Annotated in this window: 55 protein-coding genes and 1 tRNA gene (1 of these 56 running past the window's edge); 34 read left to right on the forward strand and 22 right to left on the reverse strand. The window is 61.1% G+C overall.

From position 1 onward, the window contains the following. Positions 1-32: 32 nt before the first annotated feature. Positions 33-272 carry a hypothetical protein gene (locus VPH41_RS00765; RefSeq protein ID WP_170846353.1) on the reverse strand — a complete coding sequence of 80 codons (240 nt, stop codon included), beginning with the start codon at positions 270-272 and terminating at the stop codon, positions 33-35. Between the two features lie 299 nt (positions 273-571). Here VPH41_RS00765 and VPH41_RS00770 point away from each other — a divergent pair. From VPH41_RS00770 to VPH41_RS00785, 4 genes are all read left to right on the forward strand, one after another. Next, positions 572-645, forward strand: a tRNA-Gly gene (locus VPH41_RS00770). Between the two features lie 516 nt (positions 646-1,161). Further along, complete coding sequence (locus VPH41_RS00775; RefSeq protein ID WP_328568646.1) at positions 1,162-2,103, forward strand: ParA family protein; 942 nt, start codon at positions 1,162-1,164, stop codon at positions 2,101-2,103. Positions 2,104-2,111: 8 nt separating this feature from the next. Beyond that, entirely contained in the window at positions 2,112-2,498 is a 387-nt protein-coding gene (locus tag VPH41_RS00780) for a hypothetical protein (RefSeq protein ID WP_328568647.1), read from the forward strand. A 169-nt stretch (positions 2,499-2,667) separates the two neighbouring features. Further along, positions 2,668-2,988 carry a hypothetical protein gene (locus VPH41_RS00785; RefSeq protein WP_328568648.1) on the forward strand — a complete coding sequence of 107 codons (321 nt, stop codon included), beginning with the start codon at positions 2,668-2,670 and terminating at the stop codon, positions 2,986-2,988. A 76-nt stretch (positions 2,989-3,064) separates the two neighbouring features. On the opposite strand, the gene VPH41_RS00790 is transcribed toward VPH41_RS00785, so the two are convergent. From VPH41_RS00790 to VPH41_RS00805, 4 genes are read right to left on the reverse strand one after another with little or no spacing between them, the layout of a single operon-like run. Next, positions 3,065-4,054, reverse strand: coding sequence for a tyrosine-type recombinase/integrase (locus VPH41_RS00790; protein WP_328568649.1), 990 nt, complete (start codon positions 4,052-4,054; stop codon positions 3,065-3,067). Between the two features lie 19 nt (positions 4,055-4,073). Continuing rightward, a complete protein-coding gene (locus VPH41_RS00795) occupies positions 4,074-4,319 on the reverse strand; it encodes a DUF4224 domain-containing protein (RefSeq protein ID WP_328568650.1) in 246 nt (81 codons plus the stop codon). A 9-nt stretch (positions 4,320-4,328) separates the two neighbouring features. Then, positions 4,329-4,541, reverse strand: coding sequence for a hypothetical protein (locus VPH41_RS00800; protein WP_328568651.1), 213 nt, complete (start codon positions 4,539-4,541; stop codon positions 4,329-4,331). After that, on the reverse strand, positions 4,535-4,687 hold the full coding sequence (locus tag VPH41_RS00805; RefSeq protein WP_328568652.1) for a hypothetical protein: 153 nt from the start codon (positions 4,685-4,687) through the stop codon (positions 4,535-4,537). The genes VPH41_RS00800 and VPH41_RS00805 overlap by 7 nt, the downstream gene beginning before the upstream one ends. 842 nt (positions 4,688-5,529) lie before the next feature. Between VPH41_RS00805 and VPH41_RS00810 the strand changes: the two genes are divergently transcribed. The 4 genes from VPH41_RS00810 to galE all read left to right on the forward strand — a co-directional run bounded on the left by VPH41_RS00810 (position 5,530) and on the right by galE (position 10,173). Then, positions 5,530-6,699: a hypothetical protein gene (locus tag VPH41_RS00810; RefSeq protein ID WP_328568653.1), complete on the forward strand. Its 1,170-nt coding sequence runs from the start codon at positions 5,530-5,532 to the stop codon at positions 6,697-6,699. 3 nt (positions 6,700-6,702) lie between these two features. Further along, positions 6,703-7,683, forward strand: a complete 981-nt coding sequence (locus VPH41_RS00815; RefSeq protein WP_328568654.1) for a hypothetical protein — start codon at positions 6,703-6,705, stop codon at positions 7,681-7,683. A gap of 640 nt (positions 7,684-8,323) precedes the next feature. Beyond that, a complete protein-coding gene (gene trmB, locus VPH41_RS00820; RefSeq protein ID WP_152254880.1) occupies positions 8,324-9,004 on the forward strand; it encodes a tRNA (guanosine(46)-N7)-methyltransferase TrmB in 681 nt (226 codons plus the stop codon). Between the two features lie 149 nt (positions 9,005-9,153). Beyond that, a complete protein-coding gene (gene galE / locus VPH41_RS00825) occupies positions 9,154-10,173 on the forward strand; it encodes a UDP-glucose 4-epimerase GalE (RefSeq protein WP_328568655.1) in 1,020 nt (339 codons plus the stop codon). A 177-nt stretch (positions 10,174-10,350) separates the two neighbouring features. On the opposite strand, the gene VPH41_RS00830 is transcribed toward galE, so the two are convergent. Beyond that, positions 10,351-11,637: a Glu/Leu/Phe/Val family dehydrogenase gene (locus tag VPH41_RS00830; RefSeq protein ID WP_131373381.1), complete on the reverse strand. Its 1,287-nt coding sequence runs from the start codon at positions 11,635-11,637 to the stop codon at positions 10,351-10,353. Positions 11,638-11,853: 216 nt separating this feature from the next. Then, the gene (locus VPH41_RS00835) at positions 11,854-12,831 is read right to left on the reverse strand and encodes a LysR family transcriptional regulator (RefSeq protein ID WP_328568656.1); all 978 of its coding nucleotides are present in this window, start codon (positions 12,829-12,831) and stop codon (positions 11,854-11,856) included. 174 nt (positions 12,832-13,005) lie between these two features. Here VPH41_RS00835 and VPH41_RS00840 point away from each other — a divergent pair, with 174 nt between their 5' ends. Beyond that, positions 13,006-15,786, forward strand: coding sequence for a M16 family metallopeptidase (locus tag VPH41_RS00840; RefSeq protein ID WP_328568657.1), 2,781 nt, complete (start codon positions 13,006-13,008; stop codon positions 15,784-15,786). Between the two features lie 31 nt (positions 15,787-15,817). On the opposite strand, the gene VPH41_RS00845 is transcribed toward VPH41_RS00840, so the two are convergent. The 5 genes from VPH41_RS00845 to VPH41_RS00865 form a co-directional block, all read right to left on the reverse strand. Beyond that, positions 15,818-16,285, reverse strand: coding sequence for a hypothetical protein (locus VPH41_RS00845; protein ID WP_328568658.1), 468 nt, complete (start codon positions 16,283-16,285; stop codon positions 15,818-15,820). Between the two features lie 11 nt (positions 16,286-16,296). Then, complete coding sequence (gene recQ, locus VPH41_RS00850) at positions 16,297-18,120, reverse strand: DNA helicase RecQ (protein WP_328568659.1); 1,824 nt, start codon at positions 18,118-18,120, stop codon at positions 16,297-16,299. Positions 18,121-18,126: 6 nt separating this feature from the next. Next, on the reverse strand, positions 18,127-18,972 hold the full coding sequence (locus VPH41_RS00855) for an undecaprenyl-diphosphate phosphatase (RefSeq protein WP_152282093.1): 846 nt from the start codon (positions 18,970-18,972) through the stop codon (positions 18,127-18,129). A gap of 156 nt (positions 18,973-19,128) precedes the next feature. Then, positions 19,129-20,277, reverse strand: coding sequence for an MFS transporter (locus VPH41_RS00860; protein ID WP_328568660.1), 1,149 nt, complete (start codon positions 20,275-20,277; stop codon positions 19,129-19,131). 33 nt (positions 20,278-20,310) lie between these two features. Beyond that, on the reverse strand, positions 20,311-21,084 hold the full coding sequence (locus VPH41_RS00865) for a DeoR/GlpR family DNA-binding transcription regulator (protein ID WP_152254888.1): 774 nt from the start codon (positions 21,082-21,084) through the stop codon (positions 20,311-20,313). Positions 21,085-21,231: 147 nt separating this feature from the next. On the opposite strand from VPH41_RS00865, the gene VPH41_RS00870 reads away from it, so the two are divergent. Further along, a complete protein-coding gene (locus VPH41_RS00870) occupies positions 21,232-21,480 on the forward strand; it encodes a hypothetical protein (RefSeq protein ID WP_328568661.1) in 249 nt (82 codons plus the stop codon). Here the strand turns inward: VPH41_RS00870 and VPH41_RS00875 are convergent. Both VPH41_RS00875 and VPH41_RS00880 read right to left on the reverse strand, forming a co-directional pair. Further along, a complete protein-coding gene (locus tag VPH41_RS00875; RefSeq protein ID WP_328568662.1) occupies positions 21,477-21,779 on the reverse strand; it encodes a YkgJ family cysteine cluster protein in 303 nt (100 codons plus the stop codon). The genes VPH41_RS00870 and VPH41_RS00875 overlap by 4 nt on opposite strands. A 72-nt stretch (positions 21,780-21,851) precedes the next feature. Next, entirely contained in the window at positions 21,852-22,721 is an 870-nt protein-coding gene (locus VPH41_RS00880) for a head GIN domain-containing protein (protein WP_328568663.1), read from the reverse strand. A 553-nt stretch (positions 22,722-23,274) separates the two neighbouring features. On the opposite strand from VPH41_RS00880, the gene VPH41_RS00885 reads away from it, so the two are divergent. From VPH41_RS00885 to VPH41_RS00900, 4 genes are all read left to right on the forward strand, one after another. Then, positions 23,275-23,925: a TetR/AcrR family transcriptional regulator gene (locus tag VPH41_RS00885; protein WP_328568664.1), complete on the forward strand. Its 651-nt coding sequence runs from the start codon at positions 23,275-23,277 to the stop codon at positions 23,923-23,925. 170 nt (positions 23,926-24,095) lie between these two features. Continuing rightward, entirely contained in the window at positions 24,096-24,746 is a 651-nt protein-coding gene (locus VPH41_RS00890) for a protein-L-isoaspartate O-methyltransferase family protein (protein ID WP_152254892.1), read from the forward strand. Between the two features lie 13 nt (positions 24,747-24,759). After that, a complete protein-coding gene (locus VPH41_RS00895; RefSeq protein ID WP_152254893.1) occupies positions 24,760-25,083 on the forward strand; it encodes a rhodanese-like domain-containing protein in 324 nt (107 codons plus the stop codon). Positions 25,084-25,224: 141 nt separating this feature from the next. Continuing rightward, positions 25,225-26,565: a TolC family outer membrane protein gene (locus tag VPH41_RS00900; RefSeq protein WP_152282086.1), complete on the forward strand. Its 1,341-nt coding sequence runs from the start codon at positions 25,225-25,227 to the stop codon at positions 26,563-26,565. A 66-nt stretch (positions 26,566-26,631) separates the two neighbouring features. Here the strand turns inward: VPH41_RS00900 and VPH41_RS00905 are convergent, their stop codons facing one another. Next, positions 26,632-27,099: a DMT family transporter gene (locus tag VPH41_RS00905; RefSeq protein ID WP_328568665.1), complete on the reverse strand. Its 468-nt coding sequence runs from the start codon at positions 27,097-27,099 to the stop codon at positions 26,632-26,634. Between the two features lie 92 nt (positions 27,100-27,191). On the opposite strand from VPH41_RS00905, the gene VPH41_RS00910 reads away from it, so the two are divergent. Further along, positions 27,192-28,097, forward strand: coding sequence for a LysR substrate-binding domain-containing protein (locus tag VPH41_RS00910; protein WP_328568666.1), 906 nt, complete (start codon positions 27,192-27,194; stop codon positions 28,095-28,097). A gap of 4 nt (positions 28,098-28,101) precedes the next feature. On the opposite strand, the gene gloA is transcribed toward VPH41_RS00910, so the two are convergent. The 4 genes from gloA to VPH41_RS00930 all read right to left on the reverse strand — a co-directional run bounded on the left by gloA (position 28,102) and on the right by VPH41_RS00930 (position 30,786). Beyond that, entirely contained in the window at positions 28,102-28,509 is a 408-nt protein-coding gene (gloA, locus tag VPH41_RS00915; protein WP_010401713.1) for a lactoylglutathione lyase, read from the reverse strand. A gap of 124 nt (positions 28,510-28,633) precedes the next feature. Next, positions 28,634-29,056 (reverse strand): OsmC family protein, encoded by a 423-nt coding sequence (locus VPH41_RS00920; RefSeq protein WP_099666323.1) that lies wholly within the window; start codon positions 29,054-29,056, stop codon positions 28,634-28,636. Positions 29,057-29,157: 101 nt separating this feature from the next. After that, the gene (locus VPH41_RS00925) at positions 29,158-30,468 is read right to left on the reverse strand and encodes a PQQ-dependent sugar dehydrogenase (protein ID WP_328568667.1); all 1,311 of its coding nucleotides are present in this window, start codon (positions 30,466-30,468) and stop codon (positions 29,158-29,160) included. Between the two features lie 51 nt (positions 30,469-30,519). Further along, the gene (locus VPH41_RS00930; protein ID WP_328568668.1) at positions 30,520-30,786 is read right to left on the reverse strand and encodes a hypothetical protein; all 267 of its coding nucleotides are present in this window, start codon (positions 30,784-30,786) and stop codon (positions 30,520-30,522) included. 263 nt (positions 30,787-31,049) lie between these two features. Between VPH41_RS00930 and VPH41_RS00935 the strand changes: the two genes are divergently transcribed. From VPH41_RS00935 to can, 7 genes are all read left to right on the forward strand, one after another. Beyond that, a complete protein-coding gene (locus VPH41_RS00935; RefSeq protein ID WP_226938801.1) occupies positions 31,050-32,009 on the forward strand; it encodes an NAD kinase in 960 nt (319 codons plus the stop codon). A 47-nt stretch (positions 32,010-32,056) separates the two neighbouring features. After that, a complete protein-coding gene (gene recN / locus VPH41_RS00940; RefSeq protein ID WP_328568669.1) occupies positions 32,057-33,724 on the forward strand; it encodes a DNA repair protein RecN in 1,668 nt (555 codons plus the stop codon). Between the two features lie 149 nt (positions 33,725-33,873). After that, positions 33,874-34,983 carry a ferrochelatase gene (hemH, locus tag VPH41_RS00945; protein WP_328568670.1) on the forward strand — a complete coding sequence of 370 codons (1,110 nt, stop codon included), beginning with the start codon at positions 33,874-33,876 and terminating at the stop codon, positions 34,981-34,983. Positions 34,984-35,326: 343 nt separating this feature from the next. Then, positions 35,327-35,863: a nucleotide exchange factor GrpE gene (grpE, locus tag VPH41_RS00950; protein WP_034745977.1), complete on the forward strand. Its 537-nt coding sequence runs from the start codon at positions 35,327-35,329 to the stop codon at positions 35,861-35,863. A 91-nt stretch (positions 35,864-35,954) separates the two neighbouring features. Beyond that, the gene (gene dnaK, locus VPH41_RS00955; RefSeq protein WP_152282079.1) at positions 35,955-37,898 is read left to right on the forward strand and encodes a molecular chaperone DnaK; all 1,944 of its coding nucleotides are present in this window, start codon (positions 35,955-35,957) and stop codon (positions 37,896-37,898) included. A gap of 163 nt (positions 37,899-38,061) precedes the next feature. After that, positions 38,062-39,195 carry a molecular chaperone DnaJ gene (gene dnaJ, locus VPH41_RS00960; protein WP_086147258.1) on the forward strand — a complete coding sequence of 378 codons (1,134 nt, stop codon included), beginning with the start codon at positions 38,062-38,064 and terminating at the stop codon, positions 39,193-39,195. Between the two features lie 137 nt (positions 39,196-39,332). Next, positions 39,333-40,004, forward strand: a complete 672-nt coding sequence (gene can / locus VPH41_RS00965; protein WP_152254903.1) for a carbonate dehydratase — start codon at positions 39,333-39,335, stop codon at positions 40,002-40,004. A gap of 18 nt (positions 40,005-40,022) precedes the next feature. Here the strand turns inward: can and VPH41_RS00970 are convergent, their stop codons facing one another. Further along, the gene (locus tag VPH41_RS00970) at positions 40,023-40,508 is read right to left on the reverse strand and encodes a tetratricopeptide repeat protein (protein WP_328568671.1); all 486 of its coding nucleotides are present in this window, start codon (positions 40,506-40,508) and stop codon (positions 40,023-40,025) included. A gap of 222 nt (positions 40,509-40,730) precedes the next feature. Between VPH41_RS00970 and VPH41_RS00975 the strand changes: the two genes are divergently transcribed. The 4 genes from VPH41_RS00975 to VPH41_RS00990 are packed head-to-tail and all read left to right on the forward strand — an operon-like array spanning position 40,731 to position 44,377. Continuing rightward, complete coding sequence (locus VPH41_RS00975; protein ID WP_328568672.1) at positions 40,731-41,615, forward strand: TauD/TfdA dioxygenase family protein; 885 nt, start codon at positions 40,731-40,733, stop codon at positions 41,613-41,615. A gap of 32 nt (positions 41,616-41,647) precedes the next feature. Then, complete coding sequence (locus VPH41_RS00980; protein WP_328568673.1) at positions 41,648-42,661, forward strand: ABC transporter substrate-binding protein; 1,014 nt, start codon at positions 41,648-41,650, stop codon at positions 42,659-42,661. 1 nt (position 42,662) lies between these two features. Further along, positions 42,663-43,508: an ABC transporter ATP-binding protein gene (locus VPH41_RS00985; protein WP_328568674.1), complete on the forward strand. Its 846-nt coding sequence runs from the start codon at positions 42,663-42,665 to the stop codon at positions 43,506-43,508. Further along, positions 43,505-44,377, forward strand: coding sequence for an ABC transporter permease (locus VPH41_RS00990; protein WP_328568675.1), 873 nt, complete (start codon positions 43,505-43,507; stop codon positions 44,375-44,377). The genes VPH41_RS00985 and VPH41_RS00990 overlap by 4 nt, the downstream gene beginning before the upstream one ends. Here the strand turns inward: VPH41_RS00990 and VPH41_RS00995 are convergent, their stop codons facing one another. Further along, complete coding sequence (locus tag VPH41_RS00995; RefSeq protein ID WP_328568676.1) at positions 44,378-45,265, reverse strand: HTH-type transcriptional regulator ArgP; 888 nt, start codon at positions 45,263-45,265, stop codon at positions 44,378-44,380. A gap of 144 nt (positions 45,266-45,409) precedes the next feature. On the opposite strand from VPH41_RS00995, the gene VPH41_RS01000 reads away from it, so the two are divergent. The 5 genes from VPH41_RS01000 (at position 45,410) to VPH41_RS01020 (ending at position 51,978) form a co-directional block, all read left to right on the forward strand. Continuing rightward, positions 45,410-47,896: a penicillin-binding protein 1A gene (locus tag VPH41_RS01000; RefSeq protein ID WP_328568677.1), complete on the forward strand. Its 2,487-nt coding sequence runs from the start codon at positions 45,410-45,412 to the stop codon at positions 47,894-47,896. Between the two features lie 4 nt (positions 47,897-47,900). Then, the gene (locus tag VPH41_RS01005) at positions 47,901-48,524 is read left to right on the forward strand and encodes a trimeric intracellular cation channel family protein (protein ID WP_152254911.1); all 624 of its coding nucleotides are present in this window, start codon (positions 47,901-47,903) and stop codon (positions 48,522-48,524) included. 94 nt (positions 48,525-48,618) lie between these two features. Further along, positions 48,619-50,502, forward strand: a complete 1,884-nt coding sequence (locus VPH41_RS01010; RefSeq protein WP_328568678.1) for a beta-propeller domain-containing protein — start codon at positions 48,619-48,621, stop codon at positions 50,500-50,502. A gap of 61 nt (positions 50,503-50,563) precedes the next feature. Further along, positions 50,564-51,130 (forward strand): sigma-70 family RNA polymerase sigma factor, encoded by a 567-nt coding sequence (locus VPH41_RS01015; protein WP_328568679.1) that lies wholly within the window; start codon positions 50,564-50,566, stop codon positions 51,128-51,130. Next, on the forward strand, positions 51,127-51,978 hold the full coding sequence (locus tag VPH41_RS01020; RefSeq protein ID WP_328568680.1) for a hypothetical protein: 852 nt from the start codon (positions 51,127-51,129) through the stop codon (positions 51,976-51,978). The genes VPH41_RS01015 and VPH41_RS01020 overlap by 4 nt, the downstream gene beginning before the upstream one ends. A gap of 6 nt (positions 51,979-51,984) precedes the next feature. Here the strand turns inward: VPH41_RS01020 and VPH41_RS01025 are convergent, their stop codons facing one another. Then, entirely contained in the window at positions 51,985-53,130 is a 1,146-nt protein-coding gene (locus VPH41_RS01025) for an MFS transporter (protein WP_328568681.1), read from the reverse strand. A gap of 283 nt (positions 53,131-53,413) precedes the next feature. Here VPH41_RS01025 and VPH41_RS01030 point away from each other — a divergent pair, with 283 nt between their 5' ends. The 3 genes from VPH41_RS01030 to VPH41_RS01040 form a co-directional block, all read left to right on the forward strand. Continuing rightward, complete coding sequence (locus tag VPH41_RS01030; protein ID WP_328568682.1) at positions 53,414-54,181, forward strand: gamma-glutamyl-gamma-aminobutyrate hydrolase family protein; 768 nt, start codon at positions 53,414-53,416, stop codon at positions 54,179-54,181. A 62-nt stretch (positions 54,182-54,243) separates the two neighbouring features. Continuing rightward, the gene (locus VPH41_RS01035) at positions 54,244-55,614 is read left to right on the forward strand and encodes a glutamine synthetase family protein (RefSeq protein ID WP_152284186.1); all 1,371 of its coding nucleotides are present in this window, start codon (positions 54,244-54,246) and stop codon (positions 55,612-55,614) included. A gap of 12 nt (positions 55,615-55,626) precedes the next feature. Then, positions 55,627-55,843, forward strand: partial view of an aspartate aminotransferase family protein gene (locus VPH41_RS01040; RefSeq protein ID WP_328568683.1) — the 5' end (the start) only. The gene runs 1,244 nt beyond the window's last position; the window shows 217 of its 1,461 coding nt (coding positions 1-217); its start codon is at positions 55,627-55,629; its stop codon lies beyond the right edge, outside the window.

Below are 55,843 nucleotides of genomic sequence, written 5' to 3' on the forward strand. Positions count from 1 at the left end.
GACCTACCTGTCGCTGCCTGGGCAGCCAGGTATTAATGGTGGGTTGGGGTCGTGTGCGCGGTGGTCGAATCCGAGCTAGCTGCACCTGCCACAACGGCAACTGCTGCGCCGATTGCGATCATGGTGCTGACGCTCAGGCCGGCAACGGTGGTGCCGGCAGCGGCGCCAGCAGCTGGGGCTGCTGCAGCTGGTGCAGGGGCTGGCGTCGATTGAGCCATGGCTTGTGCGGAAGCGAAGCACAGGATTGCCGAAGCGATCAGAATTTTCTTCATGGGATATCCTTTTAGGTTGAACAGCGGGAATGCTAAACTGTCACACGATTGTAGCAACATTTCTCTTGCTAGTCTGCGCCGCACAGTGTGTGGCGACAATAATTTATTCTAATTTTGCTACATACCTGATCATTCAGCGCGTCTGCAGGCCTGAGATGTTGTTCTCTATCAACAAAAACGGGACCTTGCCGGGGTGGCAGCCCATGTTCTTTGTTACATATCGCGGGAATTGCTGATGCATGCGGAAGCGATCCACAAGTTTGCCAAGTACTTGCCATCCCGCGTAAAATGCAGGCTTCGCGGGTGTAGCTCAATGGTAGAGCAGAAGCTTCCCAAGCTTACGACGAGGGTTCGATTCCCTTCACCCGCTCCAATGAAAAACGGCGAAAAACCTGCTTTCGCCGCTCCACAAAGTCAATCCCGCTCCACAAAATTGCATATTGGGCCTATTCGTAGTTGAATAAGCCTCTTCTGTCGCCCCTTAGAAGTTGGGATTGCGGTGATCGTTATCTTCGACTCGACGGCGTCATCTTGCCTTGTTCGCGTTCCTGATGAAATGCCCTCAGAAGACGTTTCTTGTCAATGCTCCAAGCCATCGGCTCAGGATTGCGCTGATTCCAACCGCTAACTGGGCTATACCTTTATTTTCGGCCTGGCACAGGCTTTTGCCCTTGCGTGACAAAGTGTGTGTTTTGCCGTTTGGCAATTTGTTATCCTTCGTGGCCGGTCCGGGTAGCGGCAGACGGCAGAGGCGCCATTGGCACACTGTCTGCCTACTGGGCCTTCCAATATGGCTTCCATTATTTAGCTCGCAGCCGCGTCAATCTCACGCGTGATGCGTCACGGCCACTACCCATACATATCCGAAGTAAATATCAAAGGACACAAAATGCCCATAGTCGTTAGCATGATCAACTGGAAAGGCGGGGTCGGGAAAACTTCCCTCACGCTTCACCTGGCGGCCGGTCTCGCCTCCAGGCATTCGAAGCGAGTTCTGTTGATCGACTTAGATGCGCAGTGTAATCTTTCTTTCCTAGCTGTTGGCCTTTCGGCGTACGTTAGTCACACATACACAAATAATGGCCCAACTTTGAAGACTGTCTTTGACGAGTACTTCGACAGAAAACAAGCTAATCCGGACGACGTCATACTGAAACAGCAGGTTCGTGCCCGGGCAGGAAAAGTATATACTAAAGTTGGAATTGTCCTTTCTCATCAAGAACTGACACTTTTGGATATGAAACTTGCACGTGAGAAACGTTCTGGAAAAGATCACAGAGAAGAGACAGGATTCGAAATTGATAAGCTTTCTGTTATCAAGAACATCATAGATAGGGTGGCGGACGAATATGATTACGTGCTTCTCGATTGTCCGCCAAACGTAAATCTTGTTACTCAGAATGCGTTTTTTGCAAGCGACTACTATGTGGTGCCGGCAATTCCCGACTTTTTGTCTACAGTAGGTATATCGCAGATCACAAAATACATGGATCAGTTCAATCAAGACTATCGATCCATGTGGGCTTACGCCGGGTTACCGGGGACATACGTTGAGACAAAGTTCGGTGGCATTATTTTCAATATGGTCGATGAGTACGGCGGAGGACCTAAGAGCGGGCATCAGCAGATCATGACGTCGGTTACCTCCCAACTTGGATCGAGTGCTATTTTTGAAAACTATGTTACTGATGGTGATGGTATGTCAGCAGCGGCTCAGGTTAACTTACCTGTTTTCGCTTTTAGCGACTTGCCTCGTTCCCAGCCAAACGCAGAGAAACAAGCTACTTACATGGAGCGAGTCGTTGACGAGTTTTTTAACCGGATCGTGTAAATTACATAATGAGAACCCACGAACTTTCAAGATATCTTGAGCAATTGGCTCGCTTGCTGCGCAAGCTTCCAGATACTGAGCTTGATCAGAAGAAAATGTCTTTTTTGCAGGATTTTCTTCCTGGCATGGCACCCGTAAAGAAAAAAATGGTGCGATCGCTCCCGATTGACATTCAGGATCGGCTCGCTACTATGTCTCCCGCCGAAATTGAAGATTTTTTACTGTCAGAAGATGAGGAATTCACTGTAGGTAATTTGTCGGAGCTGGCTGAACGTATTGGGCTTGCATCTTCAAAGCGTCAAAGTAAGAATGCCCTAGTAAATATGATTGCTCGCCACTATGAAGCCTTAAGGATGCATAGCATTATGCGAAATTCTGGACCGACTAATACATAAATAGGCATTGAGATACATAGCCCAGCAATTCGGGCTTTGCCCTCTCATGACCAGTATCCAAGGCCACTCTCAGCGCTGGAGAGCTTTCATTCAGTTCTTTGACGGGGCGCTTTCATCCATGTGGTCAAATTATCGAACATCAAAACAGCAATACCGAATGGTCCACTAAATGAAAAAAATGGAGGAAATAGCAAAGTTCCATGCGCTGTTCGAGCTTACTTTTATGCGAAAAATTGATCTATCCAGAGAGATGCAATTTCAGCTAAAAGTATTGGCCGACATGGGGGTTGAGACTAATAATGAGATCCACAACCGTGATCGGCGAAAATCCATTTCAATTGTCCAAGCGGAACGTGCACTAGCTTCGGTGCGACAAGCCGCAGGTATTGATTGTGCTCCACTATCAAAGCAGCCTTCCATCAGCGATGAGGAATGTGAGCTATCGCATGAAGCGGCGGTAGCCGCTTATATGCGTGCGACTGGCAAGTGACGGTATAGTTCCCTTCAACCCGATCAACGGTAGTTGAGGTGACGCTGTAAAACAGCGGCATTATTCCACTTGTGCTTTATTTCGTCGGAGCCACAATCTTCCCTCGCCGCAGATAGTGTCGCTGGGTTGTTTTCACACTGTCGTGCCCTAAAAGATCGCTCGCCGCTTGGTCGCCACGATCATCTGAAGTATCATCGGCCGCCTTCGCGCGCAGGTCGTAAAACCAAAATGCCATGATGTCTTGCGCCAGTTCCGGCACATGTTCCGCCGCCCGCTTTTTTGCCGTGTCAAAGTGCGTGCGAAGCGCTGGTGCGGTCAGGCGCTTGCCGTGGATATTGGTCTGTAGTGAACCTGTCACAATTTTGTGTGTGGCCTTGCGCACCCGGATGCGATCCATCAGCTTGGCTAGTTCCCCAGTGATGGTGATGCGCAGCGGCTGCTTGGTTTTTTCCTGCGTAATGATCAGGTGCCCATCGATGATGTCTTGTTCCGTCATGCGCAGCGCATCCGCTGGACGCTGACCTGTCAGGTAGGCCAGGTCCATCGCGTCCCGTAGCGGCGCGCTGCCGTGCATGCGTACAGCGGAGAACACTGCATCCGTAATGTACACGGTGCGCTTTGCCAGTGAATGCCCCTGGATGCCCTCGCAAGGGTTCGGCAGGCTCGTGTAGCCCCACCCGCGCGCATGGTTCCACATGGTAGAAAATACCCGTTTGCAACGGTTGGCGGTGGTCGGCTTGTCGGCGTGGTCGTCGAGGAACTGTCGAATGTGCATAGGCTTGATCTGGTTCAGCGGCGCCCCGGCAAATGCGGCCAGAAGGTGCTTGATGTCTGATCGGTACATGCGCGCCGAACTGGCGGCGAGTTTTGGAACCGCTTCAACCAGGTAGCGCGTTTCGACATCTGAGAACGTCGCGTTAGCGGTGAGCTCCACTACGATGTTTAGCTCAGCATATTTTTTCAAGGCCAAAATGAAGTCGGGCCCAAGCGGGATTTCTTTGCGCGGCTTATCCTTCGTGTACATGTAGTAATACACCCTGCCGCTGCGCTGGGTGCGCGGGTGCATGTTCGGCGGCATGTTCAAATTACGTGTGTTTCGTCGGCCCATTTTTATTGATCCTTGGCATTACCCATGTTTTTTCCCGTGGCGCTTCCTTGCGCCCCTCAACTGCAGCAACCGTGACAACCGGCCGCCCGATGGCATTGACCCAAAAGGGGAGACCCATCTTCCGCAGCGCCTCAATTTGCTTCGTTTTCATCTTGCGGCCAGTTAGGGCGCAAATATCGTCCATCGACAGGAAGGTGGCATTCGTCGCGATGCGGTCCGCCATACCGTGTCCCTAACTCAATGCGGGCAAGATTGCCGCCAGCGGCACGGCCCGGAACATGCCTGCCCAATGGTGGTCCAGCTCTACCCAGGCATGCAACTCACCATTACCCACGTCGCGGCGTAGGTCGTTGACGATGCCGGCCTGGTAGCCTTCATCGGTATCGAATGTCACGCGGTCGCCCAGGGCTATTTTCCGCGGTGAATCGGTTAGGGTGGTCAGCATTGCGGTGCTCCTTTCAGTTTGGCGGTAACGCCGCACACGCCGTAGCGGTCGATGGCGGCGTCGATCACGTCGCCGCTGGATGCGGCAACCTCAAAAAATTCAAAGCGTTCGGTTTGCGTGCGAACGATCACGGCAAAGATGCTCATGTGGCTTTTCCTCTCGTGGGGGACGTATCGGTGACGATCACGCGCGGGTAGGGGCAGGCGTTTAGCCTCGCCACTTCGAAAAGCAAATCGATCTTTTCTTAGTCGCCCGGGATCCGGGGGAATGGGCACAGATTGTTGTGTGCTGCACAAGCCCAAATCGCGGTTCGCTCTTCATCACAGATCGCCCGTACGATGTCGGGGCTGCGATCCGGCGGGGCAGGGCGGTCGGGGTGCGTACAGTTATTTACACGAGTCCGAGAAAGAGCAGGCGGCGAAGGCCCGCGCCGGCCGCCCAGGATGACCGCCACACCGCGCTGGCCGGCAGGGTAGGGCTGCGATAACCCAGTCGAGCCGGAACGTTCCAGCTACCCCACAGGCCGCCCACGAGGCGGCTTTTTCACGTCCCGACGAATGATGTTGTCATTGGAGCAATAAAAAGGCCATTTCGGCCCGGCGCGCGCAGTTGTCCCCCTCCACACCTGCCCGCTATATAGGGCTCTTTTGACTCAAATGTGCGCCATGGCCGAAGGCGCATGAGGACTGGCGCGGCGGGGCGAAGAGGGGGCATGCGATTTGACGCGTTTTGACGCACTTTGAGCGGTTTTTTGTGTCGGTGGTGCAATGGTACTAGGAATGGCTGTTTCAGTGCGTTGACGTGGCTGTATCGGAGCCGTAAGACTAGTAGGTGATAGTGTAGTCATCATTGCTATCGGTAGGCAATTTTTCCGATATGGTCGACATTTACAGGTGAGATAGGTTAGGATGAAATAGTTACGTTGTTTTAATTTTTAACTATTCAATAAATTTTAAGTAAGCACCAATATTTTATTAAGGAGAAAGCCTTGAAAGTTATTTCGAAGCTTAATGATAGAAGAATTAATGCCATGAATGTCCAAATAGAAATGGACGCAGGCCAGTATGTTGATATTGCAAAAAAAATAATAGTAAATAATGAGTTTCAACGCAGGAGGGTAAAAAATTCAGGAACGATTTATTCGTTGCTAAAAGCTGATATTTTAGCAGGGTGCCTAATTCCACCTATTGTGCTTGCATCACGAAGAGATGAACATCCGAAAATTGAACAGATTAATGAAAGCTTTTTTACTGACCATATTTTTCCAAATACGTCACAAATAATAATTTTGGACGGTCTGCAACGGACGCATTCATTGATTGAATTATTTGATGACTTGGAAAATAAAGCTGCATTGGCCAATTATCAAATTAGAGTGGAGATTTATTTAAATATAACTGAGGTGGGAATATTGTATAGGATGCTCACTCTTAATGCGGGTCAAACGCCTATGTCTCTAAGGCACCAAATAGAAATATTATATTCGAATTTTGCAGGTAAAAAAATAGGTCAGTTGAATATTATACGGCAAATAGATGAATCTCCAAAAAGAAGTCATCATGACTATAATTATTCAGACCTTATTGAAGGATATAATTCCTTTTTGGAAAGAAATGAAGATTCCATAGATCGCTATAGTTTGCTTGATATAGTGCAAAGCATTGGAAAGATCAATAATGATCATTCTGATGAAAATAGCTTTACAAAATTTGCCGAAACGCATCATGGTTTTGTAGATCACTTGCAGAGAATCTCCCATGATTGGGAGTATCCTGATGTTTCTGAAATAGCTCCAGAATACCAGATTAATGGCCTGCCTTTTGGTGCTACGCCATATAAGATATTCAATAAACCACAGGCGCTAACTGGATTTGGGGCAGCAATAGGATCCCTTATCGACCAAAATGTATTGCTGAATATTGCCGATCTCAATAGAGTAATTGGTAATTTTAAGCTTGCAGATTCAAATAGTGATTTTTTACATATAAATAAATGTATTGATGAGATAAAGCAGGAAGCGAAAAAAATTGGTAATGCGCAGAGAATGTTCTTTAAGTACTTTTTCAGGAATTTATTTGATAGTTCACAGTCTGAATATTATTTAAAATTCAAGGCGGCAACAGATCAAGCAAAACGTCGTACTCTTTCAAATATGTAAGTTATGAATAAAAATCGTGATCAACTACTTGAGAAGTGCATTTCATTGTATGGAGAGCCGGATAGATCATTAATTTTTAAATATTCAGCGATATTTTTATCTAAGAAGAATTTTAAAGAAAATGATATTTTTAAAATTCATGCAAAAATTAATGGTGATTCGAAAAGAATAGGATGGATTTTTCCTTTGCTTGTTTTGGGTTCATCTGAATACGATTTGTTTGGTGACACTCATTTTGAACAATATATAAAAATAGGGGCTTCTTATCTTGCTCATCATGGGAGTGATGTGGCGATAGATGATAATACGCATATTTTAATTTTAAAAGATGAGACTTTGATTGATGGCGAATTCTATATTCACGATTGTATCATGTCACTCTTAAAATATGGTTACTATAATATCTCATTCGGAGTAGCTGCTAATAATAAACTGTTCGCTTTAAATTATATTGAGACGAAAAGGATTAATGTAGCGAAGTCTTTACCTGTGACGAGTTACACCGCCTATGTGAAAAAATTACTGTGCGAGCTTTTGCCTAAGGTGGAAGATCCACTTTCGCGCTTTGTCAGCATATATCAAGTGGTCGAATTGCTTATTGAGAAGTATTTTCATTTTAAATTGGATGAGCATAAAATGCGTCGCTCGACAATAGGTACAATTCGAGATAATATGGCAGAATTTTCCAGTGAGCGAAAGTTGATAAATGGAGTGTTTGGACATTGCGCTCATCGAAGTGTTCTTAATGAGAATGAAATAAGTCTTGTTAGAGTATTATTTGGTAGTGACAAAGATGAGGTTTACTATAAAGATTTGAATCTTCCAAATTTTGTATATGATATAAGAAATGCTATATTTCACAACTACCATAAATATGAACTTAATGATCTGATGCGAGATATAGCAGAAAGAATGGAGTATATTTTGGCTGAACTTCTTGAAAATCCTAAAATATCCATATTATTATCAAATGAATATGGTTGATTGCAATAAATATTTAAAATTGGTGAATAATTAAAAATAAATTTATGAGTAAATGTATTTTTTGTAAATTTTTATAGTGTATTGCAGGGGGTATATTAAATTGTTACCAAGATTATCTTATGCCTCCTTTTTTCTTGTTTTGCGCCCAGCATGAATTTACACTCTGGCTAGTCGCTTTGTATGATGAAATTCTTTTAAATATTCTGGTGGGAATGACTAACGAAATATGTGGAATGTGGATAAAAATGCATGACACTCAGTTATTTCCTTTACCGCACCTTCGGCTGCATAGAATCTTCGAACTTAAGTGCTTAGAGTCTCCTCTATCAGTTCAACGAGCGATGCAGATCGGTTGGTAAAAATCACTCTGACGAATAGCAATAGTACGCTCCACAAACGCAAAAAATACAGCATGGATGGCCACTTGTGCGGCTGCTATAATGTCGCATTCGCGGAGCAGAAACGGGCCGCAAGCCCGCATGGTTGTTGAGTTCCTTGTCGAGCTTCCCAAGCTTACGACGAGGGTTCGATTCCCTTCACCCGCTCCATTTTTCGCTGACGCCTGATTTTATGCGGCGCAGCCACTTATTTCTCCATTCCCATGTCTTCTGATACCCCAGCAAACGGCCCGGCGCGGCCGATGATGTACGATCCGACCGAACACCGCATCCGCAGCTTCGTGACCCGCGCGGGACGCCTGTCTGTCGCGCAGGCGCGCGCGCTCGAGACCCTGGGACCGCAGTTCCTGTTGCCTTTCGCTAAGGAGCCGATGGACTTCGAGCAGGTGTTCGGCCGCAAGGCGCCGGTCATCCTGGAAATCGGTTTTGGCATGGGCGCGACGACGGCGCATATCGCCAAAGCCATGCCGGAGAAGGATTTCATCGGCGTCGAAGTGCATACGCCGGGTGTCGGCAGCCTGTTGAAGCTGATCGGTGAAGAGTCGCTGACGAATCTGCGTCTGCTGCAGCACGATGCCGTGGAAGTGCTGACGCACATGATTCCGGCCAATTCGCTGGCCGGCATCCACGTGTTCTTCCCCGATCCGTGGCACAAGGCGCGCCACAACAAACGCCGTTTGATCCAGTCGCCATTCGTCAAGCAATTGACCGATCGCCTGGCGCCGGGCGGCTATCTGCATTGCGCCACTGACTGGGAAGATTACGCAGTGCAAATGCTGGAAGTGCTGGGCGCCGAGCCGCAGTTGCGCAATAGCGCCGAGGGGTATGCGCCCCAGCCGGCGTACCGTCCGCTGACCAAGTTTGAAAACCGTGGCTTGAAGCTGGGCCATGGCGTGTGGGATCTGGTGTTCATCAAGAAGTAAATTTGGCGGTTTTCCCACCGTGCCGTTTGCACGAGAACAAGCCTGCCGCGGCGACGCCGCAGGCTTTTTTAACGCGCGCGCTAGCGTGCGCCAGCTAGGCAAGGCGGGGGAATTACGGTAGTCTTATCTTTTTTGCATTGAGCAATATTATGTCCAAGAAAATACTCGTGACCGGCGCATCCGGTTTCATCGGTTCGCATACGTGCGTCGAATTGCTGGCTGCCGGCTTTGATGTGGTGGCGGTGGATAATCTGTGCAATAGCGCGCGCGAAGCGATGGCGCGCGTGGAGCGCATCTCCGGCAAAAGCGTGCCCTTCTACGAGGCGGACGTGCGCGACCGCACGGCCATGGCCGCCGTCCTGCGCGAGCACGCCATCGACGCGGTGATCCATTTCGCAGGCTTGAAGGCGGTGGGCGAATCCGTGGCCCAGCCGTTGATGTACATGGACAATAATGTGACGGGCACCGTGGCGCTGCTGGAAGTGCTGGCGGCGGCGAACGTGAAGCGTTTTGTGTTCAGCTCGTCGGCCACCGTGTATGGCGATCCGGAAGCCTTGCCGATCCTGGAAACGTCACGCCTGTCCGTGACCAACCCATACGGCCGCAGCAAGCTGATGGTCGAGCAGATCCTGGCCGATCTCGTGCATGCTGATGCTCAATGGCAAGTAGGTGTGTTGCGCTACTTCAATCCGGTCGGTGCACATGTCAGCGGCCTGATCGGTGAAGATCCTGCCGGTATTCCGAACAATTTGATGCCGTTCATCGCCCAGGTGGCAGTGGGCCGCCGCGAGCGCCTGGCCGTCTTCGGCAACGACTACGATACGCCGGACGGCACGGGCGTGCGCGACTATATCCACGTGGTCGACCTGGCGCTGGGCCATGTGGCGGCGTTGAACCGCCTGTTTTCCACCGAGGGCGGTTTTACCGTCAACCTGGGCACGGGCCACGGCTACAGCGTGCTCGATACCGTGCGTGCCTTCGAGGCCGCCAGCGGCCGCGCCGTGCCGTATGACATCGTGCCGCGCCGTCCCGGCGACATCGCCAGCTGCTACGCCTCGGCCGACAAGGCGAAGGAACTGCTGGGCTGGCAAGCGCAGAAAAACATCGACGACATGTGCACAGACCACTGGCGCTGGCAGCACCAGAATCCGCAAGGTTACGCGGCGTAAAAAAGTCCTCGGATACAAAAAATCCCGCTCACACAACAGTGTGGCGGGATTTTTTTAAAAGTGCCAACAACCTAATGGCGCCTGAAAAATGCCCAGGGCTAGGCGCCGCCCCGAAGACAGTACGCGAGTACGGCGAGGGGCAGGCAACAACGCCATGGGCTTTTTCTCAGGCAGCCATTATGGATACAGGCCGCGTACTTCGCGAGCTTGCAGCACGCGCGTGCATGCCAGGATGAAGGTGGCGGTACGCATCGACACTTTCTTCTCCTGCGACACTTGCCATACGGCGTCGAACGCTTCGCGCATGATGCGGGTCAGGCGGCTGTTGATCTCTTCTTCCGTCCAGAAGAAGCTCGAGAAGTTCTGCGCCCACTCGAAGTAGCTGACGGTTACGCCGCCGGCATTGGCCAGCACGTCCGGCACGATCAGCACGCCGCGGTCGGTCAGGATGTCGTCCGCTGCCGGCAGGGTCGGGCCATTGGCGCCTTCCAGGATGATCTTGGCGCGGATGACTTGTGCGCGTTCTGCGGTGATCTGCTGTTCCAGCGCGGCCGGGATCAGGATGTCGCAATCGATGCCCCAGAAATCTTCGCGTGGCACGAATGCCTCGGCGCCCGGGAAGCCTTCGACGCTGCCCACTTCGGCCACGTGTGCCAGCAGTTGCGGGATGTTCAAGCCGCCGGAATGCACGACGGTGGTCTTGTGATCCTGTACCGCCACCACTTTCGAGCCGGCTTCAGCGAACATGCGGGCAGCGACGCCGCCCACATTGCCGAAACCTTGGACGATGACTTTCGCGCCTTCGAGCGACATGCCGACCTTGGCGGCCGCATCGCAACCGACGACGAACACGCCGCGGCCCGTCGCATCGCGGCGACCCAGGCTGCCGCCCAGCGAGATCGGTTTGCCCGTCACCACGCCGGTCGACATATTGCCGCCGATCATGGCGTAGCTGTCCATCATCCACGCCATGACTTGTTCATTCGTGTTGACGTCCGGCGCCGGGATATCCTTGTTCGGTCCGATGATCATGCTGATCTCGCTCGTGTAGCGGCGGGTCAGGCGTTGCAGTTCGTTGCGCGACAGGGTCTTCGGATCGACACGGATACCGCCCTTGGCGCCGCCGTATGGCACGTTGACGGCGGCATTCTTGACCGTCATCCAGGCCGACAGCGCCATCACTTCCGACAGGGTCACGTCCTGGTGGAAGCGCACGCCGCCCTTGCCCGGGCCGCGCGACAGGTTGTGCTGCACGCGGTAGCCTTCGTAGTGGGCAATGGTGCCGTCATCGCGCTCGATAGGTACGTCGACCGTCAGGATGCGCTTTGGACGCTTCAGCGTTTCCACCCAGCGCGACAGGTTGCCCAGGTACGGCGTAACGCGGTCGATCTGCTCGAGGTAGACGCCCCATGGGCCCAGATCTTCGGAATTGAGGTAGGAAGGAAGTGCGTGCTTGCTGGTCATGCTTGATAAGCTCCTGGACAAAACGGTGGTGTAACGTCGAAAAATCCGCAGAGCATCGCGATGAATTTTTCTGGCGTTCGAAAATGCTGTGGTAGGCGCACCTGAAGGCTGCGCGCAGCGGAACCGCATCGTAGGCGATAGCCTCATGCCCCGGCCAATGCTTTGTGCGCATCCGGTTATGCATTTAATGCATAGTTGTGTTGCCAGGATTGCCAGTCAGGATGGCGCGGTCCCGGAGGCGCGTTTGCGGCGCTTGCCCATGCGGGTCTTGCCGTCCTGCGACTGCACCAGGTATTGCCACAGGCTTTCGACGATCTGCTTGCCGGGACGCAGGCTCGATGGGCGTTCGCGGTACAGGCGGATCTCCAGCTCGATTTCCCAGCCTGGCGCGCCGCCGTCGGCGCGCGCCAGGTGCTTGTACTTGACGTCGCGCATGACGGCCGATTCGGGCAGGAAGGCGATGCCGCGTCCCTCCAGCGCCATCATTTTCAAGCCCTCGGCCATGTCCGTCTCGTAGCAGGTATCGAGGAACAGGGGCACCTTGGCGTCGGCCACCAGCAGTTCCACCATGCGTCCCAGATAGGCATTGCTGGTGTAGGAGAGGAAGGGCAGCGGCTCCTTGGCGCTGCCCGGCAGGACGAAGTCCGGCACCCTGTCCTGGCCGCAGCGCGCATACGCGCGCAGGGTTTCGCGGCCCATCACCAGCATGTCGTAGCGGCCCGGGTCCAGCTGCACCGGCTGGCGCGGATGGTGATAGCACAGCAGCAGGTCGCAGCCGCCGTCGACCAGCTGCAGCACGGCGTCGTGCACGTTCAGGGCCATCAAGCGGCTGTTGATCGGCGCAAAACCTTCTTCCAGGGCCGTCAGCCACTTCGGCATGAAGGTCAGCGACAGGGTGTGGGGCACGGCGAAATCGACGCTCGTCTGCGTGGCCGCGCGCTTGCCGCGCAACAGCGCGCGCACGCCATTGATCTGTCCCAGCATTTCCAGCGCCTGCTCGTAAAACACGGCGCCGGCCGGCGTCAGGCGCGTGGGGTACGAGGTGCGGTCGACCAGATCGATGCCGAGCCAGTTTTCCAGCGACTGGATGCGCCGCGAGAATGCCGGCTGGGTGACGTGGCGCAGGGCCGCGGAACGGCTGAAATTATGCGTTTCAGCGAGCGAAATGAAGTCTTCCAGCCATTTGGTTTCCATCGCAGGATCGTACCGTTTTTAACGCCAAATGCAAAGGGCGGCGGCAAGCCCGGAGGAGATTTCTAAATTGCAATAAATAATCATTTGCCATCGCAATCTCTGGCAGAATACCTGACGCCTGCGGCCATTGCGTGCTGCGCGTTTCCATGCGAAGTCCCTTTTTCAAGGTATTCAATGAAACAGAAATTGTTGATATCCCTGGTCCTTTCCGCCGTCGCGCAAATGGCCGTCCCCCTGCATGCCGCCACGCCGGCCGCATCCACCACAACGGCGGCGCCGGCCGCCCAGGCGCCGTTCCAGCGCAGTGCCTTCGCGCTCAAGCAGCAGAAATTCGTGCTCAAGAATGGCCTGACCCTGATCGTGCACGAGGATCACAGCGTGCCCGTGGTTGCCGTAAACCTGTGGTACCACGTGGGTTCGCGCAACGAGCAGCGCGGCAAGACGGGCTTTGCGCACCTGTTCGAACACTTCTTCTTCAACGGCTCGGAAAATTATCCGCACGGCTTCCGCGAAGCGATGGACGACCTGGGCGCGAATAACCGCAACGGCACGACGAACGGCGACCGCACCAACTTCTATGAAGACGTGCCTGTGTCGGCGCTGGAACGCACCCTGTATCTGGAGTCCGACCGCATGGGCTACCTGGGCAACTACATCTCGAAAGAGATGCTCGAACGCGAGCGGGGCGTGGTGCAGAATGAAAAACGCCAGGGCGAGAACCAGCCGTATGGCCGCGTCTGGGACGAAATCAGCGCGCAGATGTATCCGTACTCGCATCCGTATTCGTGGTCAACGATCGGCAGCATGGACGATTTGAACGCCGCATCGCTGGACGACATCAAGCAGTGGTACCGCACCTACTATGGCCCGAATAACGCCGTCATCGCGCTGGCTGGCGACATCACGCCGGAACGCGCGCTGGCGCTGGTGACGCAGTATTTCGGCGCGATTCCGCCCGGCCCGCCGCTGCCGCGCACGCAGAGCTGGATCCCGCGCCTGGACAGCAATATCCGCAGCGAGATGGAAGACCGCGTGCCGCAGGCGCGTATCTACCGCAGCTACCATGCGCCGGCCTTTGGCGATCCGTCCATCCCTGCCTTGTCGCTGTTCGCCGATGTGCTGGCCGGTTCGAAAAGCGCGCGCCTGGACCGCCGCCTGGTGTATGAAAAGGGCCTGGCCACGTCGGTCAGCGCAGGCGTGGCTGACAATGAGCTGGCCGGTGCGTTCCAGATCGTCGTCACCGTCAAGCCGGGTGTGGCACCGGCCGATGCCGAGCGCGAAATGGACCAGGTATTGCAGCAGTTGCTCAAGGACGGACCGACGATGGACGAGCTGTCGCGCGCCAAGACGCGCGGCTTCGCGGCGGTCGCGCGGGCCAATGAACGTCTTGGGCGCCGCGCCAATTTGCTGGCCGAAAACGCCACCTTTGGCGCTACGCCGGAAGCCTATCTGGACCAGCTGGAAGCGGCGGCCAGGGTCACGCCGGAACAGGTGCGGCGCAGCGGTGCGGCGTGGCTCAATGCCAATAGCCATACCATGACGGTGAAACCCTTCGCGCAGCTGAGCGCGGAAAAATCGACGCTGGACCGCAAGCAGCTGCCGGCCCTCGGCACGCCGCCCGACGTGGCCTTTCCCGCCATCGAGCGCGCGCAGCTGAAAAATGGCGTGCAGGTCGTGCTGCTGCAGCGGCACACGGCGCCCATCGTCAACGTGACGCTGGCGCTCGACGCGGGCAGCGCCTCGGATAGCGCCGCTAAGGCGGGCGCCGCGTCGCTGGCCATGGATTTGCTCGACAAGGGCACGCGCACGCGCAATGCCTTCCAGCTATCCGACGCGCTCGAGTCGCTGGGCGCCAACCTGTCCAGCAGTTCGCTGGCCGACCTGTCCCTGCTGCGCCTGCAATCGACGGCGGGCAACCTGGCGCCATCGCTGGCGCTGATGGCCGATGCGGCCCTGCGCCCGGCGTTTGAGGAGTCTTCGTTTGCGCAGCAGAAGCAGCGCCGCCTGGCGCAGATCGGCCAGGAAAAAGCCCAGCCGAGCAGCCTGGCCATGCGCATCGTGCCCGCCATCCTGTATGGCAAGGAGCATGCGTACGGGCGGCCGGTTTCGGGCTATGCCGACAGCGTGCAAGGCCTGACGCGCGCCGACATGGCGCAATGGCACGCCACCTGGTTCAAGCCGGGCAGCGCCACCATTGTCGTCAGCGGAGATACCACCCTGGCGCAGCTGATGCCGGCGCTGGAAGCATCGTTCGGCAGCTGGCAGGGGGGCAGTGCGCCGGCCAAGGCGGTGGCTGCGCCTGGCCGCACGGCGGGCAAGCGCGTCTTCCTGATCGACAAACCCGATGCGCCGCAATCGACCATCGTCGCCGCGCACCTGTCGCAAGTGCAGGGACAGCCGGAAGACCTGGCGGCGGAGCCGTTGATGCAGAACTTCGGCGGCATGGCGACGTCGCGCCTGAACCGCAACCTGCGCCTGGACAAGCACTGGAGCTACGGTACCAGCGGCCTGCTGACGAACCCGCGCGGCCAGCGCGCCTTCCTGGTGCTGGCGCCCGTGCAGACGGATAAGACCCGCGAAGCGATGCAGGAGGTGGCGAAGGAAATCCGCGGCGTGGCCGGCGAACGCCCGGTGCAGGGCGAGGAGTTCGACAGCATCATGCGTAATATGCATTCGCGCCTGGTGGGCCGCTTCGAAACCCTGGCGGCGCTTGATTCAGCCGCCTTGACCAGCTTGAACCTGGGCTTGCCCGATGCCTACTGGTCCGATTATTCGGCCAGGATGCGCCAGCTCGATGCGGCGCAGCTGGCCCGGGCGGGGGGCAAGTTCGTGCAGCCCGATGAACTGGTGTGGGTGGTGGTCGGCGACCTGCGCAAGATCGAAGCAGGCGTGCGGGAACTGGGTTGGGGCGAGGTGACGGTGCTCGATGCCGATGGCATGCCGGGGGTAAAATAAGTGTGAAAACGGCGCCCGCAGGCGCCGTTTTTCATTGTGCCGGCTGGTACAGCGATGCCGGCAGGCCGAAGAAGGACGGTGGGCCCAGGGTCGTGCCATCGAGCGAGCCGCCCGCGTTCAATGCTTTGTTGATGGCCGACAGCAGGGAGCTGCGGCTGGCCAGGTTTTGTATCAGCGCGCGCGGGCCGTTGTGGAAGGTATGCTGGGCGATATCCGCGGCGACGACAAAGATCGGCTCGCGGCGCATGGGGAATTCCACCCACTCGCCGTCCTCGTCCTGGGCGCAGAAGGTATGGGGCAGGGTCATGTTTTCGGCGCCGGGAAGGTGCGACGCCAGCACCAGGCCGAAGGCTTCCGGCACCACGTCGGCCAGGCGGCGCACGGTGAGATCGTCCTGCACCAGTAACCGTACTTGCGCTTCCACCTCGTTTTCGGCGTCGGGCTGGGCGCCGAGAATTTTCACGGCCTGATAGATCAGGTCGGACGAGAGTGCTTCCATCAAATCTTCCATCAAATCATCTCCAGGATCATGGCGACGATTTCGTCGCCGTACGAGGCCAGTTTTTTCTCGCCCACGCCGCTCACGCCGCGCATCTGCTCGAGCGAGGTGGGCTTGGCCTTGGCGATTTCGCGCAGGGTGGCATCGACAAAAATCACGTAGGCCGGCACGTTGTGCGTGCGCGCCGTCTCCACGCGCCACCAGCGCAGCTTGTCGAAAATCGCCTGTTCGCTGGTCGACAGATCCGTCTCGACATAACCCTTCGCCACGCTGGTGCTGCGCTTGGTGGTTTTCACCGGTTTCTGGTACTGGCGCAGCTGCACTTTCTGGCCGCCCTTGAGCACGGGGCGCGAGGCATCCGTCAATTTCAGCGAGCTGTATTGTTCATGGTCGACCGACACGAGACCCAGCGCGATAGCCTGGCGCAAAATCGACTTCCATTCCGCTTCGCCCAGGTCCGAACCGATGCCGAACACGGACAGCGAGTCGTGGTGCCAGGTCTTGATGCGTTCGGACTCCACGCCGCGCAGCACGTCGATCACGTGGCCGCCGGCGAAGCGCTGGTCGACGCGGTAGATGGCCGACAGCAGTTTTTGCACGGGCACGGTGCCGTCGAACGACACGGGCGGCACCAGGCAGGTGTCGCAATTGCCGCACGGCGAAGCCGGTTCGCCGAAGTATTCGAGCAATCGCATGCGGCGGCAGCTGAGCGTTTCGCACAGGCCCAGCATGGCGTCGAGTTTCACGCCCAGCACGCGCTTGAAGGTGTCGTCCGCCTCCGATTCGTCGATCATGCGCCGCTGCAGCACCACGTCCTGCAAGCCGTACGCCATCCAGGCGTTGGCGGCCATGCCGTCGCGGCCCGCGCGCCCCGTTTCCTGGTAATAGCCCTCGATGCTTTTCGGCAGATCCAGATGTGCGACGAAGCGTACGTCGGGCTTGTCGATGCCCATGCCGAAGGCGATGGTGGCGACCATGACGATATTTTCTTCGCGCAGGAAGCGCGCCTGGTTGGCGCTGCGTTTCGCATACTCCATGCCCGCGTGGTAGGGCAGGGCGCGGATGCCGCTCTGGTTCAGGAATTCCGCCGTCTCTTCGACTTTTTTGCGCGACAGGCAGTACACGATGCCGCAGTCGCCCGCGTGTTCCGTGTTGATGAAGTCGAGCAGCTGCTTGCGGCCATTCGCCTTTTCCACGATCTGGTAGCGGATGTTCGGGCGGTCGAAGGACGAGACGAACTGGCGTGCGTCTTCCAGCTGCAGGCGCAGGGCGATTTCGGCGCGCGTCTGCGGGTCGGCGGTGGCGGTGAGCGCGATGCGCGGCACGTCCGGGAACTGCTCGTGCAGCACCGACAGCTTGATGTATTCGGGGCGGAAGTCGTGGCCCCACTGGGCCACGCAATGCGCCTCGTCGATGGCGAACAGCGAGATCTTCGAGGCCTGGAACAGGTCCAGGCAGCGCTGCGTCATCAGGCGCTCGGGCGCCACGTAGACGACGTCGATGCCGCCCGTGCGCACCAGGCGCTCGATGCGGCTCGCTTCTTCGTACGTCTGCGTGGAATTGAGGAAGGCGGCACGCACGCCGACTTCTTCCAGCGCGTCCACCTGGTCCTGCATCAGTGCGATCAGCGGCGAGACGACGACGCCCACGCCATCGCGCAGCAGGGCGGGAATCTGGTAGCACAGCGATTTGCCGCCGCCCGTGGGCATCAGCACCAGCGCGTCGCCGCCATGGCTGACGTGGCCGACGATATCGGCTTGCTGGCCGCGGAAGGCCGGATAGCCGAAAACGGTTTGCAGCAGGTGCAGCGCGCGCTGGTTAAGATCTTGATTCATAGTGCCTTATTCTGCCCAAACAACCCAGCCGTAGTGGGCGCTGGCCAGGACCAGCAAGCCAAACACGATGCGGTACCAGGCAAAAAACGTGAAGTCGTGCGAGCTGATGTAGCGCAGCAGCCAGCGCACGCACAGGAAGGCGGAGATGAAGGCGGCCACGGTACCTACGCCAAACAGGGGCACGTCGGTGGCCGACAGGATGTCGCGCGCTTTGTACAGCGAGTAGAAGGTGGCCGCCAGCAGGGTGGGGATGGCCAGGAAGAACGAGAATTCGGTGGCCGTCTTGCGCGACAGGCCCAGCAGCATGCCGCCGATGATGGTCGAACCGGAACGGCTGGTGCCGGGGATCAGCGCGAATGCCTGCGCGCAGCCCACTTTCAAGGCATCGAACGGCGTCATTTCATCGACCGAGTTGACGCGCACGGTGACGGGATTGGTGCGCGCGCGGCGCTCCACCAGCAAGATGATGATGCCGCCGATGATGAAGGCCATGGCCACGGGCACGGGCTTGAACAGCGCATGCTTGATCATCTTGCCGATGGCCAGGCCGATGACGGCCAGCGGAATGAAGGCGATGGCCACGTTCAGCACGAACTTGCGCGACTTGACTTCGGTGCTGAAGGTGGACAGCACGCTGCCGATGCGCTGGCGGTATTCCCAGCAGACGGCCAGGATGGCGCCGGCCTGGATGGCGATCTCGAAGACATCCATGACTTCTTTCGAGACATCCTTGGTAAAGTCGAGCAGGCTGCCGGCCAGGATCAGGTGTCCCGTGGACGAAATCGGCAAGAATTCGGTAAAACCTTCGACCAGCCCCATGATGATGGCTTTTAACGCAAGAATGAGATCCATAGATGTATAAACGGGTATAAGTGACAGGATGGGATGACCGCGTGGCGCCAGCAATGTGCGCGGGGTCGAAGCTTACCATGCCGCAGGCCCGCGGACCTTATTTGGGCGCAGTCGGGCGGCGCTTTTTTAGCGCCGTCCGACAGGCAGGAGGAGGGTTCAGGATACTTGTTTTGCCGGCGCCACCAGGCGCGCGCTGGCTGCCACCAGCAGCAGGGCGGCGCCCAGCATGGCGAAGGCGATGTTCAGGCTGGTGGCGTGGGCGACAAAGCCGATCACGGCCGGGCCGGCCAGGATGCCCGCGTAGCCGATGGTGGTGATGGCTGCCACCGCCAGGCTGGCCGGCATGGCATGCTGGCTGCCTGCCGCAGTGAACAGGATGGGCACGATATTGGCCGCGCCCAGGCCGATCAGCACGAAGCCGAGCATGGCCAGGCTGGCGTGCGGCGCCAGCACGGCCAGGAAGAAGCCTGCTGCTGCGCACAGGCCGCCAAAAGTGAGCACGCGCTTGCCGCCAAAGCGGCTGACCACCTTGTCGCCCGTGAAACGGCCCACCGTCATGGCGATGGCAAAGGCGGCGTAGCCGAGGCCGCCCTTGGTTTCCTCCACGCCGCGCGTGGTGGTGAGGAACAGGGCGCTCCAGTCGAGGATGGCGCCTTCGGCCAGGAAGACGATAAAGCACAGCAGGCCGATGAAGATGACGGCGCCGTGCGGCATGACGAACAGCGGCGTCTTCTCGCCCGAACTGGACGCCGTCGGCAGCAGATGGCCTTGCGCCGCGCTCAGCACGCCGCACAGCAGCAGCATCACGACCACGCACGACCAGGCCGGCGTCAGGCCCAGCCACAGCAGCAGGGCCATGCAGGCGGCGCCGGCAAAGCCGCCCACGCTGAACAGCGCATGAAAGCCCGACATCATGGCGCCGCCATTGGCTTTTTCGATGATCACGGCCTGGATGTTGATGGCGACGTCAAACGTGCCCATGGCCGCGCCGAACACCAGCAGCACCAGGCCCAGCTGCAGCGGCGTGGCCGCCAGCGCCAGGCCGGGCAGAATGGCGGTCAGCAGCAGGCCGGCGCAGACGATGACCTTGCGGCAGCCGAAGCGGGCCGCCAGCATGCCCGTAAACGGCATCGCGCACAGCGAGCCGGCGCCCAGGCACAGCAGCAAAATGCCGAGGGTCGCCTCGTCCAGGCTCAGGCGCGACTTGGCGTAGGGAACCAGCGGGGCCCAGGCGGCCATGCCGAGGCCGGCAGCGAAAAAGACCAGGCGCGTGGCGCGTTGTTGCAGGGTACCGGTGAGTTGCATGGGGGAGCTTTTCAAGAGTCGGGATGGATAAAGTCAGGCGCGGGCGCGCAAAACCTGCACGCCCTGCCGTTCAAAGGCGGCCGCATGCGCGGCATCGGCATCGGCTTCCAGCACCAGGTGCTGCAGCAAGCCCGTGGCCAGCACGCCGAAGGGCGCGGCCGTGCCCAGCTTGTCGCTGGTGACGGCCACGACCACCGCCTTGCTGGCGCCGGCGATGCTGCGCTTGAATTCGGCCTCGTCGTAGTTGAACGCCGTCACGCCCGCCTCCGCATCGGCGCCGCAGGCACCGAGGAAACACAGGTCGGGATGCATGCGCTCGACCGTGCGCAAGGCCTGCGGGCCCAGGCTGGCGCCGGCACGGCGGTCGACCCTGCCGCCAGCCATGATCAGCTCGATTTCCGGGCGTTCCATCAGCAGCATGGCGATGGATGGGGCATTGGTGATGACAGTGAGCGCTAACTCGGGCAAGGCGCTGGCGATGGCCAGGTTGGTCGACCCCGCGTCGAGAAACAGCACCTGCCCTGCGCGCACGAGCGACACGGCAGCTTGCGCCAGGCGCGCCTTGCGCTCCGGCGCTTCCTGCTTGCGCTGGCTTAAGGTGGAGCCGGCGTCGGGCGCCAGCGGCAGGGCGCCGCCATACACGCGCTGGCACAGGCCGGCTGCCGCCATCTCGCGCAAGTCGCGCCGTATCGTGTCTTCCGACACGTCGAGCTGGCGCGCCAGGTCCAGCGCCAGCACGCGGCCGTCGGCCTGCAATTGTTGCTGGATCAGCGCATGGCGTTGTTTGAGGAGCAGGGTGGCGGACATGGAGTCATCTTGAAACGTGCAGGAATGTGCATGAATATACGCAAACGTGCAATCGGAGTCAAGCCGGATGTCGTCGCTGGTCGATAATTGCCAGAAAGACATAATTTCTGTTAGTGTTGTAAAAAATAGACTGGGTAAAGGAACACCGTGCTGTTACATACATCGTTGCTGGCCACCGTGCTGGGCCGTGCCCTGCGCCGCCATGCATGGGGAATGCTGGCTGCCGTATTGTTTTTAAATGTCATGCACTGGATGCGCCACAGCGCGCTGGACTGGGGCGACGCGCGCGATTCCCTGTCCCTGCTGTTGATCTATCTGGGCCTGGCCATGCTGCTGGAATACAAGCGCCTGCGCGATGCGGAGGACGCATCGGCCGCCGCCGAGGATGGCCGCTAGAGGGAGAAGGCTGGCGCCGGCGAGCAGGGCGCCGTCAGCCGTTCCAGCTCTGCCAGCCAGCCGATGGCATGTTCGCGGCTGCTGCCGCACATGTCCTCGGATGGCTGCAAGCCGCCGCAAAACGCGGGCCGCTCCGGCCGGCCAAAGATCTTGCAGCGGTTGTCGTCGGCCAGCTGCACGCAGCGCACGCCTGCCGGTTTTCCATCCGGCATGCCGGGAATCGGGCTGGTGATGGACGGTGCGGTGCAGCAGGCGCCGCAGGATGGGCGGCATGCCAGGGTAGCGGCGGGGGACGGCATGGCGGTGGGCTGGAAAAGGATCAGGGGCCGACAGTATAGCAAGCCGGCCCCCGCGCGTTGCGGGCAGCGCGCCTAGCGCACGATGCTGACGCGCTTGCCCGACAGGGTGCGGCGGGCAGGATCGCCATGCACGGTGATGCGGCCGGAACCGCTGGCGCGGGCATTGACTTCATTTTGCACGGTGACATCGATGTCGCCGGAACCGTTGCTTGCCAGATAGGCGACGTCGCTGCGCAGGGCGGCCAGGTTGATGTCACCGGAGCCATTGACGTTGGCGTCGAGGCGCTGTACGGTGCCGCTGGCGCTGATGTTGCCCGAGCCGTTGACCGCCACGTTGATGCGTTCGCCGCGCACGCTGCCCACCTGGATGCTGCCCGAGCCGTTCTGCACCGCGTCCGTGTTGCCGCTGACGAGGGCTGCCGCGTTGATGCTGCCCGAGCCGTTGTTGGCCACGTCGAAACGTCCGACAGTCCCCGACAGTTCGCTCTTCATCGAACCGCGCTGTTCCAGGCTGAAATCCTCGCCATTGAAACCGCTGACCACCAGGCGGCCGGAGCCGGAGATATTGATCTTCCTCAATTGCGGCGTCGTGTAGATGACGTGAATGCCATTGCTGCTGCGAATGTTCGCATCGCTCCAGATGCGCAGGGTGTTGCCGCTCACTTCGCTGTGGATGCGCGGCTGCAGATTGCTGTCCGCTTCGATCACCAGCGATGTTGCCGGACCCACGCGCACGTCGATCTTCATATCGATGCGCTTCATGCTGTCGATGTCGAGCGCGGTGATGGTGCTGACCTGGCGCACGTCGCGGCTCACTTGCTCGTTGCCCTGGATGGCATTGCCGCCCGAGTCGGCATAGCGTACGTCGCCATCGTTGGGGTTGATGACGATGGCGCAACCGCCAAGGGCAACGGCACAGCACAGGGCCAGCAAGGTACGCATGGTGTTTCCTTTATGATTGTTTTAGTTCGGGACAAGAAAAAAGCCGGCTGCCGCGCCGCGGCTGCCGTGCTGTCGATGACAAGATAGCAAAGCGACGAAGTGGCCTGAATGGAAATGCGACGAACTGCGTAAAACACGGAATGAACTGCATTTTGCTCCGCCCGGGGCCGCGCCTGGAATGGGCGCTGGCGCGTCGGGGCCCGGATAAGATCGTCGTCCGTGTGCAGCGCATTGGTGGGCAATCCCTGGCGCGATGCTGCATGCAGGCGTAGCGCACCGTCGTCGGGCAGGCTGACGCGTTGGTATACTATGAGCCGTATGGGTGCCGGTGCAAGATTGCATGAATTAGGCGTTTGAAATCCGGCATGCCTTCATGCAGTTTGCCGCGCCGGGAGCAGGCAGGGGGCCGCCACGCGGATGGCCCCGGTGCTGCGGGTACAATGCTTGTGTTGTACGGCAACATGTCCAGCATTGCGCCGGCGGCCAGCGCTTGACCTGACCTGTAGACAGGTCTACTATTAATGACTCAAAAGTAAGTTACTTGGAATGATACATGCAAGCCCCGATTGATACCAAGCCCCGCTGGGAGCGGCGCAAGGATGCCCGCCCGCAGGAATTGCTCGCTGCTGCCCTCGACCTGTTTGTCGAACGGGGTTTCGCGTCGACGCGCCTGGAGGATGTGGCCAAGCGGGCCGGCGTGTCGAAAGGCACCCTGTACCTGTACTTTGAGAATAAACAGGAGCTGTTCAAGGCCGTGGTGCGCGACAATATCGTGCAATCGATCGGCGAGGCGGAAGACAGCATGGCCGCCTCGGACAGCAGCAGCGCCGAGTTGTTGCGCAAGGTGATGATGCAGTGGTGGGAAGAGTTCGGCGCCACCAAGCTGGCCGGCTTGACCAAGCTGATGCTGGCCGAAGCGAACAATTTCCCCGAACTGGCGCAGTTTTACAACGAAGAGGTGGTCACGCGCGGAAATGCGCTGATTGTCAGCCTGCTGGAACGGGGCATGCAGCGCGGAGAATTCCGCCAGGTCGATCCTGTGCTGATCAGCACCATCCTCAGCGCGCCCGTCACCATGCTCATGATGTGGACGCACTCCTTCCTGCCGTGCGAGGTCAAGAATATCGATCCGCTGGCCTACATGGATGCGTTTATCGACATGAGCTTGCGCAGCCTGCAGGTGGAGGAGCCCGGGAAAAGCTGATGCGCCGGGTCTGGCCAATACCGTTCAGTTGCCCCTTTTCCAAGGTTCGCCCCCCCAAATCTGCAGATCGTCGCAAATTTCCTCCATTCCCCGCCTTTATGGTTAACATGTGCTTTCAGCCAGTTCAACGATAAAATGGCGGATTATTACTTCACTTACCGAGTCCAAAGATGAATATCGAACAAGCCCGCTTCAATATGATCGAACAGCAGATCCGTCCATGGGACGTACTGGATATCGACGTGCTGGAGCTGTTGAACGTGGTCAAACGTGAAGATTTCGTGCCGGCCGCCTATAAAAACCTGGCCTTCGTCGATACCGAAATTCCACTGGGCGGCGGCGAATGCATGCTGACGCCGAAGCTGGAAGCGCGCATCTTGCAAGACGTAGCCGTCAAGAAGCATGAAAATGTGCTGGAAATCGGCACCGGCAGCGGCTACATGGCTGCTTTGCTGGCGCACAAGGCGCGACACGTGACGAGCGTGGAAATCGTTCCCCAATTGAAAGCGCTGGCCGAGCAGAACCTGGCCGCCAACGGCGTGACGAACGTGACCGTGGAATTGGGTGATGGCGCCCAGGGCTGGAGCAAGGGCGCGCCGTACGACGTGATCGTCGTTTCCGGCGCCCTGGCCGTGTTGCCGGAAGCGCTGTTGCAGCAAGTGAAAGTCGGCGGCCGCATCCTGGCCATCATCGGCGAAGCGCCGATCATGTCGGCGCATCTGATCACGCGCAGCTCGGACAAGGCTTACGACACGCGCAAGCTGTTTGAAACCAATGTCACGCCGCTGCAAGCCGTGGCACCGTCGCATTTCCAGTTCTGAGGCGACCGATTCGATGGAGCATTTGAGTGCACCGCAGCTGGCCGCCTGGCTGGCTGACCCTTCCCGCCCCCGTCCGTTCCTGCTGGACGTGCGGGAACAGTGGGAGTTCGACCTGTGCCACCTCGAGGGTGCCACCTTGATGCAGATGAACTCGATTCCTGCGCGCATCGATGACCTCGATGAAGACGCCGAGATCGTCTGCATCTGCCATCACGGCGCGCGCAGCATGCAAGTGGCGGCCTTCCTGGAGCGCAATGGCTTTGGCAAGATCAGTAATTTGACGGGCGGCGTGCATGCCTGGGCGCTGCAAGTCGACAGCGCCATGCCTAAATACTAAGTTATTTTGCAGTAGATGCACCCAGGCATGTTTTCCTGCATGCCTGCGGAGGCCTGTACCCCGCTCATCCGGCGGGCGCAGGGCAAGCGGTAGCAGATTTTTGATTCCATCAACTTTTGACGACTCCAACGGAGAAATGCAATGCGGAAACCCCTTATCGCCGTGCTGATGACCAGCGCCTTTGTCTCGATGACATGCTCGCTGCAAGCGCAGGCGGCCGATCTCATCCAGGTGTACCAGCAGGCGCTGGCCAATGACGCGCAGTATGCCAGCGCGCGCGCGGCCCTGTCGGCCGGGATGGAGCGGGTTCCGCAGGGATTGGCCGGCTTGCTGCCGCAAGTGTCCGCTTCGGGAAGCAATACGCGTGGCAATCAGGAACAGATCGTCCAGAATAATGGCGGCAACAAGATCACCTCGCCGTCCGTGAATGTGCGTACGAATGCCTACAACCTGACCCTGGCGCAACCGCTGTTCCGCTGGGATCGCTGGGAAACCTATCAGCAAAGCAAGCTGGCGCAGGCGATTGCCGAAGCGCAATTTGCACAGGTGCAGCAAGACCTGATCACGCGCGTGGCGCAGGCGTATTTCGACGTGCTGAGCGCGCAGGACAACCTGGGCGCCACGCAAGCGCAAAAAGTCGCCACGACGGAGCAGCTGGCATCGGCCAAGCGCAACTTCGAAGTCGGCACGCAAACGATTACCGACACGCATGAAGCGCAAGCGGCGTACGACCTGGTGGTGGCGCAGGAATTTGCCGCCATCAACGACCTGGCCAACAAGCGCAGCGCGCTGCAAACCATCATCGGCGAAGCGCCGACCTCGCTGGCGCCCATGCGCACGGGCGTGGTCCTCAGCGCGCCGGAACCGGCTGCCGTCGAGCCGTGGGTGGCATCGGCCGAAGAGCAAAATTATGGCGTCGTCACGTCGCAGTTCAATGTGGAATCGGCCAAGCGCGACATCGGCCGCAACCGCGCCGGCCACTATCCGACCCTGGACCTGATCGCCAACGCGGGCCATACCTATTCTTCCGGCGGCGGCAATGGCAACGGCACCAACAACAATGCCATCGGCGTGCAGTGGAGCATCCCGATTTTCAGCGGCTTTGCCGTCACCAGCAAGGTGCGCGAATCGATCGCGCTGGAAAACAAGGCCCGCAACGACCTGGAAACGGCGCGCCGCACGGCAGCGCAAGGCGCGCGCCAGGCTTTCCTGGGCGTCAACAGCGGCCTGGCGCAAGTCAAGGCGCTGGAAGCGGCGGAAGTGTCGAGCAAGTCGGCGCTGGAATCGAACCAGCTCGGCTATCAAGTGGGCGTGCGCATCAATATCGACGTCTTGAACGCGCAGAAACAATTGTTCTCGACGCAAAAAGACCTGTCGAAGGCGCGCTATGACACCATCATGAACGGCTTGCGCCTGAAGTCGGCGGCCGGTACCCTGAAGGAAACGGACTTGATGCCCGTCAACGCCTTGCTGGAAAAATAATCCCGTATTCGGCAGAGCACAACCAGCACCGGCAACGGCGCTGGTTTTTTTTCGTCTTGCGCAGCGTCACGCGGCGCGGCTGTTGGCCATTTGCGTGAGCACGACGCCGGCGACCACCAGGCCCGCGCCCGCCCAGTGCAGCGGAGAAATATGCTTGACGGCAAAGCCCAGCAAGCCGTAGCGGTCGATGGCCAGCGCGGCCAGCATTTGTCCGCCGATGACGGCCGCCATGAAGGGGCCGGAACCCATGCGCGGCGCCAGCATCAGTGCGGCCGTAATATAAAACACGCCGGCAGCGCCGCCCAGCCAGGACCAGCCCGGTCCGCGCACGGCGAGGTGGACATCGGGCGCCGGCACGCGCCAGACCAGCATCAGCAGCGACGCGAGCACGGCGCTGACAGCCAGCGAAGCGAGCGTGGCCCACAGCGGGTGGCCCAGGTTGCGGCCCAGCGCGGCATTCGCGCCCGCCTGGAACGGGACGACGGCACCCGCCAGCATGGCCAGCGGGGCAAACAGGGTAATCCATCCATGCATGTTTGACTCCATTACTTTGAATTGATGGAGTCATCGTATTATGCTGTCATGATTAAAGCCAATTCGTAGTTTGTCATTCAACTATGCAGCAAATGAATAATCTGCGCGCCGTCGATTTGAACCTGCTGGTGATCCTAGACGCGTTGCTCAGCGAACGCCATCTGTCGCGCGCGGCGGAACGCTTGCACATGAGCCAGCCTGCCGTCAGCCATGCACTGGCACGCTTGCGCCACTTGCTGGGCGATCCACTGCTGCTGCGCGGCAAGGGGGGCTTCCAGCCCACGGCGCGCGCGCTGGAATTGGCGCGGCCCCTGGCAGAAGCCCTGCAAAGCGTGCGTTCCGTGCTCGGTGGCGCCGTTTTCGAGGCGGCCACGGCGCAGCGCGTGTTTCGCCTGGCCATGTCCGATTATGGCGCGGCCTTGATCCTGCCTGCCTTGCTGCACCGCTTGCGCAGGGAGGCGCCCGGCATCGACGTGGCCGTCAGTTACGCCAGCCGTCCTGCCGTGGTGGCTGGCGTGCAGGATGGCGACATCGACGTGGCGCTGGGCGTGTTCCCGCAACTGCCCGAACAGTTGCACAGGGAAACCTTGTTTGAGGAAACGTTTGTGTGCGCGCTGGACCCGGCCAGCCTGGGTGCCGGCGAAACATTGAGCCTGGACACGTACCTGGCGCGCCCCCATGTACTGGTGGCGTCCAGCGAAGGCGGCATGGCCGCTGAAGTCGACGCGGCGCTGGCCCAGCTGGGGCTGGCGCGCCGCATCGCCGTGCGCGTGCCGTACTGGACGGTCGCACCGGACGTGCTGATGGGAACGGATTTGATTTTGACGGTGGCCCGGCGCGCCTTGCGCGGCAGCGCGGCGCAGGGGCTGGCACGGCATGCCGCGCCATTTGCCATCGCACCGTTTGCGTTTGAAGCGATACGGCACCGGCGCACGGACGGCGATGCGGGGATTGCCTGGCTGCGCGCGGCCATCGCCACGGCCGCGGAGCCAGGTTGACGTCTTACAGCCCGCCGCCCTGGCCGTCGAACTTGCGCTCGATCAATTCGATCTTGTAGCCGTCCGGATCGGTGATGAAAGCGATGACCGTGTTGCCGCCTTTGACGGGGCCCGGTTCGCGCGTGACGTTGCCGCCATTTGCACGCGCCGCATCGCATGCGGCGACGATATCGTCGGCCGAGATGGCGATGTGGCCGTAGGCCGTGCCCAGCTCGTAGCTGGTGGTGCCGTAGTTATACGTCAGTTCCAGTTCCGCGTGGTCGGGGTTCGATCCATAGCCGACGAAGGCCAGGGTGTACTGGTATTCGGGATTGTCGCTGGTGCGCAGCAGCTTCATGCCCAGGACCTTGGTGTAAAAATCGATGGAGCGCTGCAGGTCGCCGACCCGTAACATGGTGTGCAAAATACGCATCGTAAATCCTTGATGATGATAGGGGAATGGCAGGATTTTATGCGTTTTACGGCTTTCGTGCCGAGACCGCCCCAGCCGCCCGCCGGCGCAGGGGCGGCGGACGGCGGCGTCGATGCGCCCGGATTTACTCCAGATGGGCGTCCAGGGTGATTTCCGTGGCCAGCAGCTTGGACACGGGGCAGCCGAGCTTGGCGCGCAGGGCCGCATCCTGGAATGCTTCGTCGGTGGCGCCGGGAATGCTGGCCACCAGGGTCAGGTGCACGGCCGTGATGGCATAGCTGCCATCGATTTTTTCCAGGCTGACATCGGCCGTGGTTTTCAAGGCCGTGGCGCGCAGGCCCGCCTCGCCCAGCTGGCCGGACAGGGCCATCGTGAAGCAGGCGGCATGGGCCGCGCCGATCAGTTCTTCGGGATTGCTGCCGGGACCGTCTTCGAAGCGCGTGTTGAAGCCGTAGGCCACATTGTCGAGCGCGCCGCTTTGGGTCGAAATGAAACCTTTACCATCTTTAAGGCCGCCACTCCAGACGGCCGATCCTGTTTTTTTCATGATGTACTCCTTGCGTGGTTCGAGCGTCCATCATGCGCGTCCCCCCTTTGCGCTTCCGTTCGTTGCGTCACACAGAAGGAGCATGCGCGGCGTCAATACGTTCACGGCGCCGGTGTCACGCGCCAGATGACATTGCCCACGTCGTCCGCCACCAGCAGCGCGCCCGGCTTGTCGACGGCCACGCCGACGGGACGCCCCTGCGCCTTGCCGTTTCCGTCCAGGAAGCCTCTGACGACATCCTGTGGCGGGCCGCTGGGCACGCCGTTGGCGAAGGGCACATAAATGACTTTGTAGCCGCTGAAAGGCTTGCGGTTCCACGAACCGTGCTGGCCGATGAAGGCGCCGCCCCGGTAGCGCGCGGGCAGCAAGGCGCCGTCATAGAATGCCAGACCCAGCGAGGCCGTATGCGCGCCCAGCGCATAGTCGGGCGCGATGGCCCTGGCCACCAGTTCGGGGCGCGGTGGCGTGACGCGCGCATCGGCGTGCTGGCCGAAATAACTGTAGGGCCAGCCATAGAAGGCGCCTTCCTTGACCGAGGTCATGTAGTCCGGCACCAGATCGTTGCCCAGTTCGTCGCGCTCGTTGACGGCCGTCCACAGGGCGCCCGTTGCTGGTTGCCAGGCCAGGCCCACGGGGTTGCGCAAGCCCGTGGCGTAGACTTTTGCCTTGCCCGTGGCCCGCGTGTATTGCCAGATGGCGGCGCGGCCGTCTTCGGCCCCCATGCCGTTTTCGCCCACATTGCTGTTCGAGCCGACGGACACGTAGAGAAATTTGCCATCGGCGCTGGCGACGACGTTCTTGGTCCAGTGGTGATTGATGGGGCCACCGGGCAAATCCATGACCTTGACGCCCGGCGCCGTGATGGCCGTTTGTCCCGTGACGTAAGGAAAGCGCATCAAGGCATCGGCATTGGCGATGTACAGCTCGTTGCCCACCAGGGCCATGCCGAATGGCGAGTGCAAGCCTTGCAGGAACACGCTGCGCGTTTGCGCCATGCCGTTCGCGTCGACGCCGCGCAGCAGGGTGATGCGGTTGGCGCTGGGCGTGGCGGCGCCCGCCTTTTTCATTTGCATCTGCATGATGGCGCCCTTGATGCCCTTGCTGTCGTCAGGCTTGGGCGGCGCATTCGTTTCTGCCACGAGCACGTCGCCATTCGGCAAGACATACAGCCAGCGCGGATGGTCGAGGCCGCGCGCATACGCGTGGATGGTCAGGCCGGCCGCGACCGCAGGGCGCTGGGCGGCCGTCCAGCGCTGCACGGGCGCCACGTTGACGGTGGGAATCAATTGCTTGTCCGGCGCGGGCAGGACGGGTTGCGGGCCATAGCCCATGGGCATGGCAGGTGCCTGGGCGTGGGCGGCGTGTGCGCCGCAGGCAGCGGCCAGCAGGAAGGAACAGGCGTAACGGTGCATGGCGTACTCCATAACACTAGCAATGCGAGCAGCAGCGCGTGACAGTTGGAGTCAGCGCGCCTTCTTTGGTTCCAGCTGTGCGTCGGGGCGGGCCTGCTGCGGCGCGGCAGGCTTGACCTTTTCCACGCCGGGCTGGGCGTGCCGGTCCGTATCGACCAGGCCCCGTTCCAGATCGCTGGCCGCCTGTTGCATGATTTTGCGCGGGCGCACGTTTTGCGCATCGGGCGATTCATCGCGCTCGTGCGGCAGGCGGTCGACGCCGTCATTGCGGACCTTTTCATCGGTATTGATCTTGCGCTCGCTTGGCTGGGTAGCCATATGGCCTCCTGACAGTAAAAATGATGTGGAATCAGTGTCCTGCCGCACCGGGCCGCCCGCAAGCGGATTTGTCCACGCTGGGAGCGCTGGCGCACGCATGGACGATTCTTTTTCTGCGCTACACTGCGTGCAACACCAAGAACGCCCCTTGCAGGCACACGGCAGCCGCACTATACTGTGCATATATACAGTATCATGCGATGGCGGCGTGCGACGCGACTGCCTGGGGCGGCTTGCCACTGAATTTATTTTCCGAGACTCTTATGCCCGTCGATACACATGCCGAACAGCCAGCCGCGACCTTGCCAGCCCCGGGCGAGCGCTTCAACCTGGGCGCCAAGACCATCGCCCTGGTCGTGCGCCAGAATACGGATGGCATTGCCGAGCCCGTTAAAAGCATCGTGGATTTCCTGCAAGTGCTGGGCCACACGGTCGTATTTGAAGCGGAGACGGCCGCCCACCTGAACCTGGCGTTTCCCGGCGTGCGCGCCATGTCGCCAGCCGAGATCGGCGCCGCCGCCGATTGCGCCATCGTCATGGGCGGCGACGGCACCATGCTGGGCATTGCGCGCCAGCTGGCGCCATTCGACGTACCCTTGATCGGTATCAATCAAGGACGCCTGGGCTTCATGACGGATATTCCGCTTGAGCGCATGCTGCCCGTGCTGGCGCAAATTCTCGGCGGCCGTTTCAAGGCCGAACGCCGCACCTTGCTCGAAGGCAGCGTGCTGCGCGACGGTGAGTCGATTCACGTGGGCATGGCCGTCAACGATGTCGTCGTCTCGCGCGGCGGTGGCGCCGGCATGGCGGAATTGCGCGTCGAGGTGGACGGGCACTTCATGTACAACCAGCGCTCTGACGGACTGATCATCGCCACGCCCACGGGCTCGACCGCCTATGCGCTGTCGGCCGGCGGCCCCCTGCTGCACCCGACCCTGGGCGGCATCGTGCTCGTGCCGATCGCCCCGCATGCGTTGTCGAACCGTCCCATCGTGCTGCCCGATTCCAGCCAGATCGTCGTGGAAATCGTGCGCGGGCGCGATATCAGCGTCAATTTCGACATGCAGACTTTTGCCAGCCTGGTGCAGCAAGACCGCATCCTCATCCGCCGTTCGCCGCACACGATTACCTTCCTGCATCCGGAAGGGTGGAGTTACTACAACACCCTGCGTGAAAAATTGCACTGGAATGAGTACCCGTCGGGCGAGGGCAAGCTCAGCTAACATTTTCTCCACGCTAACCCGCGGTTCGCCGCCCAACCACAGAAGCCATGCTCCATACACTGTCCATTCGCGATTTTGTCATTGTCGATACCATTGAACTGGAATTTTCCGCCGGCTTCAGCGTGCTGACGGGCGAGACGGGTGCCGGCAAGTCCATCCTCATCGATGCGCTCACCCTGGCGCTGGGCGGGCGCGGCGATGCCAGCGTGGTGCGCGAAGGCGCGGCCAAGGCCGACATCACGGCTGATTTCTCCGTCAGCGAAGTAGCGCAGGCGTGGCTGGCGGCCAACGAATTCGCCAACGACGATGGCGGCGCCCTGTTGCGCCGCGTCATCGACAATGCGGGCCGCTCGAAGGCGTACATCAACGGCATCCCCGCCACGGCCGCGCAGCTGCGCGAACTGGGCGACATGCTGGTCGACATCCACGGCCAGCACGCGCACCAGTCCTTGCTGAAAAGCGAAGCGCAGCGCGCCCTGCTCGACGGCCAGGCGACGGCACGCGAAGCGGGCGCGGAGCAGGATGCGCGGCAGGTGGCGGCGCTGCACAAGCGCTGGCGCGCCCTCGTGCGCCAGCGCGAAGAATTCGAAACGAATGCCGCCAACGTGCTGTACGAGCGCGAGCGCCTGGAATGGCAAGTGGGCGAACTGGAAAAACTGGCCGCCAAGCCCGGCGAGTGGACGGACATCACGAACGAGCACAGCCGGCTGTCGCACGCGGCCAGCCTGCTGGAGGGGGCGCAGGAAGCCCTGTCGATTATTTCCGAGTCGGAAGACCATCCCATCGTGTCGCAACTGTCGGCCTTGAACCAGAAGCTGGGCAAACTGGTGTCCGTCGATGCGGAATTGCAGCCGATTGTCGACCTGATCGAATCGTCGCGCATCCAGCTGCAGGAATCCGTGTATGCGCTCAACAATTACCTGGACCGCGTGGAGCTGGACCCGGAGCGCCTGCACCAGCTCGACGCGCGCATGGAAGCCATGCACAGCACGGCCCGCAAATTCCGCGTCACGCCCGAAGAATTGCCCGACGAGCACGCCAAGCTGTCGGAAAAGCTGCAGCATTTGGCCGACGCTTCCGATATCGAAGGCTTGCTGCGCCAGGAAGCGAAGATCGAGGCCGAGTACCGCAGCGTGGCCGAGCGCCTGTCCGCCACGCGCCGCGCCGCCGCGCTGGAACTGGGGCAAGCCGTCACGCGCGCCATGCAGGAATTGAGCATGACGGGCGGCAGCTTCGAGATTGCCCTCAATCCCTGCGAACCGGCCGCCCACGGACTCGAGCAGGTCGAGTTCCTCGTCGCCGGCCATGCGGGCACGGCGCCCCGTTCGCTGGCAAAAGTGGCGTCCGGCGGCGAACTGGCGCGCATCGCGCTGGCCATTTCCGTCATTACCTCGCACGCCACCACCACGCCCACCCTGATCTTCGACGAGGTCGACAGCGGCATCGGCGGCGCCGTCGCCGAAGTGGTGGGACGCTTGCTGAAACGCCTGGGACAGGGACGGCAAGTGCTGTGCGTGACCCACTTGCCGCAAGTGGCCAGCCAGGCGAATCAGCATTTCCAAGTGGCAAAAAGCACCCTGGACAACGGCAAGACGGCGTCGCGCATCGACATGCTCGACGCCAAGGCCAGGGTGGAAGAAGTGGCGCGCATGCTGGGCGGCCTGGAAATCACGGCCACCACGCGCAAGCATGCGCGCGAGTTACTGGCGATTTAAACGCAGGCTTAAATCCGGGGTCAGACCCCCGGATGCGTTAGCGCTGAGCTTGGCGTTAGCGGCATTGAGGGTCTGACCCCAGTGCCTCGCTATTAACTCAATGCAACTATAATAAGTGGCTATCCATCCAACGCCTTCAAAGAGCCTTCATGTCATTTCAAACAGAACCGCCGTACACGCATGGCAGCATCGACCGCAGCGCCGTGGTGCTGGTCAACCTGGGCACGCCCGATGCGCCCACGTCGTCGGCCGTGCGGCGCTACCTGAAACAATTCCTGTCGGACCCGCGCGTGGTGGAGATTCCCCGCGCCGTCTGGTGGTTCATTTTGAACCTGATCATCCTGCCATTCCGCTCGGGACAGTCGGCCAAGAAATATGCGTCGATCTGGACGCGCGAAGGCTCGCCCCTGAAAGTGCACACGCAAAAGCAGGCAAAACTGCTGGCCGGCGCCCTGACCGAACGGGGCCATGACGGCGTCACGGTGGCCATGGCCATGCGCTACGGTTCGCCTTCCTTGCCCGAGGTACTGGCCACCTTGAAAAGCGAAGGCTGCGAGCGCATCGCCATCTTGCCCGCTTATCCGCAATATTCGGGTACGACGACAGGCTCCATCTACGACGCCGTGTTTGCCCATTACGCCACGGTGCGCAATGTGCCGGAATTGCGTTTTATTAAGCAGTACCACGAGCACGACACGTATATCGACGCCTTGCGCGATTCCGTGCTGAACCACTGGGAAGCGCATGGTCGTCCGGAAAAACTGGTGATGAGCTTTCATGGCGTGCCCAAGCGCACCTTGCTGCTGGGCGACCCGTATCACTGCCAATGCCTGAAAACGGCGCGCTTGTTGGCGGACAAGTTGAAATTAACCAAAGAGCAATATGTGGTGACTTTCCAGTCGCGCTTTGGCAAGGCCGAATGGCTGCAGCCGTACACGGCGCCCACCCTGGTGGCGCTGGCGCAACAGGGCATCAAGCGCGTCGACTTGCTGTGCCCAGGCTTTACCAGCGATTGCCTGGAAACCCTGGAAGAGATCGCGATGGAAGCCAAGCATGATTTCGAAACGGCCGGCGGCCAGCAGTTTCATTACATCGCTTGCTTGAATGAAACGCCGGCCTGGATCGCGGGACTGGCAGAAATTGCCGAGCAACACATGATCGGCTGGCCGACGATGAAGACGGCGGCGCAGCGCGAGGGCGACAGGAAAGCGGGCGAGCAGGCGCGCGCGGCGGCCCTGGCGCTGGGCGCCGCGAACTGAAATAATTATTTTTATGCAATAAAAAGCCGCGCTTGCGCGGCTTTGTCATGTCTGGCGTGGCCACGGAACTATCCAGATAGCAACGCTGCCAGTGGCGATGGCGGCGGCGGGACTGGTAGAATGCCCGCTTTGCCGTGGGAAGCCAGGAAAATCAAGGGGGTGCGCACGGATCGCTGCCCGAAACGGGAAGCGCTTTGTAATAAGCTGTAACATGGAACGAGGTAATCCCCGGTTTTGCCATGAATACCCCTTGAAACAATAGGATATAGCCCCATCTGCCCGTTAGTGTTGTAAAGATAGTTAGACTAACTCATTTAAGTCATTGATTGTAGGAGCTTTCTAGATGCAAGATCAGGAAAACCAAGCTGTACCTAATCCGCAAGCGGACGCCGCGGCGACTGCCCCATCGACTCCCGCAGAGCCTACTTTGGAAGAGCAGCTGGCGAGTACCGAAGCGCGTCTTGCAGAGATGCACGATGCCTTCATGCGCGCCAAGGCCGATGGCGAAAACATTCGCCGCCGTGCGCAGGAAGATGTTGCTAAAGCGCATAAATTCGCAGTGGAAAGCTTTGCCGAAGCCATGGTGCCGGTGAAAGACAGCCTGGAAACGGCGCTGACGGTGGAAGCACCGACCATCGAGTCGCTGAAAGAAGGCGTCGAGATGACCCTGAAGCAATTGAACGCCGCGTTCGAGCGCAACCGCCTGGTGGAAGTCTTGCCAGTGCAGGGCGAGAAGCTCGATCCGATGAAACACCAGGCCGTTGCCGTGGTGCCAGCGGACCAGGAAGCCAATACCATCGTGTCAGTCCTGCAAAAGGGCTATATGATTGCGGACCGCCTGCTGCGTCCAGCCATTGTAACGACCGCGCAAGCAAAATAATCAGAGGGCGGCATCAAGCAAGCCTTGAAACCATGCCGCTTTGCCACATATAAGAACCATCTGAAATCTAGCAAATAAAAGGAAAAAAATCATGGGTAGAATTATCGGTATCGATCTGGGAACCACGAATTCCTGCGTTTCCATCATGGAAAACGGTCAACCAAAGGTAATCGAAAACGCTGAAGGCGCACGCACGACGCCGTCGATTATTGCTTATCAAGAAGATGGCGAAATTCTCGTCGGCGCGCCAGCGAAACGCCAGGCCGTGACCAATCCGAAAAACACGCTGTACGCAGTCAAGCGTCTGATCGGTCGCAAGTTCGACGAAAAAGAAGTGCAAAAAGACATCGCGCTGATGCCGTACCAAATCATGAAAGCCGACAACGGCGATGCATGGATCGGCGTACGCGACAAAAAACTGGCGCCGCCGCAAATTTCGGCTGAAGTACTGCGCAAGATGAAGAAAACGGCAGAAGACTACCTCGGTGAAGAAGTCACCGAAGCCGTCATCACCGTGCCTGCGTACTTCAACGACTCGCAGCGTCAAGCTACCAAGGATGCCGGCCGTATCGCTGGCCTGGACGTCAAGCGCATCATCAACGAGCCAACCGCGGCAGCGCTGGCATTCGGCCTGGACAAGGCTGAAAAAGGCGACCGTAAAATCGCCGTGTACGACTTGGGTGGCGGTACGTTCGACGTGTCGATCATCGAAATCGCCGATGTAGATGGCGAGAAACAATTTGAAGTGCTGTCGACCAACGGCGACACCTTCCTGGGCGGCGAAGACTTCGACCAGCGCGTCATCGATTACATCATCGACGAGTTCAAGAAGATCAACGGCATCGATCTGAAAAAAGACCCGATCGCCCTGCAGCGCATCAAGGCTTCGGCCGAGCGCGCGAAGATCGAGCTGTCGTCGTCGCAACAGACCGAGATCAACGAGCCCTACATCGCCATGGCGAACGGCGCACCGGTCCACTTGAACCTGAAGATGACCCGCGCCAAGCTGGAGTCGCTGGTGGAAGAGCTGATCACGGCAACGATGGAACCTTGCCGCACCGCTATCAAAGATGCGGGCGTCAAAGTGTCGGACATCGATGACATCATCCTGGTCGGCGGTATGACCCGTATGCCGAAGGTGCAGGAAAAAGTGAAGGAATTCTTCGGCAAGGAACCACGCAAGGACGTGAACCCGGACGAAGCCGTCGCCGTGGGCGCAGCGATCCAGGGTTCGGTCCTGTCGGGCGAACGCAAGGACTTGCTGTTGCTGGACGTTACTCCTCTGTCCCTGGGTATCGAAACCCTGGGCGGCGTGATGACCAAGATGATCCACAAAAACACGACGATTCCGACCAAGTTCAGCCAGGTCTTCTCGACGGCCGACGACAACCAGCCTGCGGTGACCATCAAGGTCTTCCAGGGTGAGCGCGAAATCGCCGCCGGCAACAAGGGCCTGGGCGAATTCAATCTGGAAGGCATCCCGCCAGCAGCACGCGGTACGCCACAGATCGAAGTGACCTTCGACATCGACGCCAACGGCATCTTGCATGTCGGCGCGAAAGACAAGGCCACCGGCAAGGAAAACAAGATCACGATCAAGGCCAATTCCGGCTTGACCGAGGCGGAAATCCAGAAGATGGTGAAAGACGCCGAGTTGAACGCGGAAGAAGACAAGAAGGTCAAAGAATTGGCCGAGTCGCGCAACCAGGCCGATGCTCTGGTACACTCGACCCGGAAATCCTTGACCGAATACGGCGACAAGCTGGACGCGGGCGAGAAAGAGAAGATCGAAGCGGCGATCACCGACCTGGAAGCAAGCATCAAGGCGGGCGACAAGGCTGAGATCGACGCCAAGGTGGAAGCACTGTCGAGCGCATCGCAGAAACTGGGCGAAAAAATGTATGCCGACATGCAAGCGCAGCAAGCTGCCGGCGGCGCGGAAGGTGCACAGCAAGCTGCTGGCGCATCCGATGCAGGCGCCAAGCAAGACGACGTTGTCGACGCTGACTTCAAAGAAGTCAAAGACAGCAAGTAATTGTCTTGCGCTCCCATGAACTGGGGGCAGCCGGGCTGAACGCTACATCGCGGGATTAGCCGCGAAGACCGGCCGAGCCGAGTCGCTGCGCCTAGCGCAGCACTCGACTCGGCTTTTTCGTGTAATTTTTACATCAGTAGATAGACTGCAAGGTGCCGACAACATGGCAAAGCGTGATTTTTACGAGACACTCGGTGTCGCAAAAAATGCTTCGGAAGAAGAGATCAAAAAGTCTTACCGTAAACTGGCGATGAAATACCATCCGGACCGCAATCCGGATAGCAAGGAATCGGAAGAAAAGTTTAAGGAAGTCAAAGAAGCCTACGAGATGCTGACCAATCCGGAAAAGCGCGACGCGTATGACCGTTACGGTCACGCGGGCGTGGACCCGAACATGGGTGGCGGAGGCGGCTTCGGCGGCGGTGCTGGCGGCTTTGCCGACAGCTTCGGCGATATCTTCGGCGACATCTTTGGCGGCGGCGGTGGACGCAGCCGCAATGCGGGTCCACAGGTGTACCGTGGCGCCGACTTGCGCTACAACCTGGAAATTACACTGGAGCAAGCTGCTCACGGCTTCGACACGACCATCCGCGTGCCGAGCTGGGACAAGTGCGACACTTGCCACGGCAGCGGCGCCAAGCCGGGCACCTCGCCCACCACTTGCGGTACTTGCGGTGGCCACGGCCAGGTGCGCATGCAGCAAGGTTTCTTCAGCATCCAGCAAACCTGCCCGAAATGCCATGGCAGCGGCAAGGTCATCACCGACCCGTGCACGCCATGCGGCGGCGCCGGTCGCATCAAGCGCAACAAGACCCTGGAAGTGAAAATTCCAGTCGGTATCGACAACGGCATGCGTATCCGCTCGTCCGGCAACGGCGAACCGGGCACGAATGGCGGTCCGTCGGGCGACCTGTATGTGGAAATCCACATCAAGCCGCACGCCGTGTTCCAGCGCGAAGGCGACGACCTGCATTGCGAAATGCCGATCTCGTTTGCCAAGGCGGCTTTGGGCGGCGAAATCGAAGTGCCTACCCTGAACGGCAAAGTGTCGTTTACGATTCCTGAAGGCACCCAGTCGGGCAAGACCTTCCGCCTGAAAGGCAAGGGCATCAAGGGCGTGCGCTCCGGTTATGCGGGCGACCTGTTCTGCCATGTGGCCATCGAAACGCCCGTGAAACTGACGGAAAAACAGAAAGACCTGCTGCGCGACTTTGAAAAGTCGACGACCGAGGGCGGTGCCAAGCACAGTCCGCAAAGCAAGACCTGGAAAGACAAGGTCAAGGATTTTTTTGAGTAAGCACACGTAAGACCATGCGCCGGGATGCTCACACATCCCGGCGTTTTTTTACCCAGGTTGACTGGCATCTGCGCGCATCGCCCGCTAACGCGGGCGATCGGCGCGCTGCTCAACCGAACTCACAGAATGGGAGCGATATGACCGAACAGAAAAGCGGCCTGGCCCTGGCGGAACTGCTGCAGCGTAACCGCCGCTGGGCCGACTCGATGGTGGCGAAAGACCCGAACTTCTTCAAGAACCTGGAAGCGCAGACCTCGCCCGAATACCTGTGGATCGGCTGTTCCGACAGCCGCGTTCCCGCCAACGAACTGCTGGGCATGGCGCCTGGCGACGTGTTCGTGCACCGCAATATCGCCAATGTGGTCGTGCATTCCGACCTCAATTGTCTGTCCGTCCTGCAATTTGCCGTGGACGTGCTGAAAGTCAAACACATCATCATCGTCGGACATTACGGCTGCAAGGGCGTGCACGCGGCCATGACGGGCACGCGCATCGGCCTGGTCGACAACTGGCTGCGCCACGTGCAGGACGTGGGCCAGAAACACGAGCGCTACCTGGGCGACGTGCTGACCAGCCGCCAGCGCGGCGACCGCCTGTGCGAACTGAACGTGGTGGAACAAGTCTTGAACGTGTGCCAGACCACCATCGTGCAAGATGCGTGGGAGCGGGGCCAGGAACTCAGCGTCCATGGCTGGGTCTATGGCTTGAAAGATGGCTTGCTGAACGACCTGGAAGTGACCGTCACGGCTGGCCACGAGCTGGCGCCGCGCATGGCGGCCCGCCTGGCCCGCTACGAAGCAACGGCGTAAGCAACACCGGCGCAGCGCTTACGGCGCGGCGCCGTCGAGGCGGGCCAGGTAATCGGCCGCCTCCTGTACTCCCTCCTGCGCCGCCTGGCGCAGCCAGGTCCTGGCCTGGGGAAGATCCTGGGGCGTGCCCCGGCCTTCGGCCAGCGCCACGCCATAGTGGTAGCGCGCCAGCCGCGCATAGGCGGCGTCATCGTTGGTATGGGCGCCGCGCCGCATCAGCGCCGTCGCCTGCACCAGGTCCTTGGGCACGCCCACGCCCGTTTCATACAGCTGGGCCAGCCAAATCATCGAATACACATCGTTCCAGCGCCGGATGCAGTCTTTAAAGATGGCGACGGCAGCGGCATGGTCGCCCGTCTTGTCGGCCGCATAGCCGTACAAGCACTTGATGCGCTTGTCGCTGCGCACATAGGCTTTGTAGCTGAGGTCGCCTTCATCCTGGCTATCCTGGGCCTGGACGGGAACGGCGAACAGCAAGGCGAGCAGCAGGGCGTAGGGGGACATGGCTTTCCTGAGAATCGGTTAAAGCTTGATAGACAAGCAAGTTGCGTGCTAGCGCAGTCCAGGAGCCAGCCATGCGGGGACGTGCCGCTGTTGTGCCAATTCGGGACAGCGGCTGTTGCGGCGCGGCGCAACGCGCCCCGCATATCCATATAGTAAATGCTTCGTTTGCAGGCAGGGCCGGCCGGCATACAGTGGACTTCCCCTGACTATTTGCGGATTCTTATGTCGGCCGTCCTGAAACCCGTGCTTTCCAGCAGCCATTTCCGTATCGAAACTTTCGATGCCCCGCTCGGTGCGCAAGTGCTGGGACTGGACTTGTCGCAGCCGCTGTCGCTGGGCGACTTCCAGCGCCTGCACCACGCCCACCTCGACCATCACGTGCTGGTGTTCCGCGACCAGCGCATCACGCCGCAGCAGCAGGTGGATTTCAGCCGCCGCTTCGGTCCCCTGCAAATCCACGTGCTGCGCCAGTTCCAGCTGCCCGCGCAACCGGAAGTGCTGATCATCTCGAACATCGTCGAAGATGGCCAGCCCATCGGCCTGGGCGACGCGGGCCATTTCTGGCATTCGGACCTGTCGTACAAGGAAGTGCCCAGCCTCGGCTCCATGCTGCACGGGCAAGAGTTGCCGGACGAGGGCGGCGATACCGTGTTTGCCAACATGCACCTAGCGTGGGAAAGCCTGCCGGCCGCGCTGCGCCACGCCGTGCGCGGTGCGCGTGCCGAGCACAGCTACCTGAGCCAGTATGAGGAATTGCGCCGCCGCAACCCTTGGCGGCCCGCCCTGACGCAGGCGCAGATCGATGAAGTCAAACCCGTGACGCACCCCGTGGTGCGTGTGCATCCGGAAACGGGACGCCGCGCCCTGTTTGTCAGCGAACATTTCACCACGCGCATCGTCGGTCTGCCCGACGATGAAAGCCGCGCCCTGCTCGACGAACTGTTCGCCCACAGCGTGCGCCCCGAGCATTTATATGTGCACCGCTGGCAGCCGCATGACCTGGTGTTCTGGGACAACCGTTCCCTGATGCACCTGGCGACGGGTTGTCCGCCCGACCAGCGCCGCAAGCTGTATCGCACCACCATCGAAGGCGATGCGCCGTACTGATTTTTCCACGTAGCCAGACCCAAGGAGTGTCCATGTTGCCGATCTTTACCTTTCCCCGTCGCCTGCTCGCCGCCTTCATCCTGCTGTGCATGGCGATGCCCATGGCCCGGGCCGAAGGACAGATCCGCATCGCGGGCCAGCACGGCATCACCTTCTTGCTGCTCAATATTGCGCAGGAACAGAAACTGATCGAAAAGCATGGCAAGCAGCAGGGCGTGGATGTCAAAGTCGAGTGGATTACCCTGTCCGGAGGCCCGGCCATCAATGACGCTTTGTTGTCCGGCAATATCGATATCGCGGGCGCAGGCCTGGGTCCGCTGCTGACCATCTGGGATCGCACGAAAGGCCGGCAGAACGTGCGCGGCGTGGCTTCGCTGGGCAACTTTCCCTACTATTTGATCAGCAACAATCCCAAGGTGAAAACCCTGGCGGACTTGACGGACAAGGACCGCATCGCCTTGCCCGCCGTGTCCGTCTCCGTCCAGGCGAGGATATTGCAGATGGCGGTGGCGAAACAGTGGGGCGACAAGGAATTCGCCCGTCTCGATAAAATCACGCAAACCCTGCCGCACCCGGACGCGGCGGCTGCCATCATCGCCGGCGGCACGGAGCTGACGGGCCACTTCGGCAATTCGCCGTTCCAGGAACAGGAGCTGGCGCAAAACCCGAACGCCCACATCCTCCTGAATTCGTATGACGTGCAGGGCGGGCCCAGCTCGTCGACCCTGCTGTATGCGACGGAAAAATACCGCAAGGACAATCCCAAGACTTACCGCGCCTTCATCGCCGCCCTGGCGGAAGCGGCGCAGTATGCGAGCAGCAATCCGCAAGGAGCGGCCGACATCTATATCAAGGTGAACAAGAGCAAGGTGGACCGCAACCTGCTGCTGAAAATCTTTGCCAACCCGCAAGTGCAATTCAAGATCGCCCCGCAAAATACCTATGGCCTGGCGCAATTTCTGCACCGCGTGCACGCCATCCGCAACTTGCCCGACAGCTGGCGCGATTATTTCTTTGACGACCCTGCCATCACGCAAGGGGGCTGACATGAACGCACCCGCCTTTCATTTGGTGCGCCCGCCCGTGGCGGTGGCGCCCTTGCTCAGCGTCAGGAATGTCAGCCTGGAATACCGGACGGAACAGCGCACCGTGCGCGCCACGCACGACGTCAGTTTCGACGTGTTCCGGGGCGACCGTTTTGTGCTGCTGGGACCGTCCGGCTGCGGCAAGTCGTCCCTGCTGAAAGCCGTGGCCGGTTTCATTGCGCCGCGCGCGGGCAGCATCACCATGCAGGAAAAAATCATCACGAAGCCGGGGCCGGACAGGGTCGTCGTGTTCCAGGAATTCGACCAGTTGCCGCCCTGGAAAACCGTGCTGGAAAACGTCATGTTCCCCTTGCTGGCCAGCAAGCGGCTGGACAAGGTGGCGGCCCGCGAGCGCACCCATCACTGGATCGCCAAGGTGGGCCTGGCCGGTTTTGAGGATGCCCATCCGCATACTTTGTCGGGCGGCATGAAGCAGCGGGTAGCCATCGCGCGCGCGCTGGCCATGCAGCCGGAAGTGCTGCTGATGGATGAACCGTTTGCCGCCCTCGATGCCCTCACGCGGCGCAAGATGCAGGAAGAGCTGAGCCGCCTGTGGGAAGAGCTGCGTTTTACCCTCGTGTTCGTCACGCATTCGATCGAGGAAGCCTTGGTCGTGGGCAACCGTATCCTGCTGCTGTCGCCCCATCCGGGCCGCGTGCGCGCCGAGCTGAACAGCCATCAGTTCGGCTTGCACAGCGGGGGCAGCGCGGAATTCCAGGCCGCCAGCAGCCGCATCCACGGTCTGCTGTTCGATGAGGACGTGGTTCCCGTCCAGCAAGCGGCCCAGCTGCAGCGGGAGGCCGTATGAGCGCGCTGCTGGAACCGCCGATCCGCCAGGAGTTCGTGTACGCGGCGCCACCGCCGGCCGGCGCGGCTGCCGAGCGGCCGTTGTCGCGCTGGCAGCGCCTGGGCCAGCATGCGCTGTGGCGCAAGGCCTTCATTTTGCTTGGCCTCGCTTTGCTGTGGGAGGGTGCGGCGCGCTGGACGCACAACGATTTATTGTTGCCCAGTTTTCTGCAGACGGCGCAGGCGTTCATCGGCGGCATCGCCAGCGGCGAATTGCTCACGCGTACGGCCGCCTCCCTCGTGGTGTTGCTGCAGGGCTATGCGGTGGGCGTGCTGGCCGCCTTCGTGCTGACCTTGCTCGCCGTGTCCAGCCGCATCGGACGCGACGTGCTGGAAACCCTGACGGCCATGCTCAATCCCTTGCCGGCCATTGCCCTGCTGCCGCTGGCCCTGCTGTGGTTCGGCCTGGGACGCGCCAGCCTGATCTTCGTCATCGTCCATTCCGTGATGTGGCCGCTGGCCTTGAATACGTATGCGGGATTTCAGGGCGTGCCCGAGACCCTGCGCATGGCGGGCCGCAACTACGGGCTGAGCGGCTTGCGCCTGGTGCTGCACATCCTCGTGCCGGGCGCCTTGCCGTCCATCGTCTCGGGCCTCAAGATCGGCTGGGCGTTTGCCTGGCGCACCCTGATCGCGGCCGAACTGGTATTCGGTACCACGTCGGGCCAGGGCGGCCTGGGCTGGTACATCTTCCAGAACCGCAACGAGCTGTACACGGACAAGGTGTTTGCGGGCCTGGCAGCCGTCATCGTCATCGGTCTGCTGGTGGAAAACATCGGCTTTCGCAGCCTGGAACGCGTCACCCTGAAACGCTGGGGCATGCAGCGGTAGCTATTGCAGCATGCTGCGCGCCGCCGCGACGATTTGCCGCGACAGCTGTTCCAGGCGCGGCGACTGCACCTTCCACGTGTGCCAGTACAGGGCCACGTCGGCCGGGGTCTTGGGCGTGAGCATTTCCACCAGTTCGCCGTCCGCATTCGCCTTGAGCAGCAATTCCGGCACCATGCCGTAGCCCAGGCCGTAGCGGATGGCGTTGAAGTGCGAGGTGGCACCCGGCACGTAATGGCAGGGGTAGGCGCCTTCGGGCAAGCCCAGCGCTTCCTGCAGGTACGACGACTGCAGGGTGTCCTTGCGCGTGTAGGCGACGACGGGCGCCGTGCGCGCCGCCTTGCGCGTCAGGCCGTGCGCGAACCACTGCTGGCGGAACGCGGGCGTGGCCACCAGCCAGTAGCGCATCACGCCCAGCGGCTCGGCCGTGCAGCCGCGCATGGGTTTCGCTTCCGTGCTGATGCAGCCGATGGCCATGCCCGTTTCCAGCAAGGTATAGGTGTGGTCCTGGTCTTCCACGGTCAGGTCCAGCAGCACGCGCTCGCGGATCAGCACCTCGGACAGGGCAGGGAAGAACCAGGTGCCCATCGAGTCGGCGTTCAGCGCCAGCACCAGGGTCAGCGGGGCATCCTGCTGCACCGCCAGTTCCGCTTCCAGGTCCGCCTCCAGCAGCTTGGCCCGCTTCAGGTACTGCATCAGGCGCTGGCCCATGCGCGTGGCGCGCGCGGGACGGCTGCGCACGATCAAGGCATTGCCCAGCTGGCTTTCCAGCGCCCGCACGCGCTGGGAAATGGCGGGCGACGTCAGGTGCAGCTGCAGCGCCGCCTGTTCGAAACTGCCCGTTTCGACGACGGCGCGGAACGCTTCCGTGTGCTTGGGATTCAGGTTCATGATGCGCGCCTAACATAAGAAAAATTTATCAATACTAAATAATACTTACTTTTCATAAGGATAGGTGTGTTGCGGTGCACAATGCTTCTTTGATGGAGTGCCGCGCGCCTGCGCGGGGCCTCCTGGCAGCAAGGGAATGACCATATGGACACGCAAGATACGGCGCAGGACAGTGAAAAAAACGGCGCGAAAGACAGCGCGAAAGACGGCAGCGGGGTCGCCCGCAAGCCGCCATCGAAGCTGGCGCGCAATCTGAAATTCGGCCTGGGACTGACCCTGGGCCTGGGCTTGTCCGCAGCCCTGGCGGGCGGCTACTGGCTGCGCCAGGCATGGCAGGACCTGCCCGCCGTCGAGCATCTGGCCCAGTACAAGCCCGCGCTGCCGCTGCGGATTTTTTCCAGCGAAGGCGAGCTGCTGGCCGAATACGGCGAAGAGCGCCGGGAATTCCTGCCCCTGAAAGATATCCCCCTGCGCATGCGCCAGGCTTTATTGGCCATCGAGGATGCGCGCTTCTACGAACACGGCGCCGTCGACTTCTATGGCCTCACGCGCGCGACCCTGGCCAACGTCGTCACGGGCCACCATGCGCAGGGCGCCAGCACCATCACCATGCAGGTGGCGCGCGACTTCTTCCTGTCGCGCGAAAAGACCGTGCAGCGCAAGCTGACGGAGATGCTGCTCGCCTACAAGCTGGAACAGCACTACGGCAAGGACAAGCTGCTGGAACTGTATATGAACCAGATTTACCTGGGCGAGCGTTCCTACGGCTTTTCCGCCGCCTCGAACATCTATTTCGACAAGCCCCTGGCCGAGGTCAGCATCGCCGAAGCGGCCATGCTGGCCGGCTTGCCCAAGGCGCCATCGGCCTACAACCCCGTCGCCAATCCCCAGCGCGCCACCGTGCGCCAGCATTACATCCTGCAGCGCATGCGCGAACTGGGCTACATCACGCCAGCCGAATACGATGTCGCCGTGGCGGAAAAGCTGGCCCTGAACAAGGACCGCAACAGTTCCGTGCACGCGGCCGCGTATGCGGTCGAGGAAGCGCGCCAGCTGATCCTGCAAAGCTATCCCGAGGGCGCCTACAGCATGGGCCTGGACGTGACGACCACCATCCGCATGGCGCCGCAGCGGGCGGCCGACAAGTCGCTGCGCGAGGGCTTGTTGAACGCGCAGGCGCGCCGCGGCTACCGCGGCCCGGAAGCGCGCCTGGCCGCTTCGGAGGACAGCGTGGCGCGCCAGCTGGCCGCCTATCCGGACAGCGGCGAGCTGCGCGCCGCGCTGGTACGCAAGGTGGAGAGCACCGGCGCGCGCCAGATCAAGGCGCAGCTGCGCAATGGCGACGAGATCGTGCTCACGGCCTCGGATGCGCGCCTGGGCGGCAAGTTGCAGTGGGATGGCAAGCGCGCCATCGTCGAGGGCAGCGTGATCCGCGTGGTGCACGACGGGGCCAAGAACCGCTGGCTGGTGAGCCAGCTGCCCGAGATGGAAGGCGCGCTCATTTCCGTCGATGCGCACAGCGGCGAGATCGTCGCCATGGCGGGCGGTTTCGATTTCTACCGCAACCACTACAACCACGCCACGCAGGCCTACCGCCAGCCCGGCTCCAGCTTCAAGCCCTTCGTGTATTCGGCGGCGCTGGAAAAGGGATATTTTCCCGGCACGGCCGTCGACGATACGCAGCGCCTGCTGCTGCCGCAGGAAACTGGCGCGCAGCCTTGGCGGCCGCGCAATTACGGCAACAACTATGAAGGCTTCATCAGCGTGCGCCGCGGACTGGTACGTTCGAAAAACCTGGTGGCCGTCAGCCTGATGCAGGCGGCCGGTCCCGGCTACGTGCAGCACTACGCCACGCGCTTCGGTTTCGAGAGCGCGCGCAATCCCGTCTCTTTGCCGCTGGCCTTGGGCGCGGGCGCCGTCACCCCGCTGCAGCTGGCGCAATCGTATGCCGTGTTTGCCAACGGCGGCGTGCAGATGCCGCCGAAACTGATCAAGGAAGTGCGCGGCCGCAGCGGCGCGGTGCTGTACAGCGATGCGGCGCCCCGTGCCAAGGGCGAGCCGGCACCCGGTACGCAAGTGATCTCCACGCGCAATGCCTACGTCATGGACAGCATGCTGCGCGACGTCGTCAAGAGCGGCACGGGACGCGGTGCGTTGGCGCTGGGCAGGGGCGACGCGGCCGGCAAGACGGGGACATCGAATAACGCGTACGACGCCTGGTTCGCCGGCTATTCCTCGGGCCTCGTCTCCGTCGTCTGGCTCGGCTACGACCAGCCTAAGAGTCTGGGCAACGCCACGGGCGGGACGCTGGCGCTGCCCGTCTGGCGCGACTACATGCAGGTGGCCGTGCAAGGCCGCCGCGAACAGGTATTGGCCGAACCGCAGGGCCTGGCCCTGCTCGATGGCGACTACGTGTATGCCGAATACCTGGCCGGCGACTGCCTGCAGGACAGCCATGCCTTCATCCACAGCAGCGTCAGCTGCGGCAGCGGCGCGCCCGGCAGCCTGGGCGCCGACACGCGCCTGGCCAACGGCGAACAGCGCGGCACCAGCGGCGCCGGCCACGAGGCGCGGGCCCTGAGCGAAGCGCGCGAACGCGAACAAATTCTCAAATCATTTTCGGAAGAGTAAGACCATGCTGTTATATACGATTTACCTGGTGGCGATTGTCGCCGAAGCGATGTCCGGCGCCATCATGGGCATGCGGCGCGGCATGGACTTGTTCGGCATCTGCATGATCGGCACCGTCACGGCGCTGGGCGGCGGCACCGTGCGCGACGTGCTGCTGGGGCACTATCCGCTGGGCTGGATCGCGCATCCCGAGTACCTGCTGTTTACCATCGGCGCGGCCATCGTCACGGCCTTTGTCGCGCGCTACCTGCACCATTTGCGCGCCGTCTTTTTGCTGGTCGATGGCCTGGGCCTGGTGGCGTTCTGCGTGATCGGCTGCGACATCGCCATGTCGGCCAAGATGCATCCGGCCATCGTCGTGCTGGCGGGGATGATCACGGGCGTCTTCGGCGGCCTGCTGCGCGACATCCTGTGCAACCAGATTCCCCTCGTGCTGCAGCGCGAAGTGTATGCCACCGTGGCCCTGTTTACGGGCAGCCTGTACGTGGGCCTGCTGTACTTCCAGGTCGACAGCTCGGTGGCCCAGCTGGCATCCATCGGCGCCGGTTTCCTGTTCCGTTTCCTGGCCCTGCATTTCGAGTGGCGCCTGCCGAATTTTAACGGCGACCGCATTCGGGGTTTCGAGTAGCGGCTGCTGCACGACTATTTTTACGCGCCTTTAACCCCTTTTTCTCCGCCGCTGCGTTTCATGTTGGACACCCCAGCCAACCGGAGAAGAAGCGATGTCCAGCGCCCTCAAGATCACCGTGATACTGTCCCTGCTGCTGTCGGCAGGCTGCCATGCCGCCGGCACGGCGCCGCGCAAGACCCTGGCGCCGTTTGCCAGCGAGCAGGCGCTGAGCAGCTACCTGCAGCAAGTGCAGGCGCGCCAGGAGGCGCTGCTGCTGAAGCAGCAGAAACTGCAGCGCGCCACGGCGCAGTACATGGCCGCGCCTCCGCCGGCGCCGCCGGCCGCACCCATGGTGGCGAAAGCGGCACCGGCGGCATCGGCGGAGGCGGCCGAATCGGTCACCAATGTGCAGACGGCGGGCGTGGACGAAGGCGGCATCGTCAAGCTGCATGGCAAGCACCTGGTGATGCTCCGCCGCGGCAAGCTGTTTACCGTGCAGGTGGGGGGCAATGCCTTGCAGCCCGTCGCCTCGCTCGACGCGTTCGCGCCTGGCAGCGATCCGTCGGGCAGCTGGTATGACGAGATGCTGATCGATGGCGACACGGTGGTGGTGATCGGCTACAGCTACAGCCGCGGCGGCACGGAGATCGGCCTGTTCGACATTGCGGCAGACGGCAAGCTGGCCTACCGTTCCACCTACCACCTGCGCTCCAACGATTACTACTCCTCGCGCAATTACGCGAGCCGTTTGATCGGCAGCAAGCTGGTGTTTTACTCGCCTTTGTCGCTGAACCTGCGCCGTGGCGACCCGTTCGGCGGCTTTCCCGCGCTGCGCCGCTGGCGTCCCGACGCCGTGCCGTCGGACTTCAAGCGCATCGCTCCGGCCACGCGCATCTACCGCACCGACGAGGAACCGGAACCGGGTACCAATCTGGCCCTGCACACGGTCACCGTGTGCGATCTGGCGCAGCGCGACATGCGCTGCGAAGCCACCGCCGTCATGGGGCCGCAGGGGCGCGTGTTCTATGTCTCGGGCGAATCCGTGTACGTGTGGACGACGCGCCGGGGCAGCGATTCTGGCCTGTTCCGCATCCCCCTCGACGGCAGCGCGCCCAGCGCCCTGAAAGTGGCCGGCGCACCCGTCGACCAGTTCTCGTTCCTGGAAAGCGCTGACGGCCACCTGAACGTCCTGCTGCGCGCCGAAGGGCAGGGCGACGCCATGTGGGATGGCACGCGGGGCCGGGGTGACATGGCCTTGCTGCGCGTGCCCCTGGCCTCGTTTTCCGATGGCCGCGACAGCGCGCCGGCCGGCAGCTACCAGCCGCTACCCGGCGGTGGAGGCTACGGACTGCAGAACCGCTATGTGGGTGCGTATCTGTTGTACGGCAATCCGGGCAATCCCGGACGCCGCAAGGCAGACCAGGCCTGGCCGCGCCAGCCCTTGTATGCCGTGCGCTGGGCCGATGGGGGCAGCGTGCAAGCCTTGTCCCTGCCGCACGGCGTGGAACGCATCGAAGCGCTGGGCGATGACGCCGTGGTGATCGGCGCGCAGGGCAAGGATCTGCATTTCAGCAGCATCCGCCTGGGGACGCAGGCGGCGGTTGCCACGCGCTATATCCGCGCCGATGCGGCGCAGGGCGAATCGCGCAGCCACGGCTTTTTCTACAAGCCGCAAGCGGCAAACGAGGGCGTGATCGGCCTGCCTATCCTGGGTGCGGACGAGCGGCCAGGCTTGAACAAGTCATCGGCGTCCGTGCTGTACCTGCGTAACAGCGGCTTGCAATTGACGGAACTGGGCGCGCTCGCGGCGCGGCCCGGTCAGCCCCCGGACGACGGCTGCCGCGCGTCCTGCGTGGACTGGTATGGCAATGCGCGTCCCCTGTTCCTGCAGGGCCGGGTCTTCGCCTTGCTCGGCTATGAACTGGTGGAAGGCGCGCTCAAGGAAGGGCAGGTCCGCGAAGTGCGCCGCATCAGTTATGCGCCAGCCGCACGCTGACGCGATGGTGGGCGACGCGCGGCATTTGTCGCTGCCGCGCAGTTCGGCTACACTGGATCGCATGCCCGACACCCTACTCACTGCCACGGATGAAGACCTGATGCTGCGCTACGGCGCCGGCGACCTGCCGGCGTTCCGCGAATTGTACCGGCGCCATAGCCAGGGCCTGTACCGCTTCGTGGCCTGGCGCGCACCGCGCCGCGCGTGGGTGGACGAGATCGTGCAGGATGCCTGGGCCAGCCTGCATGCGGTGCGCACGGGCTATCAGCCGCAAGCCGCGTTTCGCACCTATCTGTACCAGATTGCGCGCAACCGCCTGATCGACCTGCTGCGCCAGAGGGAAGCGCAGGAACAGGAGGAAACGGGCGAGCTGGCGGACGAGGGGGCATCGCCGCTGCAGTCGCTGGAGCAGAAACGGCAGCACGCGCTGCTGCATGCGGCCATCGCGGCGCTGCCGGCCGAGCAAAAGGAAGCGCTGGTGCTGCAGCAGTTCAGCGGCATGAGCATCCAGGATATCGCCGTGGTGACGGGGGCGGAAGCGGAAACCGTCAAGAGCCGGCTGCGCTACGCCATGCAGAAGCTGCGGGCAGGACTGGACAGTGCCAATGGCGCGGGAGGACAGGCATGAATACGCACAATCAAGATAACGACGAACGGGACGACGAGGAATTGAACGCGCTGCTGGCCAGCCTGCCGCAGCCGGCGCCTTCCAGCGCGCTCGATGCGGCCATCCTGGCCGATGCGGAAAAGGCCTTGCACCAGCCGGCAGCGGCCAACGACAGCGCCGATGGCGTGCTGCGCACCTTGCCAGTCAAGAAGGCGCCCGATTCCCTGCAGCGCTGGCGCGTTCCGCTGGGCCTGGCCGCCGCCGTGCTGCTGACGGTGAACATGATCGGCGTGGACTGGTTCGGCTCGAAGCCGGCGCAATTCCCCGTGGTGGGGGAGCCGGTCACGCTGGATGCGATGCCCGCGCCCGCCGTCACGGCGTCTGCTCCGCCGCTGGCCGCTGACGCGGCGCCGCAGCCAGCACCGCAGCCGGCAGCGCCGGCACCGCGCGCGCTGGCCAAGATGGCGCCCAGGCCGCCTGCGCAGGCCGAGCCGGCACCGGCACCGGCACCGGCCTTGCGGCCAGAGCCCCGGTTGACGGCGACGGTACCCATCGCCCCCCCTGCACCGCCGCCTCCGCCGGCGCCTGCCGCGGCGATGGAGCAGCCCATGCAGGCTGAATCGAGCCTGCAGCGCCAGGCGCCCGCGCAACGGGCGCTGGCCATGCCCGCACCCGTTGCGGCACGTACCGTCCCGCTGCCGCCGCCGGCAAAACTGGATGCCTCCGTGTGGCTGGTGAAGATCGATGCCTTGCTCAAGGCAGGCGAAGGTGCGCTGGCGCAGGAGGAATGGGCCGCGTTCAGGCAGGCGTATCCCGATTATCCGGTGGCCGTGGAGTTGCGCCAGCGGCTGGAAAAAATCCAGAAATAGCGCAGGCTACACGATCCCCTTCCTGCGCTCCCACACGGCGCTGCCCACGAAAATGGCGGCGCACACCCACATCACGGCCGGCAAGGCATTCACGCCCACGGACTGCATCAGCACGCCCGTCAGCAGGGGACCGCCGCCGCTGGTGATGCCCCAGGTGGCGTTGACGATGGCGCTGGCGCTGGTCAGCGACAGCCCCGTAAACCGCTCGCCGCAGGCCACCAGCGCCAGCATGTAGATGCCGCCTGCCGCCGCGCCCAGCAGTAACAGCAAGGTCCACCACAGCCACGGCGTGCCGACGGCGAACGGCAGCAGCGGCAGCAGCAGGCAGACTGCCACGCCGCAGCCGGCATGCACCCTGGCGCGGCCGAAGCGGTCGGCCATCCAGCCCAGCGCAAACTGCAGGCCCGTGTCGCCCACCAGTACCACGGTGGCCGACAGCAGGGCCAGGTCCGTGCCGATGCCGTGTTCCATCGCGTACAGGGGCAGCAAGCTCAATGCCAGGGTATCGAACAGGGCGAAGAAGGCGGCGCCCAGCACGATCATCGGCATGCGCGGCAGGATCAGAGTCCACTTCACGCCATGCTCTTCCGGCTCCCTTTCCGGGCCGCTGTTCGAGATCAGCATCAGGCCCGGCACGGCCAGCAGGAACAGCAGGCCGCAGGCGGCGAAGCTCCAGCTGATCTTGTCGTTGAACAGGGCCACGAGGGCAGGGCCGATCAGCTGGAAAAACGTAAAGCTGGTGGTGTACATGGCCACCACGCGGCCCCGCGAATTGTCGGGAGCCAGGCGGTTGACCCACGCCTCGCCGATGGTAAACAGCACGCCCATGGCGCCGCCGAACAGGAAACGCAGCACGCTCCACGCCAGCAGGTGGTCGGTGAACTGCATGGCGACCGTCGCCAGCGACGCTACCCAGACGGCGCCCAGCATGGTGGCGCGCGCGCCGAAGCGTCCCACCCAGCCCGAGACGAACGGCGAGGCGGCCAGGATGCCCAGGGCGCTGACGGCCGTGATCATGCCGATGATGTCCGTGCCCACGCCGCGCTGGTGCAGGGTCAGTGCGGTGAGCGGCATGGTGGCGCCCAGGCCCAGGCCCACCACGCCGATGCTGACCACGAGGGCAAAGAAGTCGCGCCATGGCATGTGCTTCATGCTGGCCTCCGCATGGGAGAAAACAGGGTCTGGAGGGCGTGGAAGTGGTGTGGATGCATGTGAAAAAGGGCGACTTTGCCTGCGGCGCTGGTGTTTGGCGCCGGACGGGCATATGATGATTTTAATAAAGGCAATACTGCAAAGCCGTAGTGTAGGCGATGTGTGCCACCGCTGGCCACGCCCATCGGTGTGGCCGCTGCCTGCGGCTCTGCTGTACAGTGAAGCGAGCGGCAGCGCCGTCATGCGCTGTCATTGGATCGTCACGCCAGCGAGGTAGCACTCTATGCGCCGTCCCATCGTTCTCGTCCCCGCCTGCCAGCGCCAGCTCGGCAGCCACGTCTGGCACATGGCGCAGGACAAATACCTGCACGCCGTGCTGCACGGCGCCGGCTGCATGCCGCTGCTGCTGCCCGCCCTGGGTGCGGCTGCGGACCTGGAAGCGGCGCTGCACCTCGCCGACGGTGTCATGCTGACCGGTTCCGCCTCGAACGTCGATGCGCGCCTGTATGGCGAAGACATCCTGCATCCCGACCTGCCGCAAGACCCCGCGCGCGAGGCCACCACCTTGCCCCTGATCCGCGCCGCGCTGGCGCGCCAGCTGCCCTTGCTGGCCATCTGCCGCGGCTTCCAGGAAGTCAACGTGGCGCTGGGCGGCAGCCTGCACCAGGCCGTGCACGCGGTGCCGGGCATGCAGGACCACCGCGAAAACGTGCTCGATCCCTTGGCGCGCCAGTACGCGCCCGCGCACCGCATCAAGCTGATGCCCGAAGGCCTGCTGTCACGGCTGCTGGGCGGCGAGAGCGAAATGCTGGTCAATTCCCTGCATGGCCAGGGCATCGCCCGGCTGGCCGACGGCTTGCTGGTGGAAGCCCTGGCCGACGACGGCCTGGTGGAAGCCTATACGGTGGCCAGCGCCGCCGGCTTTACCCTGGCCGTGCAATGGCACCCCGAGTGGCAGGTGGAAGACAACCCGCAGTCGATGCGCCTGTTCGATGCCTTCGGCCAGGCGTGCCGCGATTACCGGGAGCAGCAGCACAGGAAGACAGGATGACAGGATGACAGGCGCGCCGCACGCAGTACGCGGCGTTTGATCAAGACCAGCGAGAGGGAAGCATGGCAATACGCGAAAATTTCACTTATACGGACATGGATTTGTGGCTCAATGAAAAGCGCGTCACGGAAATCGAATGCCTGGTGCCCGACCTGACAGGCGTGGCGCGGGGGAAGATCCTGCCGCGCGGGAAATTTACCCAGGAGCGCGGCATGCGCATCCCGGAAGCGGTGCTGGGCATGACGGTGACGGGCAATTACCCGGTCGACGACGGCGGTTATGACCGCGCCATTTCCAGCACCGACCGCGACATGATCTTGAAGGCCGATCCCACCACCATCACCATGGTGCCGTGGGCCACGGACCCCACCGCGCAAGTCATCCACGACTGCTATTTCGCCGACGGCATGCTGGTCGATTTCGCTCCCCGCTCCGTGCTGCGGCGCGTGCTGAAACTGTATGCGGACAAGGGCTGGAAACCCGTGGTGGCGCCGGAACTGGAGTTTTACCTGACGGCGAAGAACACGGACCCCGACCTGCCCTTGAAGCCGCCCATCGGGCGCAGCGGGCGGGCCGAGACGAGCCGCCAGGTGTACAGCATCGACGCCGTCAACGAGTTCGATCCCCTGTTCGAGGATATCTACGATTACTGCGAGCTGATGAACCTTGACGTCGACACCCTGATCCACGAGATCGGCGCGGGGCAGATGGAAATCAACTTCCTGCACGGTGATCCGCTGGGCCTGGCCGACAAGGTGTTTTTCTTCAAGCGCACCCTGCGCGAAGCGGCCCTGAAACACGATATGTACGCCACCTTCATGGCCAAGCCCATGGCGGGCGAGCCGGGTTCCGCCATGCACGTGCACCAGAGCGTCGTCGATGCGAAGACGGGCCTGAATATCTTCAGCAACGAGGACGGCTCGGCTGCGCCCATCTTCAAGCACTACATCGCGGGCCTGCAGCGCTACATGCCGTCGGCCATGGCCATCGTTGCGCCCTACGTGAATTCCTACCGCCGCATCGTGCGCCACACGGCCGCGCCCATCAACATCCAGTGGGGCCTGGACAACCGCACAGTGGGCTTCCGCGTGCCCGAGTCGGGCGTGCAGGACCGCCGCGTGGAAAACCGCATCATCGGCGCCGACGCCAACCCCTACCTGGCCCTGGCCGTGACCCTGGCCTGCGGCTACCTGGGCATGACGGAGCAGCTGGAAGCGACGCCGATGATGGTGGGCAGCGCGTATGACCTGAAATTCGAGCTGCCGCAAGGCTTGCCCGAAGCGCTGCAACTGCTGCGCGCGGAAGACAAGCTGCGCACGGTGCTGGGCGAGCGCTTCATCGACGTGTATGCGGCCATCAAGGACCTCGAGCACCAGGAATTCATGACCGTCATCAGTCCGTGGGAGCGCGAACATCTGCTGCTCCACGTCTAGGAAAGGATCGCAATGAGCACAACAAACAATCCGCTGGCGCCCAGCGCCGCGCTGGTCGCCTCCGTGGCGCAGAAAAACGCGGTGCCGCAGGTGTACGACACGGCCGCCATCCAGCAGATGGACTCGGCCCACTACCTGCACCCGTTCACCGATTTCCAGGATCTCGCCAACAAGGGTGCGCGCGTGATGGTGCGCGGAGACGGCGTCTACCTGTGGGATAGCCAGGGCA

Origin of the sequence: Janthinobacterium sp. P210006 (genome assembly GCF_036231885.1) — a bacterium.
In the GTDB taxonomy this organism is placed as follows: Bacteria; Pseudomonadota; Gammaproteobacteria; order Burkholderiales; family Burkholderiaceae_D; genus Janthinobacterium; species Janthinobacterium violaceinigrum.

Bases quoted from the DNA above. Each gene is read 5' to 3' on its own strand.
- VPH41_RS00765 (WP_170846353.1), bottom strand. From the start codon at position 272: ATGAAGAAAATTCTGATCGCTTCGGCAATCCTGTGCTTCGCTTCCGCA.
- VPH41_RS00775 (WP_328568646.1), top strand. From the start codon at position 1,162: ATGCCCATAGTCGTTAGCATGATCAACTGGAAAGGCGGGGTCGGGAAA.
- VPH41_RS00780 (WP_328568647.1), top strand. From the start codon at position 2,112: ATGAGAACCCACGAACTTTCAAGATATCTTGAGCAATTGGCTCGCTTG.
- VPH41_RS00785 (WP_328568648.1), top strand. From the start codon at position 2,668: ATGAAAAAAATGGAGGAAATAGCAAAGTTCCATGCGCTGTTCGAGCTT.
- VPH41_RS00790 (WP_328568649.1), bottom strand. From the start codon at position 4,054: ATGCACCCGCGCACCCAGCGCAGCGGCAGGGTGTATTACTACATGTAC.
- VPH41_RS00795 (WP_328568650.1), bottom strand. From the start codon at position 4,319: ATGGCGGACCGCATCGCGACGAATGCCACCTTCCTGTCGATGGACGAT.
- VPH41_RS00800 (WP_328568651.1), bottom strand. From the start codon at position 4,541: ATGCTGACCACCCTAACCGATTCACCGCGGAAAATAGCCCTGGGCGAC.
- VPH41_RS00805 (WP_328568652.1), bottom strand. From the start codon at position 4,687: ATGAGCATCTTTGCCGTGATCGTTCGCACGCAAACCGAACGCTTTGAA.
- VPH41_RS00815 (WP_328568654.1), top strand. From the start codon at position 6,703: ATGAATAAAAATCGTGATCAACTACTTGAGAAGTGCATTTCATTGTAT.
- trmB (WP_152254880.1), top strand. From the start codon at position 8,324: ATGATGTACGATCCGACCGAACACCGCATCCGCAGCTTCGTGACCCGC.
- galE (WP_328568655.1), top strand. From the start codon at position 9,154: ATGTCCAAGAAAATACTCGTGACCGGCGCATCCGGTTTCATCGGTTCG.
- VPH41_RS00830 (WP_131373381.1), bottom strand. From the start codon at position 11,637: ATGACCAGCAAGCACGCACTTCCTTCCTACCTCAATTCCGAAGATCTG.
- VPH41_RS00835 (WP_328568656.1), bottom strand. From the start codon at position 12,831: ATGGAAACCAAATGGCTGGAAGACTTCATTTCGCTCGCTGAAACGCAT.
- VPH41_RS00840 (WP_328568657.1), top strand. From the start codon at position 13,006: ATGAAACAGAAATTGTTGATATCCCTGGTCCTTTCCGCCGTCGCGCAA.
- VPH41_RS00845 (WP_328568658.1), bottom strand. From the start codon at position 16,285: ATGGAAGCACTCTCGTCCGACCTGATCTATCAGGCCGTGAAAATTCTC.
- recQ (WP_328568659.1), bottom strand. From the start codon at position 18,120: ATGAATCAAGATCTTAACCAGCGCGCGCTGCACCTGCTGCAAACCGTT.
- VPH41_RS00855 (WP_152282093.1), bottom strand. From the start codon at position 18,972: ATGGATCTCATTCTTGCGTTAAAAGCCATCATCATGGGGCTGGTCGAA.
- VPH41_RS00860 (WP_328568660.1), bottom strand. From the start codon at position 20,277: ATGCAACTCACCGGTACCCTGCAACAACGCGCCACGCGCCTGGTCTTT.
- VPH41_RS00865 (WP_152254888.1), bottom strand. From the start codon at position 21,084: ATGTCCGCCACCCTGCTCCTCAAACAACGCCATGCGCTGATCCAGCAA.
- VPH41_RS00875 (WP_328568662.1), bottom strand. From the start codon at position 21,779: ATGCCGTCCCCCGCCGCTACCCTGGCATGCCGCCCATCCTGCGGCGCC.
- VPH41_RS00880 (WP_328568663.1), bottom strand. From the start codon at position 22,721: ATGCGTACCTTGCTGGCCCTGTGCTGTGCCGTTGCCCTTGGCGGTTGC.
- VPH41_RS00885 (WP_328568664.1), top strand. From the start codon at position 23,275: ATGCAAGCCCCGATTGATACCAAGCCCCGCTGGGAGCGGCGCAAGGAT.
- VPH41_RS00890 (WP_152254892.1), top strand. From the start codon at position 24,096: ATGAATATCGAACAAGCCCGCTTCAATATGATCGAACAGCAGATCCGT.
- VPH41_RS00895 (WP_152254893.1), top strand. From the start codon at position 24,760: ATGGAGCATTTGAGTGCACCGCAGCTGGCCGCCTGGCTGGCTGACCCT.
- VPH41_RS00900 (WP_152282086.1), top strand. From the start codon at position 25,225: ATGCGGAAACCCCTTATCGCCGTGCTGATGACCAGCGCCTTTGTCTCG.
- VPH41_RS00905 (WP_328568665.1), bottom strand. From the start codon at position 27,099: ATGCATGGATGGATTACCCTGTTTGCCCCGCTGGCCATGCTGGCGGGT.
- VPH41_RS00910 (WP_328568666.1), top strand. From the start codon at position 27,192: ATGAATAATCTGCGCGCCGTCGATTTGAACCTGCTGGTGATCCTAGAC.
- gloA (WP_010401713.1), bottom strand. From the start codon at position 28,509: ATGCGTATTTTGCACACCATGTTACGGGTCGGCGACCTGCAGCGCTCC.
- VPH41_RS00920 (WP_099666323.1), bottom strand. From the start codon at position 29,056: ATGAAAAAAACAGGATCGGCCGTCTGGAGTGGCGGCCTTAAAGATGGT.
- VPH41_RS00925 (WP_328568667.1), bottom strand. From the start codon at position 30,468: ATGCACCGTTACGCCTGTTCCTTCCTGCTGGCCGCTGCCTGCGGCGCA.
- VPH41_RS00930 (WP_328568668.1), bottom strand. From the start codon at position 30,786: ATGGCTACCCAGCCAAGCGAGCGCAAGATCAATACCGATGAAAAGGTC.
- VPH41_RS00935 (WP_226938801.1), top strand. From the start codon at position 31,050: ATGCCCGTCGATACACATGCCGAACAGCCAGCCGCGACCTTGCCAGCC.
- recN (WP_328568669.1), top strand. From the start codon at position 32,057: ATGCTCCATACACTGTCCATTCGCGATTTTGTCATTGTCGATACCATT.
- hemH (WP_328568670.1), top strand. From the start codon at position 33,874: ATGTCATTTCAAACAGAACCGCCGTACACGCATGGCAGCATCGACCGC.
- grpE (WP_034745977.1), top strand. From the start codon at position 35,327: ATGCAAGATCAGGAAAACCAAGCTGTACCTAATCCGCAAGCGGACGCC.
- dnaK (WP_152282079.1), top strand. From the start codon at position 35,955: ATGGGTAGAATTATCGGTATCGATCTGGGAACCACGAATTCCTGCGTT.
- dnaJ (WP_086147258.1), top strand. From the start codon at position 38,062: ATGGCAAAGCGTGATTTTTACGAGACACTCGGTGTCGCAAAAAATGCT.
- can (WP_152254903.1), top strand. From the start codon at position 39,333: ATGACCGAACAGAAAAGCGGCCTGGCCCTGGCGGAACTGCTGCAGCGT.
- VPH41_RS00970 (WP_328568671.1), bottom strand. From the start codon at position 40,508: ATGTCCCCCTACGCCCTGCTGCTCGCCTTGCTGTTCGCCGTTCCCGTC.
- VPH41_RS00975 (WP_328568672.1), top strand. From the start codon at position 40,731: ATGTCGGCCGTCCTGAAACCCGTGCTTTCCAGCAGCCATTTCCGTATC.
- VPH41_RS00980 (WP_328568673.1), top strand. From the start codon at position 41,648: ATGTTGCCGATCTTTACCTTTCCCCGTCGCCTGCTCGCCGCCTTCATC.
- VPH41_RS00985 (WP_328568674.1), top strand. From the start codon at position 42,663: ATGAACGCACCCGCCTTTCATTTGGTGCGCCCGCCCGTGGCGGTGGCG.
- VPH41_RS00990 (WP_328568675.1), top strand. From the start codon at position 43,505: ATGAGCGCGCTGCTGGAACCGCCGATCCGCCAGGAGTTCGTGTACGCG.
- VPH41_RS00995 (WP_328568676.1), bottom strand. From the start codon at position 45,265: ATGAACCTGAATCCCAAGCACACGGAAGCGTTCCGCGCCGTCGTCGAA.
- VPH41_RS01000 (WP_328568677.1), top strand. From the start codon at position 45,410: ATGGACACGCAAGATACGGCGCAGGACAGTGAAAAAAACGGCGCGAAA.
- VPH41_RS01005 (WP_152254911.1), top strand. From the start codon at position 47,901: ATGCTGTTATATACGATTTACCTGGTGGCGATTGTCGCCGAAGCGATG.
- VPH41_RS01010 (WP_328568678.1), top strand. From the start codon at position 48,619: ATGTCCAGCGCCCTCAAGATCACCGTGATACTGTCCCTGCTGCTGTCG.
- VPH41_RS01015 (WP_328568679.1), top strand. From the start codon at position 50,564: ATGCCCGACACCCTACTCACTGCCACGGATGAAGACCTGATGCTGCGC.
- VPH41_RS01020 (WP_328568680.1), top strand. From the start codon at position 51,127: ATGAATACGCACAATCAAGATAACGACGAACGGGACGACGAGGAATTG.
- VPH41_RS01025 (WP_328568681.1), bottom strand. From the start codon at position 53,130: ATGAAGCACATGCCATGGCGCGACTTCTTTGCCCTCGTGGTCAGCATC.
- VPH41_RS01030 (WP_328568682.1), top strand. From the start codon at position 53,414: ATGCGCCGTCCCATCGTTCTCGTCCCCGCCTGCCAGCGCCAGCTCGGC.
- VPH41_RS01035 (WP_152284186.1), top strand. From the start codon at position 54,244: ATGGCAATACGCGAAAATTTCACTTATACGGACATGGATTTGTGGCTC.